Annotated in this window: 53 protein-coding genes, 1 tRNA gene and 1 pseudogene (1 of these 55 only partly in view); 26 read left to right on the top strand and 29 right to left on the bottom strand. The window is 60.4% G+C overall.

All coding sequences use genetic code 11. The features are described 5' to 3' along the window. Positions 1-86 precede the first annotated feature (86 nt). The 7 genes from tauD to RGM2987_RS17375 form a co-directional block, all read right to left on the bottom strand. Positions 87-929: a taurine dioxygenase gene (gene tauD, locus RGM2987_RS17345; protein ID WP_245143559.1), complete on the bottom strand. Its 843-nt coding sequence runs from the start codon at positions 927-929 to the stop codon at positions 87-89. Between the two features lie 46 nt (positions 930-975). Then, a complete protein-coding gene (tauC, locus tag RGM2987_RS17350) occupies positions 976-1815 on the bottom strand; it encodes a taurine ABC transporter permease TauC (RefSeq protein WP_245143560.1) in 840 nt (279 codons plus the stop codon). Next, on the bottom strand, positions 1812-2606 hold the full coding sequence (tauB, locus tag RGM2987_RS17355; RefSeq protein WP_245143561.1) for a taurine ABC transporter ATP-binding subunit: 795 nt from the start codon (positions 2604-2606) through the stop codon (positions 1812-1814). Before tauB ends, tauC begins: the two co-directional genes overlap by 4 nt. A 21-nt stretch (positions 2607-2627) precedes the next feature. Then, positions 2628-3605, bottom strand: coding sequence for a taurine ABC transporter substrate-binding protein (tauA, locus tag RGM2987_RS17360; RefSeq protein ID WP_245143562.1), 978 nt, complete (start codon positions 3603-3605; stop codon positions 2628-2630). 238 nt (positions 3606-3843) lie between these two features. Next, on the bottom strand, positions 3844-5427 hold the full coding sequence (gshA, locus tag RGM2987_RS17365; RefSeq protein ID WP_245143563.1) for a glutamate--cysteine ligase: 1584 nt from the start codon (positions 5425-5427) through the stop codon (positions 3844-3846). A 169-nt stretch (positions 5428-5596) separates the two neighbouring features. Continuing rightward, a complete protein-coding gene (locus RGM2987_RS17370) occupies positions 5597-5980 on the bottom strand; it encodes a PaaI family thioesterase (RefSeq protein ID WP_245143564.1) in 384 nt (127 codons plus the stop codon). Further along, positions 5980-8304, bottom strand: a complete 2325-nt coding sequence (locus tag RGM2987_RS17375) for a Tex family protein (protein WP_245143565.1) — start codon at positions 8302-8304, stop codon at positions 5980-5982. The genes RGM2987_RS17370 and RGM2987_RS17375 overlap by 1 nt, the downstream gene beginning before the upstream one ends. A gap of 357 nt (positions 8305-8661) precedes the next feature. Here RGM2987_RS17375 and ompR point away from each other — a divergent pair, with 357 nt between their 5' ends. Both ompR and RGM2987_RS17385 read left to right on the top strand, forming a co-directional pair. Then, the gene (ompR, locus tag RGM2987_RS17380; protein WP_245143566.1) at positions 8662-9402 is read left to right on the top strand and encodes a two-component system response regulator OmpR; all 741 of its coding nucleotides are present in this window, start codon (positions 8662-8664) and stop codon (positions 9400-9402) included. 115 nt (positions 9403-9517) lie between these two features. Further along, entirely contained in the window at positions 9518-10831 is a 1314-nt protein-coding gene (locus RGM2987_RS17385; RefSeq protein WP_245143567.1) for an ATP-binding protein, read from the top strand. Positions 10832-10959: 128 nt separating this feature from the next. Here the strand turns inward: RGM2987_RS17385 and rimK are convergent, their stop codons facing one another. Then, positions 10960-11865: a 30S ribosomal protein S6--L-glutamate ligase gene (rimK, locus tag RGM2987_RS17390; RefSeq protein WP_215003541.1), complete on the bottom strand. Its 906-nt coding sequence runs from the start codon at positions 11863-11865 to the stop codon at positions 10960-10962. Next, entirely contained in the window at positions 11862-12326 is a 465-nt protein-coding gene (locus RGM2987_RS17395; protein WP_280639973.1) for an ATP-dependent zinc protease, read from the bottom strand. Before RGM2987_RS17395 ends, rimK begins: the two co-directional genes overlap by 4 nt. A gap of 244 nt (positions 12327-12570) precedes the next feature. Between RGM2987_RS17395 and RGM2987_RS17400 the strand changes: the two genes are divergently transcribed. From RGM2987_RS17400 to RGM2987_RS17410, 3 genes are all read left to right on the top strand, one after another. Beyond that, positions 12571-12975, top strand: coding sequence for a S4 domain-containing protein (locus tag RGM2987_RS17400; RefSeq protein WP_245143568.1), 405 nt, complete (start codon positions 12571-12573; stop codon positions 12973-12975). A 268-nt stretch (positions 12976-13243) separates the two neighbouring features. Continuing rightward, positions 13244-14146: an Hsp33 family molecular chaperone HslO gene (hslO, locus tag RGM2987_RS17405; protein WP_245143569.1), complete on the top strand. Its 903-nt coding sequence runs from the start codon at positions 13244-13246 to the stop codon at positions 14144-14146. A 178-nt stretch (positions 14147-14324) separates the two neighbouring features. Then, positions 14325-15869, top strand: a complete 1545-nt coding sequence (locus RGM2987_RS17410) for a phosphoenolpyruvate carboxykinase (protein WP_245143570.1) — start codon at positions 14325-14327, stop codon at positions 15867-15869. A 164-nt stretch (positions 15870-16033) separates the two neighbouring features. Here the strand turns inward: RGM2987_RS17410 and RGM2987_RS17415 are convergent, their stop codons facing one another. After that, positions 16034-16390 carry a DUF1493 family protein gene (locus tag RGM2987_RS17415; RefSeq protein ID WP_245143571.1) on the bottom strand — a complete coding sequence of 119 codons (357 nt, stop codon included), beginning with the start codon at positions 16388-16390 and terminating at the stop codon, positions 16034-16036. A gap of 187 nt (positions 16391-16577) precedes the next feature. Between RGM2987_RS17415 and RGM2987_RS17420 the strand changes: the two are divergent. The 4 genes and pseudogenes from RGM2987_RS17420 to RGM2987_RS17435 all read left to right on the top strand — a co-directional run bounded on the left by RGM2987_RS17420 (position 16578) and on the right by RGM2987_RS17435 (position 19894). Continuing rightward, positions 16578-17791, top strand: a pseudogene (locus RGM2987_RS17420) (colicin E3/pyocin S6 family cytotoxin). Further along, complete coding sequence (locus RGM2987_RS17425) at positions 17788-18015, top strand: hypothetical protein (protein WP_245143572.1); 228 nt, start codon at positions 17788-17790, stop codon at positions 18013-18015. The pseudogene RGM2987_RS17420 and the gene RGM2987_RS17425 overlap by 4 nt, the downstream one beginning before the upstream one ends. A gap of 182 nt (positions 18016-18197) precedes the next feature. Next, entirely contained in the window at positions 18198-19424 is a 1227-nt protein-coding gene (locus RGM2987_RS17430) for a 3-hydroxyacyl-CoA dehydrogenase (RefSeq protein WP_245143574.1), read from the top strand. Between the two features lie 50 nt (positions 19425-19474). Then, positions 19475-19894, top strand: a complete 420-nt coding sequence (locus RGM2987_RS17435) for a thioesterase family protein (RefSeq protein WP_245143576.1) — start codon at positions 19475-19477, stop codon at positions 19892-19894. Positions 19895-19971: 77 nt separating this feature from the next. On the opposite strand, the gene RGM2987_RS17440 is transcribed toward RGM2987_RS17435, so the two are convergent. The 4 genes from RGM2987_RS17440 to RGM2987_RS17455 all read right to left on the bottom strand — a co-directional run bounded on the left by RGM2987_RS17440 (position 19972) and on the right by RGM2987_RS17455 (position 25060). Next, positions 19972-20451, bottom strand: a complete 480-nt coding sequence (locus tag RGM2987_RS17440) for a glycine zipper domain-containing protein (RefSeq protein WP_245143578.1) — start codon at positions 20449-20451, stop codon at positions 19972-19974. Between the two features lie 443 nt (positions 20452-20894). After that, positions 20895-23243 carry an FdhF/YdeP family oxidoreductase gene (locus RGM2987_RS17445; protein WP_245143580.1) on the bottom strand — a complete coding sequence of 783 codons (2349 nt, stop codon included), beginning with the start codon at positions 23241-23243 and terminating at the stop codon, positions 20895-20897. After that, on the bottom strand, positions 23240-24079 hold the full coding sequence (fdhD, locus tag RGM2987_RS17450; protein ID WP_245143582.1) for a formate dehydrogenase accessory sulfurtransferase FdhD: 840 nt from the start codon (positions 24077-24079) through the stop codon (positions 23240-23242). Before fdhD ends, RGM2987_RS17445 begins: the two co-directional genes overlap by 4 nt. 93 nt (positions 24080-24172) lie before the next feature. Beyond that, a complete protein-coding gene (locus RGM2987_RS17455) occupies positions 24173-25060 on the bottom strand; it encodes a LysR family transcriptional regulator (protein WP_245143584.1) in 888 nt (295 codons plus the stop codon). Between the two features lie 135 nt (positions 25061-25195). Between RGM2987_RS17455 and lysM the strand changes: the two genes are divergently transcribed. Then, the gene (gene lysM, locus RGM2987_RS17460) at positions 25196-25636 is read left to right on the top strand and encodes a peptidoglycan-binding protein LysM (protein ID WP_245143586.1); all 441 of its coding nucleotides are present in this window, start codon (positions 25196-25198) and stop codon (positions 25634-25636) included. A gap of 126 nt (positions 25637-25762) precedes the next feature. Here lysM and yrfG read toward each other — a convergent pair whose 3' ends face one another. After that, positions 25763-26425 carry a GMP/IMP nucleotidase gene (gene yrfG / locus RGM2987_RS17465; RefSeq protein WP_245143590.1) on the bottom strand — a complete coding sequence of 221 codons (663 nt, stop codon included), beginning with the start codon at positions 26423-26425 and terminating at the stop codon, positions 25763-25765. An 88-nt stretch (positions 26426-26513) separates the two neighbouring features. Here yrfG and nudE point away from each other — a divergent pair, with 88 nt between their 5' ends. Next, a complete protein-coding gene (nudE, locus tag RGM2987_RS17470) occupies positions 26514-27080 on the top strand; it encodes an ADP compounds hydrolase NudE (RefSeq protein WP_245143593.1) in 567 nt (188 codons plus the stop codon). Beyond that, a complete protein-coding gene (gene cysQ, locus RGM2987_RS17475; protein WP_245143597.1) occupies positions 27077-27904 on the top strand; it encodes a 3'(2'),5'-bisphosphate nucleotidase CysQ in 828 nt (275 codons plus the stop codon). The genes nudE and cysQ overlap by 4 nt, the downstream gene beginning before the upstream one ends. 124 nt (positions 27905-28028) lie before the next feature. Here cysQ and RGM2987_RS17480 read toward each other — a convergent pair whose 3' ends face one another. From RGM2987_RS17480 to rfbC, 4 genes are read right to left on the bottom strand one after another with little or no spacing between them, the layout of a single operon-like run. Then, positions 28029-28484 (bottom strand): YiiD C-terminal domain-containing protein, encoded by a 456-nt coding sequence (locus RGM2987_RS17480; protein WP_245143600.1) that lies wholly within the window; start codon positions 28482-28484, stop codon positions 28029-28031. Positions 28485-28521: 37 nt separating this feature from the next. Further along, positions 28522-29913, bottom strand: coding sequence for a sigma-54 dependent transcriptional regulator (locus tag RGM2987_RS17485; RefSeq protein WP_245143602.1), 1392 nt, complete (start codon positions 29911-29913; stop codon positions 28522-28524). After that, positions 29910-31718, bottom strand: coding sequence for an ATP-binding protein (locus RGM2987_RS17490; protein WP_245143606.1), 1809 nt, complete (start codon positions 31716-31718; stop codon positions 29910-29912). Before RGM2987_RS17490 ends, RGM2987_RS17485 begins: the two co-directional genes overlap by 4 nt. Positions 31719-31776: 58 nt before the next feature. Next, entirely contained in the window at positions 31777-32325 is a 549-nt protein-coding gene (rfbC, locus tag RGM2987_RS17495; protein ID WP_245143609.1) for a dTDP-4-dehydrorhamnose 3,5-epimerase, read from the bottom strand. A 153-nt stretch (positions 32326-32478) separates the two neighbouring features. On the opposite strand from rfbC, the gene RGM2987_RS17500 reads away from it, so the two are divergent. From RGM2987_RS17500 to RGM2987_RS17535, 8 genes are all read left to right on the top strand, one after another. After that, positions 32479-35391 (top strand): aminotransferase, encoded by a 2913-nt coding sequence (locus tag RGM2987_RS17500; RefSeq protein WP_245143611.1) that lies wholly within the window; start codon positions 32479-32481, stop codon positions 35389-35391. A 270-nt stretch (positions 35392-35661) separates the two neighbouring features. After that, a complete protein-coding gene (aguA, locus tag RGM2987_RS17505) occupies positions 35662-36768 on the top strand; it encodes an agmatine deiminase (RefSeq protein WP_245143613.1) in 1107 nt (368 codons plus the stop codon). 236 nt (positions 36769-37004) lie between these two features. After that, positions 37005-37205 carry a hypothetical protein gene (locus tag RGM2987_RS17510; RefSeq protein WP_245143616.1) on the top strand — a complete coding sequence of 67 codons (201 nt, stop codon included), beginning with the start codon at positions 37005-37007 and terminating at the stop codon, positions 37203-37205. Positions 37206-37678: 473 nt separating this feature from the next. Next, the gene (locus RGM2987_RS17515; protein ID WP_245143618.1) at positions 37679-38965 is read left to right on the top strand and encodes an OprD family porin; all 1287 of its coding nucleotides are present in this window, start codon (positions 37679-37681) and stop codon (positions 38963-38965) included. A gap of 362 nt (positions 38966-39327) precedes the next feature. Beyond that, positions 39328-40074, top strand: coding sequence for a 2OG-Fe dioxygenase family protein (locus RGM2987_RS17520; protein WP_245143718.1), 747 nt, complete (start codon positions 39328-39330; stop codon positions 40072-40074). Between the two features lie 13 nt (positions 40075-40087). After that, positions 40088-40525 carry a GNAT family N-acetyltransferase gene (locus RGM2987_RS17525; protein ID WP_245143620.1) on the top strand — a complete coding sequence of 146 codons (438 nt, stop codon included), beginning with the start codon at positions 40088-40090 and terminating at the stop codon, positions 40523-40525. Next, a complete protein-coding gene (locus RGM2987_RS17530) occupies positions 40522-41235 on the top strand; it encodes an AzlC family ABC transporter permease (protein WP_245143622.1) in 714 nt (237 codons plus the stop codon). The genes RGM2987_RS17525 and RGM2987_RS17530 overlap by 4 nt, the downstream gene beginning before the upstream one ends. Continuing rightward, entirely contained in the window at positions 41214-41531 is a 318-nt protein-coding gene (locus tag RGM2987_RS17535) for an AzlD domain-containing protein (protein ID WP_245143625.1), read from the top strand. The genes RGM2987_RS17530 and RGM2987_RS17535 overlap by 22 nt, the downstream gene beginning before the upstream one ends. Here RGM2987_RS17535 and RGM2987_RS17540 read toward each other — a convergent pair. After that, positions 41448-42374: a LysR family transcriptional regulator gene (locus RGM2987_RS17540; protein ID WP_245143627.1), complete on the bottom strand. Its 927-nt coding sequence runs from the start codon at positions 42372-42374 to the stop codon at positions 41448-41450. The genes RGM2987_RS17535 and RGM2987_RS17540 overlap by 84 nt on opposite strands. Before the next feature lie 132 nt (positions 42375-42506). Here RGM2987_RS17540 and RGM2987_RS17545 point away from each other — a divergent pair, with 132 nt between their 5' ends. From RGM2987_RS17545 to RGM2987_RS17555, 3 genes are all read left to right on the top strand, one after another. Then, on the top strand, positions 42507-42749 hold the full coding sequence (locus RGM2987_RS17545) for a type II toxin-antitoxin system YafQ family toxin (RefSeq protein ID WP_280639971.1): 243 nt from the start codon (positions 42507-42509) through the stop codon (positions 42747-42749). Positions 42750-42852: 103 nt separating this feature from the next. Continuing rightward, a complete protein-coding gene (locus tag RGM2987_RS17550) occupies positions 42853-43263 on the top strand; it encodes an MbcA/ParS/Xre antitoxin family protein (protein WP_245143630.1) in 411 nt (136 codons plus the stop codon). Next, on the top strand, positions 43263-43940 hold the full coding sequence (locus RGM2987_RS17555) for an RES family NAD+ phosphorylase (protein ID WP_245143631.1): 678 nt from the start codon (positions 43263-43265) through the stop codon (positions 43938-43940). Before RGM2987_RS17550 ends, RGM2987_RS17555 begins: the two co-directional genes overlap by 1 nt. 73 nt (positions 43941-44013) lie before the next feature. Here RGM2987_RS17555 and RGM2987_RS17560 read toward each other — a convergent pair whose 3' ends face one another. Continuing rightward, on the bottom strand, positions 44014-45621 hold the full coding sequence (locus RGM2987_RS17560; protein WP_245143632.1) for a methyl-accepting chemotaxis protein: 1608 nt from the start codon (positions 45619-45621) through the stop codon (positions 44014-44016). Between the two features lie 325 nt (positions 45622-45946). Here RGM2987_RS17560 and RGM2987_RS17565 point away from each other — a divergent pair, with 325 nt between their 5' ends. Further along, positions 45947-46915 carry an alpha/beta hydrolase gene (locus tag RGM2987_RS17565; protein WP_245143633.1) on the top strand — a complete coding sequence of 323 codons (969 nt, stop codon included), beginning with the start codon at positions 45947-45949 and terminating at the stop codon, positions 46913-46915. Between the two features lie 174 nt (positions 46916-47089). On the opposite strand, the gene RGM2987_RS17570 is transcribed toward RGM2987_RS17565, so the two are convergent. Next, positions 47090-47368 (bottom strand): DUF3077 domain-containing protein, encoded by a 279-nt coding sequence (locus tag RGM2987_RS17570; protein WP_245143635.1) that lies wholly within the window; start codon positions 47366-47368, stop codon positions 47090-47092. A gap of 1398 nt (positions 47369-48766) precedes the next feature. Between RGM2987_RS17570 and RGM2987_RS17575 the strand changes: the two genes are divergently transcribed. Together RGM2987_RS17575 and RGM2987_RS17580 are read left to right on the top strand one after the other, a co-directional pair. Further along, a complete protein-coding gene (locus RGM2987_RS17575) occupies positions 48767-50125 on the top strand; it encodes a Fic family protein (protein WP_245143647.1) in 1359 nt (452 codons plus the stop codon). Between the two features lie 187 nt (positions 50126-50312). Further along, complete coding sequence (locus RGM2987_RS17580) at positions 50313-50954, top strand: BRCT domain-containing protein (protein WP_245143649.1); 642 nt, start codon at positions 50313-50315, stop codon at positions 50952-50954. Between the two features lie 146 nt (positions 50955-51100). Here the strand turns inward: RGM2987_RS17580 and RGM2987_RS17585 are convergent. From RGM2987_RS17585 to RGM2987_RS17615, 7 genes are all read right to left on the bottom strand, one after another. Beyond that, a tRNA-Thr gene (locus RGM2987_RS17585) sits at positions 51101-51176 on the bottom strand. Positions 51177-51251: 75 nt separating this feature from the next. Then, positions 51252-52076, bottom strand: coding sequence for an FkbM family methyltransferase (locus RGM2987_RS17590; RefSeq protein ID WP_245143651.1), 825 nt, complete (start codon positions 52074-52076; stop codon positions 51252-51254). Positions 52077-52407: 331 nt separating this feature from the next. Beyond that, the gene (locus tag RGM2987_RS17595) at positions 52408-53640 is read right to left on the bottom strand and encodes a methyltransferase (protein WP_245143653.1); all 1233 of its coding nucleotides are present in this window, start codon (positions 53638-53640) and stop codon (positions 52408-52410) included. Then, positions 53621-54310 (bottom strand): ABC transporter permease, encoded by a 690-nt coding sequence (locus tag RGM2987_RS17600; RefSeq protein ID WP_245143655.1) that lies wholly within the window; start codon positions 54308-54310, stop codon positions 53621-53623. Before RGM2987_RS17600 ends, RGM2987_RS17595 begins: the two co-directional genes overlap by 20 nt. Then, positions 54307-55002, bottom strand: a complete 696-nt coding sequence (locus tag RGM2987_RS17605) for an ABC transporter permease (protein WP_245143657.1) — start codon at positions 55000-55002, stop codon at positions 54307-54309. The genes RGM2987_RS17600 and RGM2987_RS17605 overlap by 4 nt, the downstream gene beginning before the upstream one ends. A gap of 74 nt (positions 55003-55076) precedes the next feature. Continuing rightward, positions 55077-55829 (bottom strand): ABC transporter substrate-binding protein, encoded by a 753-nt coding sequence (locus RGM2987_RS17610; RefSeq protein ID WP_245143659.1) that lies wholly within the window; start codon positions 55827-55829, stop codon positions 55077-55079. Between the two features lie 13 nt (positions 55830-55842). Next, on the bottom strand, positions 55843-55986 hold the 3' end of the coding sequence (locus RGM2987_RS17615) for an ABC transporter ATP-binding protein (RefSeq protein ID WP_245143662.1). It continues 630 nt past the right edge of the window; the window shows 144 of its 774 coding nt (coding positions 631-774); its start codon lies beyond the right edge, outside the window; its stop codon occupies positions 55843-55845.

The raw sequence follows: 55986 nt of genomic DNA on the forward strand, positions 1-55986 counted from the left end.
ACGATTCAAAAACCCGCATCTGGCAAAGTTCTAGGGCCTGCTTCGCAGCCCAGCGGGAGCAAGCTCCCTCGCCACAGGGTTGGTGTTTACCTGAAGAACGGCACATCCCCCAGTATGGTCGCCCGGTGCATCACTCGTCGCGCCGGGCGGTAGTCATCCACTGCAAAGTGCTGGGTCACGCGGTTATCCCAGAACGCCACGTCATTGGCCTGCCAACGCCAGCGAAGGGTGAACTCCGGGCGGGTGGCGTGGGCGAACAGCAGTTTCAGGATCGCCTCGCTTTCGCTTTCCGACAGCTCGTTGATGCGCGTGGTGAAGCCTTCGTTGACGAACAATGAGCGCCGTCCACTCACCGGGTGAGTGCGAATCACTGGATGGGATAGCGGCGGGTTCTTGCGGCGCGCTTCTTCCCAGCGCGCCAAGTCCTCGGCGGTGTTGCCGAAGCGCTCCAGCGGAAAGGATCGGGTGAAGTCGTGGGTCGCCGTCAGGCCTTGCAGCATCTGCTTCAAGGGCGTCGACAGGGCTTCATAAGCCGCGATGCCACTGGCCCACAAGGTGTCGCCGCCGAACGCCGGCAGCAGCTTGGCGCTGAGCACCGCGCCCAGGGCGGGGGTGGGCAGGAAGGTCACGTCGGTGTGCCACACGGCGTTGTCGCGCACATCGGTGACCGCCGTGTCGAGCACCAGGACTTCGGGCTGCTCCGGCACATTGGGGTAGATCGGATGAATATGCAGGTCGCCGAAGTACGCGGCGAAACGCGCCTGTTGCTGCGGTTCGATCGGCTGCTCCCGAAAGAAGAGCACCTGATGCTCAAGCAGTGCCTGCTCGATAATCTCGCGATCCTGCGCGCTCAATGGCTGGCTGATATCGATCCCGTCGATTTGCGCGCCGAGGGCGCTGCTCAATGGGGTAATGCTCGCACGGTTCATCGCTATGTCTCGCTTGGCGCCGAATCGTCGGCGTGGTCATTGGGGATCAATGGGCCTGGCCATGCCATGGCACCAGTTTGCGTTGCAGGGCGCGCAGGCCCATTTCCATGGCGAAGGCGATTAGTGCGATCACCAGGATGCCCAGCACCACCACATCGGTCACCAGGAACTGCGCCGCTGACTGCACCATGAACCCCAGGCCGCTGGTGGCGGCGATCAGCTCGGCAGCCACCAGCGTCGACCAGCCCACGCCCAGGCCGATGCGTATCCCGGTGAGAATGTCCGGCAGGGCGCTGGGCACGATCACATGGCGAATCAACTGGATGCGCGTGGCACCCAGCGATTGCGCCGCCCGCAGTTTGGCCGGGTCGACGGTGCGCACGCCGGTGGCGGTGGCGATGGCAATCGGCGCGAAGATCGCCAGATAAATCAGCAGCACCTTCGACAGCTCGCCGATGCCGCACCAGATGACGATCAATGGCAGATAAGCCAAGGGTGGAATCGGTCGGTAGAACTCAATCAGCGGATCGAGCACACCCCGGGCAATGCGGTTGGCACCAATCGCAATGCCCACCGGCACCGCCGTCAAAATGGCAAACAGCAGGCCCAGGCCGATTCGCTGGAGGCTCGCGCCCAGGTGTTGCCAGAGCGTGGCGTCCATGTAGCCGCTGGTCGCCAGCAGCCAGCCTTTTTGCAGTACTGCCAAGGGCGAAGGCAGGAACAGCGGTTCGATCAGCCCGCTGGCGGTGATCGCCCACCAGACGGTCAGCAAAGCGATCAGTGTCAGGCTGCTGATCCAGCGGATACCCAGCTTGAACCGTGACCCGGTGACTGGGCGCCTGGTCGCGGGCTCACCGACCAAGGCAGGAACTTCGTAGCTGCTCATGCGCGCTCCTGTTGCCGAGTGGCGCTGCGTTGGGAGAAGACTTTGGCGAGTACATGCTCGCGGGTTTCGATAAAGCGCGGGTCGGATTTGATCGAGCGGGCCGACTCCCCATCGCCGTAGCGGCGACCGAAGTCCAGGCTCAAGCGCTCGACGACCTGCCCCGGGTTGGGCGCCAGCAGGATCAGGTCGGTGGCGAGGAAGACTGCTTCTTCAATGTCATGGGTGATCAGGAACACCGGTTTGGCGGTGCGCTGCCAGACTTGCAGCAACAGCTCCTGCATCTGCTCGCGAGTGAAAGCGTCCAGGGCACCAAAAGGCTCGTCCATCAACAGCAGGCGTGGGTCGGCCGCCAGCGCTCGGGCCAGGCCGACGCGCTGCTTCTGGCCGCCGGACAACTGCCAGACGCGGCGTTGCTCGAAACCGGCCAGGTCCACCAGGGCGAGCATTTCCCGGGCCCGGGCTTCGCGCTTTGACTTGGGGACGCCGGCCAGCTCCAGGCCGAACCCGACGTTCGCCAACACGTCTTGCCAGGGCAGCAGCGCATCGTCCTGGAACACCACGCCGCGTTCGGCACCCGGACCCTTGATGGGCACGCCGTCCAAGGTGATCTGTCCGGCGCTGGGCTCGACGAATCCGGCGATCAGGTTCAACAGCGAGGTCTTGCCACTGCCGGACGGGCCGAGGGCTACCAGCAATTGCCGGGGTCCCAGGGTCAATGAAATATCCTCCAGTACAGGTTCCGCTGCACCGGGGTACTGTGCGCTGATGCGCTCCAGCTGTAGCAAGGCCATTGCGATGTCTCCCGAATGTGATCAGCGAGTGATGTATTTGGCGCTGACGTACGGCGCGTAATCCGGCAGTACGGCTTCGACCTTGCCTTGCTCCTTGAGGAACGCCGCGGTGTTGGTAATGGCCTGGGTGGTTGGTGCGCCGAGGCTCACCACCTGGTCGGCGGCCAGCGGATAGACGTTGCCCTGCAGCAACAGTGGGATGTCAGTGGCCTTGGCGCCGGAGAGCTTCACCAGTTTGTCGATGTTGGACGCATCGGCCAGCCAGGCCTGCGGATCCTTGCGGTACTGGGCGTAGGCGTCCAGCGTGACCTTGGCGAAGGCGGTCACGATTTCCGGGTGCTTCTGGGCGAAGTCCTTGCGCACGATCCAGGCGTCAAAGGTCGGCGCGCCGAACTGGGCCAGTTCGGCGGAGGTGATCAGCACCTTGCCGTTTTCCTTGGCTACGCCCAGGGCCGGGTCCCAAACGTAAGTGGCGTCGATATCGCCGCGCTTCCAGGCCGCGATGATGGCCGGTGGCGCCAGGTTCAGGATGGTGACTTTCGCAGGATCGATGTTCCAGTGCTTCAACGCGGCGAGCAGGCTGTAGTGACCGGTGGACACGAACGGTACGGCGACCTTCTTGCCAATCAGGTCCTGCGGGGTCTTGATCCCGGAACCATCGCGAGCCACCAGCGCCTCGGCGGCGCCGATCTGGGTGGCGATGAGGAAAGTTTCCACCGGAACCTTGCGGGTGATGGCGGCGGTCAAGGGGCTGGAACCGAGGTAGCCGATCTGCACATCACCCGAGGCGATGGCGGTAATAACATCGGCGCCGTTATCGAACTTGCGCCAGTCGATCTTGGCCTGGGTGGCTTTTTCATAGGCACCGCCGGCCTGGGCCGCTTTGGCCGGGTCGACCGTGGTCTGGTACGCGACGGTCAGGTCGGCCGCCTGGGCGAAAAGACTCGCTGCGGCCAGGGAGGCGGCCGCGAGAAGGCGAAGGGGGAAACTCAAAGTCATGGGAAAGCTCCTCAACAGGCCACCGGATGTTTGGTGTTGGAGGAGACTAAATGATCTAAGAATCTAAAAATAAATAACTTTTTAGAATGAGCTTATCAGCGAAAAAATTAGCGAATGGCGAGCACATGCTGTTGTGGCGAGGGAGCTTGCTCCCGCTCGGTTGCGCAGCAACCGCAGAATCTTGAGCCTGCTGCGCAGTCCAGCGGGAGCAAGCTCCCTCGCCACAAATCAGAGTCGTTCAGTTACTGATCGCCAGAATGCTCGCCTGGTACGAACCCACGAACACATCGAAATCACCCACCTCGTTCTGCTCAAGCTCGGTTTGCTGGACCAGGGATTGGCGGGCGGCCTCTTCGAATGCGTCCTGCTCCTGGGCGGGCAACGGCTCGGCGCGGAAGAACTCGGCGTGGGCCTTGCTCTGGCGCCGGGAGAACTGGGCGAAGCTTTCCTGATGCTCGGCCATGGCGGCCAGCACCTGGGCGGAAGGCGTCAGGGATGGATCGCGCACCTTTGCCAATTGCGCGTCCAGCGCCTGGCGATGGGCGTCGCCACCGTGGCTCTGGTCGAGCAACGAGGCCAGCGGCGCGATTTTTTCCAGCAGTTCGATGGCCCAGGCCTGCATGTCCACCGCCTGGCCACAGCGCTGCAATTGCAGGCCAGGCTTGCGGCCTTCCTTGACCACCGTCAGGAAGTTGGTTGTCGCGTTGCCGCAGTCGTTGTTTTCCAGTTGCGGGCTGTCGTTGAGGCCGCAATACAACAGGAATGCATCGAGGAAACGCGATTCAGTGAGGTCGATGCCCATCGGAAGGAACGGGTTGATGTCCAGGCAGCGTACTTCGACGTACTGGATACCCCGGGCCATCAAGGCCTGGATCGGCCGTTCGCCGGTGTAGGTCACGCGTTTGGGGCGGATGTTGGAGTAGTACTCGTTTTCGATCTGCAGGATGTTGGTATTGAGCTGGACCCATTCGCCGTTCTGATGGGTACCGACCTCGACATACGGCGCGTAGGGTGTCGCCACGGCCTTGCGTAGGCTGTCGGTGTAGCTCGCCAGGTCGTTGTAGCAAGGCGTGAGGCCGGCCTGGGCGTTGCTCTGGTAACCCAGGTCGCTCATGCGCAGGCTGGTGGCGTAGGGCAGGTACAGCGTGTCGGGATCGAGTTGCTCCAACTGGTGCGGACGGCCGCGCAGGAAGCCGGCATCCAGGGCCGGTGAGGCGCCGAACAGGTACATCAGCAGCCAGCTGTAGCGGCGGAAATTACGGATCAGCGCGATGTAGGCCGAGGACTGGAAGTCGCGGTCGCTGACATCGGCGGCTTCGTCCTGGCGCAGCAAAGGCCAGAGCTTTTCCGGCAGCGAGAAGTTGTAGTGAATCCCGGCGATGCATTGCATGGTCTTGCCGTAGCGCAGGGCCAGGCCCTTTCGGTAGACATACTTGAGCCGACCGATGTTCGAGGTACCGTAGTACGCAATCGGGATGTCTTCCTCGGCCGGCAGCGGACACGGCATCGAGGGACTCCACAGGTATTCGTCGCCCAGTTTGCTGTAGGCGAACCGGTGGATCCGGTCGAGGCTGCGCAGGGTGTCGGCCGGGTCGGCCAGGGCCGGGGTGATGAACTCCAGCAGCGACTCGGAGTAGTCGGTGGTGATCTGCTCGTTGGTCAGCGCCGAACCCAGGGCCTTGGGGTGCGGGGTCTGGGCCAAGCGGCCATTCTCCGTGACGCGTAGGCATTCACGCTCGATGCCGTGCAGGCACTGTTCGAGCAGGGAGAGGTTGGCGCGCTCACCGAGCAGGGCCAGGCGGCGGTTTAAAAGGTCGCTCAAGTTGAATTCCTTCACGCGTCAGTCGCCCCAATATGGGGGTGGGCTGGACGGTCTACAAGGGTGAAGTTAAAACTGGCGTTTTCGCCTGGTTATTGAGCGCCATATTCCCTGTGGGAGCGGCGGCGCGGCATTCATGGCGCCGAAATTAACTCAAATCGAGGGTGGGGAGCTATAGGACAGCGAACGTGCCTTGCGCTTTTGCGACCAGTTTGTCGCCTTGCATGACCTCGGCCTCGACCACCAATGTGCGCCGGCCCGGATGGATCACCCGGGCGGTGCACAGCACTTCGCCCTCGGACACGGCGCGGATGTAGTTGATCTTGCATTCGATGGTCGCGCTTTGCTGGTCAAAGCCATGGACGCTGGAGCAGGCCAGGCCCATGGCAATGTCCACCAGGCTGAACAGCGCCCCGCCGTGCAGCTTGCCGCCACGATTGCGCAACGGTGCCTCAAGGCTCAGGGCGACTTGCGCCACCCCTTCCTCAAGACTGTGCAGGCGGCAGCCGAGCAGCTTGAAAAAAGCGCTTTCCACCAACCCGGCTGGTACGTCCATCAGCGTTTCTTCAACTGCTTGGCGTTGGCGAACAACGAGGCCATGGCGTTGTTGGCCGGGGCCGCGGTGGCGGTTTCCTTGCGTGGAGCGGTGTTCTGCGGCTGGCGCGGCGTCGAGCCCGGACGAGCGCCACGGGCCCCGTCGACTTTTTCGCCCGGCGTGTCGCTCATGCGCATCGACAGGCCGACGCGTTTGCGCGGGATGTCGACTTCCATGACCTTCACTTTCACCACATCACCGGCCTTCACGGCTTCGCGCGGGTCCTTGATGAATTTCTCCGACAGCGCCGAAATATGTACCAGGCCGTCCTGATGCACGCCGATGTCGACGAACGCACCGAAGTTGGTGACGTTGGTCACCACGCCCTCGAGAATCATCCCCGGTTGCAGGTCCTTGAGGTCTTCGACGCCTTCCTGGAACTCGGCGGTCTTGAACTCCGGACGCGGGTCGCGACCCGGTTTTTCCAGCTCCTGCAAGATGTCGGTCACGGTCGGCAGGCCGAAGGTTTCGTCGGTGAATTTTTTCGGATCCAGGCGCTTGAGGAACGCCGCGTCGCCGATCAGCGAGCGGATGTCGCGGTCGGTCTGGGCGGCGATGCGTTGCACCAGCGGGTAGGCTTCGGGGTGGACCGCCGAGGAATCCAGCGGGTTGTCGCCGTTCATGACGCGCAGGAAGCCGGCGGCCTGTTCGAAGGTCTTTTCGCCCAGGCGCGGGACTTTTTTCAATGCGGCGCGAGTCTTGAATGCACCATGTTCGTCGCGGTGGGTGACGATGTTCTGCGCCAGGGTGGCATTGAGCCCCGAGATCCGCGCCAGCAACGCCACCGAAGCGGTGTTCACGTCTACGCCCACGGCGTTCACGCAGTCTTCGACCACGGCGTCCAGGCCGCGGGCCAGTTTCAATTGGGAAACGTCATGCTGGTACTGGCCGACACCGATGGATTTCGGATCGATCTTCACCAGTTCCGCCAGCGGATCCTGCAGGCGACGAGCAATGGACACCGCGCCACGGATCGACACGTCCAGGTCCGGGAACTCCTTGGAGGCCAGTTCCGACGCCGAGTAAACGGAGGCACCGGCTTCCGAGACCATCACTTTGGTCATCTTCATGGCCGGGTATTTCTTGATCAGCTCGGCGGCCAGTTTGTCGGTCTCGCGGCTGGCGGTGCCGTTGCCGATGGCGATCAGGTCCACCGAATGCTTGGCGCACAGGGCGGCGAGCACGGCGAGGGTCTGGTCCCACTTGTTGTGCGGCACGTGCGGGTAGACCGTGGCGTGGTCCAGCAGCTTGCCGGTGGAGTCCACCACCGCCACCTTGCAACCGGTGCGCAGGCCCGGGTCCAGGCCCAGGGTCGCGCGAGGGCCAGCCGGGGCGGCCAGCAGCAGGTCGTGCAGGTTGTGGGCGAAGACGTTGATCGCCTCGGTCTCGGCGCTGTCGCGCAACTCGCCCAGCAGGTCGGTTTCCAAGTGGGTGTAGAGCTTGACCTTCCAGGTCCAGCGCACTACTTCGGCCAGCCACTTGTCAGCGGGGCGGTTCTGGTTCTGGATGCCGAACTGCTGGCCGATCATGCCTTCGCACGGGTGCATGGTGCCGGGCAACTCATCACCGACTTTCAGCGCGGAGCTGAGGATGCCTTCGTTGCGGCCACGGAAAATCGCCAGGGCGCGGTGGGATGGCATGCTCTTGAGCGGCTCGTCATGTTCGAAGTAATCGCGGAACTTCGCCCCTTCCTCTTCCTTGCCAGCGATCACGCGGGCGCTGAGGATGGCTTCCTGCTTGAGGAAGTTGCGCAGTTTTTCCAGCAGGTTGGCGTCTTCGGCGAAACGCTCCATGAGGATGTACTTGGCGCCTTCCAGCGCGGCCTTGACGTCCGCCACGCCTTTTTCGACATTGACGAAGCGCGCCGCCTCGACTTCCGGGGTCAGGCTCGGATCGTTGAACAGGCCGTCGGCCAGCTCACCGAGGCCGGCTTCCAGGGCAATCTGGCCCTTGGTGCGGCGCTTTTGCTTGTACGGCAGGTACAAGTCTTCGAGGCGGGTCTTGGTGTCGGCCAGCTTGATGTCGCGCTCCAGCGCCGGGGTCAGCTTGCCTTGCTCCTGAATGCTGGCCAGGATGCTGATGCGCCGTTCGTCGAGTTCGCGCAGGTAGCGCAGGCGCTCTTCCAGATGACGCAACTGGGTGTCATCGAGGCTGCCGGTCACTTCTTTCCGGTAACGGGCGATGAAAGGCACTGTGGAGCCTTCATCGAGTAGCGCGACGGCCGCTTCGACCTGTTGCGGGCGTACGCCGAGTTCCTCGGCGATGCGGCTGTTGATGCTGTCCATAAAACCACCTGACAAATGATGAAATCAGGCTCGCCACCGCAGCAGTGGGGCTCGGCGAGACTGGTTGAGCGGCCTGGCATGGTCCGCTGCCTGGATCAACAGGCTGGCTGTTGACCCGCGAAATTCAGAAAGTGCTGCCGGCCAGGGGAAAATACCCGCCGGGTGATGAATAACCGACATTCCCTGGCACAAAAGGCCGCGCATTATAACCAGCGTTCCGTGCTTAGGGAGTGGTGCGTGGTCTGTAGGCTCAATCCGCGGATTTGTGGAGTTGGAGGAAAAATCTGCTAACAATGCACTCGGGTGCGTATAACGGCAGCTAGGCCATAATGCGCGCCAAGATCAAAGGAGCTTCCTATGAGCAGCACTGCACAAACTGCTGAAGGCGAAAAAATTCTTATCGTTGACGACGATCCTGGGCTGAGCAGCCTGCTGGAGCGTTTCTTCGTCAGCAAGGGCTACCGCGCCCGTACCGTACCCAATACCGAGCAAATGGACCGGCTGCTGGCCCGTGAGGTTTTCAACCTGGTGGTGCTTGACCTGATGCTGCCCGGGGAAGACGGCCTGACCGCTTGCCGCCGGCTGCGCGGCGCGAACAACCAGATCCCGATCATCATGCTGACCGCCAAGGGCGACGAGCTGAGCCGTATCAAGGGTCTGGAACTGGGCGCCGACGATTACCTGGCCAAGCCGTTCAACCCGGACGAACTGATGGCCCGGGTGAAAGCGGTCCTGCGTCGCCAGTCGGCTCCGGTGCCTGGCGCGCCGGGCAGCGAAGATGAAAGCGTGACGTTCGGCGACTACGAATTGTCCCTGGCCACTCGCGAGCTCAAGCGCGGCAATGAAGTCCACATGCTTACCACCGGTGAGTTCGCGGTGCTCAAGGCTCTGGTGATGAACGCTCGCCAGCCGCTGACCCGCGACAAGTTGATGAACCTGGCCCGGGGTCGAGAGTGGGACGCGCTGGAGCGCTCCATCGACGTGCAGATTTCCCGTCTGCGCCGGATGATCGAACCCGATCCATCCAAGCCGCGTTATATCCAGACGGTCTGGGGCGTGGGGTATGTCTTCGTGCCGGATGGCGCCGCCGGCAAGTGATCGGTGATTTGTAGGAGCGGGTGGCCTGGTAGTTTGAATATTTTTCCTACCAGGCGACTCGCGGTCCGTCATTGTGCGAGCATCGTTCGCTCCTGCAAGTGTGTAGCGGTTATTCATGAAAACCCCCGTTTGGTTCCCCCAGAGCTTTTTCTCCCGCACCCTCTGGCTGGTGCTGATCGTCGTGCTCTTTTCCAAGGCGCTGACGCTGGTGTACCTGCTGATGAACGAGGACGTTCTCGTGGACCGGCAGTACAGCCACGGCGTGGCCTTGACCTTGCGGGCCTACTGGGCGGCGGACGAAACCAACCGAACGAAGATCGCCGAGGCGGCCACCCTGATCCGCGTGGTCGGTGCCGGTGTCCCAGAAGGTGAACAACACTGGCCCTACAGCGAGATCTATCAACGGCAAATGCAGGCTGAGCTGGGTGCCGACACCGAGGTCCGCCTGCGCATGCATTCGCCTCCGGCGCTGTGGGTGCGGGCCCCGAGCCTGGGGGATGGCTGGCTGAAGGTGCCGTTGTACCCGCATCCGCTGCGCGGGCAGAAAATCTGGAACGTGCTCGGCTGGTTCCTGGCCATCGGCCTGCTGTCTACGGCCTCGGCATGGATCTTCGTCAGTCAGCTCAACCAGCCGTTGAAGCGGCTGGTCTACGCCGCCCGCCAGCTGGGCCAGGGCCGTAGCGTCCGATTACCCATCAGCGACACGCCCAGCGAGATGACCGAGGTCTACCGTGCCTTCAACCAGATGGCCGAGGATGTCGAGCAGGCCGGGCGCGAGCGTGAACTGATGCTTGCCGGTGTTTCCCACGACCTGCGCACACCGCTGACGCGGCTGCGCCTGTCCCTGGAATTGATGGGCGAGCACACCGACCTGACGGACGAAATGGTCCGCGACATCGAAGACATGGACGCGATCCTCGACCAGTTCCTGGCGTTCATTCGCGACGGTCGCGATGAGTCCGTGGAAGAGGTTGACCTGAGTGACCTGGTGCGGGAAGTCGCTGCGCCGTATAACCAGGCCGATGAGAAAGTGCACCTGCGCCTGGAACCGATCCAGCCGTTCCCCTTGCGCCGCGTGTCGATGAAGCGGCTGTTGAACAACCTGATCGGCAATGCCCTGAACCACGCCGGGTCCGACGTCGAAGTCGCGGCCTACGTCTCCGGGGATACCAGTGCGCCATATGTGGTACTGAGTGTCATGGACCGTGGGGCCGGCATCGATCCGTCGGAGCTGGAAGCGATTTTCAATCCTTTCACCCGCGGCGACCGCGCCCGGGGCGGGAAGGGCACGGGGCTGGGCCTGGCCATCGTCAAGCGCATTGCCTCGATGCATGGCGGCAATGTCGAATTGCGCAACCGCGTCGGCGGCGGCCTGGAAGCGCGGGTGCGCTTGCCGTTGGGGTTGATGCTGCCTCGGGATGCGGTTTAGCGAATCTCTTTCAGGCGTGAGCCTGATGTGGGGGCGGGCTTGCTCGCGAACGCGGTCTGACATTCAATATTTATGTCGACTGAACCACCGCTTTCGCGAGCAAGCCCGCTCCCACAGGTTTTTCCTGGTTAACCCTTGCCCTTGGTCCGGGTCATGTTCGGCCCGCCATTCTTTTCCAGATGCTCGATGATGATCCCCGCCACGTTCTTGCTGGTGGTGGTCTCGATCCCTTCCAGGCCGGGCGAGGAGTTGACTTCCATCACCAACGGTCCGTGGTTGGAGCGCAGGATGTCCACGCCGGCCACGGCCAGGCCCATGACTTTTGCGGCACGCAGCGCAGTCATGCGTTCTTCCGGGGTGATCTTGATCAGGCTGGCGCTGCCGCCGCGATGCAGGTTGGAACGAAACTCGCCGGGCTTGGCCTGGCGTTTCATCGAGGCAATCACCTTGTCGCCCACCACGAAGCAACGAATGTCCGCGCCACCGGCTTCCTTGATGTATTCCTGGACCATGATGTTCTGCTTCAGGCCCATGAACGCTTCGATCACCGATTCCGCCGCCGTGGCGGTCTCGCACAGGACCACGCCGATGCCCTGGGTGCCTTCCAGCACCTTGATCACCAGCGGGGCGCCGTTGACCATGGCGATCAGGTCGGGGATGTCGTCGGGGGAGTGGGCGAAGCCGGTCACGGGCAGGCCGATACCCCGGCGCGACAGCAACTGCAGCGAGCGCAGCTTGTCCCGGGAGCGGGCAATGGCCACGGATTCGTTGAGGGGATACACGCCCATCATTTCGAACTGGCGTAACACGGCGCAACCGTAAAACGTCACCGATGCGCCAATGCGCGGAATCACCGCATCGAAGCCTTCCAGCGGTTTGCCACGGTAGTGGATCTGCGGCTTGTGGCTGGCAATGTTCATGTAGGCGCGCAGGGTGTCGATCACCACCATTTCATGGCCTCGTTCGGTCCCGGCTTCAACCAGGCGACGAGTGGAATACAGACGCGGGTTTCGCGACAGCACAGCGATCTTCATGCAACACCTGTGGCAGAGGTAGTGGACACCGGAAACACCGGTTTATCTTGAACGTATTTGTTGCCTGGACTGACCACCAACTGGCCGTCGATCAAGGCTTTGGAACCCAGCAACAGGCGATAGCGCATGGATTTTCGGCAGGCCAGGGTGAATTCGACCCGCCAGATCCGATCGCCCAGCGCCAGCGTGGTGCTGATCACGTAGCGGACCTGGGCGTGGCCGTTGGAGCTTTTTATGGTCTTGCGCGCCACCAACGGGGCTTCGCAGCGTCGATGGCGCAGTTGCACCACCGTGCCCAGGTGCGCCGTGAAGCGTACCCACTTCTCGCCATCGCGCTCGAAGGGTTCGATGTCCGTGGCGTGCAGGCTGGAGGTGCTGGCGCCGGTGTCGATTTTCGCCCGCAGGCCCGCGACTCCCAGGTCCGGGAGCGCCACCCACTCGCGCAGGCCGACAACAGTCAAATGGTCAAAAGTCTTCAATAAAAAAACCTGCGATCAGTACATCGGATCGTGGACTCCGCGAATCGCGGTATTCACGCAGAATAATCACAAAATGGCGACAGTTATCTACCCACCTGTTTCCGCTCGTAACTTTCAGCACAGGGGGCTGGAGTCGGCTCGGCGGCATTCTATCTGTCGGCCCCGATTCGTGCGCTCGACAAAAACGGTAGTACAGTTCTGACTGTTGGCGGAAAGAGGAATTGCAGTGACACAAAAAAATGCAGAGGACGACAAGGTCCGGCTCGATAAATGGCTGTGGGCGGCGCGGTTTTATAAGACGCGCGCGCTCGCCAAGGCCGCCATCGAAAGCGGCAAGGTCCATCACCGGGGCGAGCGTTGCAAGCCAGGCAAGGAACCTCGTGTCGGCGATGAGTTCGTCATCCGTGCAGGGTTCGATGAAAAGACCGTGGTGGTCGAGGCCCTGTCGATCGTGCGTCGCGGCGCGCCTGAGGCGCAGGCGCTGTATCGGGAGACCGAAGCAAGCATCGCCAGGCGCGAAGCCGCGGCGGCCCAACGCAAGGCTGGCGCCCTGGGTGTCAGCACCGATGGCAAACCGAGCAAGAAGCAGCGCCGGGACCTGTTCAAGTTTCGGGGCGACAACAGCGAATGAGACATTTGCCATGGGGTGGCATAGCTCTATGGCCAGAGAGTTTTCCTGTGGCGAGGGAGCTTGCTCCCGCTGGGACGGTCCGACGCCTCGGGCGAAGCGGCCCCAAGATTTTTGCGGTCGCTGCGCAACCGAGCGGGAGCAAGCTCCCTCGCCACGATGCTTGCGCCAGTCCCTTCCCGTCAGGCAAACCCAAGCGTTGCTTGGAACCCACCCTGAATGCCCATAAAATGCCTGCCATTAATTGTCATCACCTCAGATACCAGACCCTATGACTGATCTACCGGACACCGACTTCACCCAACGTTTCATCTTCGATGACAGCGACGCCCGCGGCGAGCTGGTGTCGTTGGAGCGTAGCTACGCGGAAGTCCTCGCCAAGCACTCCTATCCGGAGCCGGTCGCGCAACTGCTCGGCGAACTGATGGCGGCAGCGGCGCTGTTGGTCGGCACCCTGAAGTTCGATGGTTTGCTGATCCTGCAGGCCCGTTCCGAGGGGCCGGTGCCACTGTTGATGATCGAGTGCTCCAGCGAGCGCGAGATTCGTGGCCTGGCGCGTTATGACGCCGAGCAGATCGCGCCCGATGCGACCCTGGCGGACATGATGCCCAACGGCGTATTGGCCCTGACGGTCGACCCGACCCACGGCAAGCGTTATCAGGGTATCGTCGATCTTGATGGGGTGACTCTCGCTGACTGCTTCACCAACTATTTCGTCATGTCCCAACAGACCAACTCGCGGTTCTGGCTCTACGCCGACGGGCGGCGCGCCCGCGGTTTGCTGCTGCAACAACTGCCCGCCGATCGCATTCGCGACCCGGAAGAACGCGACGCCAGTTGGCAGCACGTCACCGCTCTGGCCAGCACCCTGAGCGCCGATGAGTTATTGAGCCTGGACAACGAAACCGTACTGCACCGTCTCTACCATGAAGAGCAGGTGCGCCTGTTCGACGGCCAGGCGTTGCGCTTCCAATGCAGTTGCTCCCGTGAACGTTCCGCCAATGCGCTGGTCAGTCTGGGTCTGGAAGATGCGCAGCAACTGGTGATCGAGCATGGCGGCGCCATCGAGATCGATTGCCAGTTTTGCAACGAGCGCTACCTGTTCGATGCGGCGGACATCGCTCAATTGTTCGCCGGTGCGGGTGTCGACACGCCGTCAGATACTCGTCACTAAAACGCTTCAGCGCAGGTAAATCTCCTGGCAAACGCCGGATTTACGCCGTACTGACGGGAGGGCCCTACTCTTTTTGGGCTTTTCTGGCATAATCCGGCCCACTTTTTTCGGGTAGTAGTGCGCGACTTCCTACTACAAAACGTTTGGAGCACTCGGCCACGGGCCGACGGGGAATCTCATGACGCAAGCCAATAACGCCGTGTACACCGATCTGAGTGTCGATGATCTGGTCAAAGAAGCCCTGAATCGCGGTGAAGGCGAGCTTGCCGATACTGGCGCGCTGGTTGTTCGTACCGGTCATCGTACCGGTCGCTCGCCAGTCGACCGTTTTATCGTAGAAGAGCCAACCACCAAGGACGCCATCGCCTGGGGCCCGATCAACCGCAAGTTCCCGGCCGACAAGTTCGATGCCCTGTGGAACCGCGTTGAGGCCTACCTGGGCGAGCGCGAGCGTTTTGTCTCCCACGTGCATGTAGGTTCCGATCCTGCGCACTACCTGCCAGTCAAGATGACCACCGAGACAGCCTGGCACAACCTGTTCGGCCGCTGCCTGTTCATCAACCCCGAGCAATACAACGCCGGTGGCAAGGATGAATGGCAGATTCTCAACGCGCCGAACTTCGTCTGCGAGCCTGAGCGCGACGGCACCAACTCCGATGGCACCGTGATCATCAACTTCGCGGCCAAGAAAGTACTGATCGCCGGGATGCGCTACGCCGGTGAAATGAAGAAAGCCCTGTTCTCCGTGCAGAACTTCCTGCTGCCGGCTGTTGATGTGCTGCCAATGCACTGCGCCGCCAACATGGGTGAAGAGGGTGACGTGACCCTGTTCTTCGGTCTGTCGGGCACCGGCAAGACCACCCTGTCCGCCGATGAAAGCCGTTACCTGATCGGGGACGACGAACACGGCTGGGGCGTGGGCGTGGTCTTCAACATCGAAGGCGGCTGCTATGCCAAGTGCATCGACCTGTCCGAGAAGAACGAGCCTGTGATCTGGAAAGCCATCCAGCACGGCGCTGTACTGGAAAACGTCGTCCTGGATCCGGTGACCAAGAAAGCCGACTACGCCGACGACAGCCTGACCCAGAACAGCCGTGCGGCCTACCCGCGCGAACTGATCGAAAAACGCGCACCGAAAAACCTCGGTGGCGAGCCAAATGCCGTGATCTTCCTGACCTGCGACCTGACCGGCGTGCTGCCACCGGTGTCGATCCTCAGCGAAGAACAAGCCGCCTACCACTTCCTGTCCGGCTACACCGCACTGGTGGGCTCGACCGAAATGGGTTCGGGCAGCGGCATCAAGTCGACCTTCTCCACCTGCTTCGGCGCCCCGTTCTTCCCGCGTCCTGCCGGTGAATACGCTGAACTGTTGATCAAGCGTATCCGCGGCTTCGGCTCCAAGGTCTACCTGGTCAACACCGGCTGGACCGGTGGCGGCTATGGCGTTGGCAAACGCTTCAACATCCCGACCACCCGTGCGGTGATTGCCGCTATCCAGAGCGGCGCGCTGATCGGTGCTGAAACCGAACACCTGGACATCATCAACCTGGACGTGCCACTGGCGGTCCCGGGCGTCGAGACTGGCTTGTTGAACCCACGCAACACCTGGGCTGACAAGGCTGCGTACGACGAAGCTGCCAAGGCACTGGCCGGTCTGTTCATCGAGAACTTCAAGAAGTTCGATGTGAGCACCGCGATCAAGGCTGCTGGTCCTCAGTTGTAAGGTTCGGTCAGCCAATGAAAAAGCCGCCTGACAGGGCGGCTTTTTTGTGGGCGACGCAAAGATGAAACACGGGCGCGATCTGCTGTTCAGGGTGCGGGGAAGTGCCAATATTCCAGCTGAATTTGAGGTAAACAACCAGAATAATGTCACTTAAGGCGTTGTGATCAATCCGTTCCTTCCAGTTCCAGTGTATCCCATCGTCGTGCCTTGATCGCCTTGTAGAGCATACCGATAGTCAACGGCACCTTCGTCCCACGGCCCTTGGCCCTGCGCTTTTGGAACACATCAAACCCTTCCGGTTGGAAATAGCGGTAGGCGTCGTAGTCGATGAGGTCGAGGGCGAATTGCTCCTCCATCGCTTCCATCAGATGCCGGGCATCCCCACCGTCGCAGCCCAGGTCGAGATTTATCGCCGTATCCAGGCGAATCGTCCTGTGTTCCGGCAGGCCAATTTCTTCGTGGAGCAGTTCCATGAGCTGGCGCATGGCGTAGTCATCGGGGAAGCCTGGGGCGAGGTGCATGGCGGAGAGTCCGGGCTGGTGGGCGTGTCTGGATGGGAAACTCCAGTGTGAAACCGTTGTTCACTGGAACAAAGAGGAATGATCCCACAACAATCCAGGAAGCGTCTGGTAAGCGTTCTTTTGGCTGCCCGGTAAGGTTTATCTCACCCTTTCAATCCAGGTTGATACGGCCGGGCAAGGACGAACGATGAGTAAAGGAAAACCCGGTGAGCCCCAGGTCTGGGAGCACCATGGTGGCGACTGGGGCTACAGGAGGCTGCGGGATATGACCCCAGCCGAGCTGGCCAAGCGAGAAGTCGACCAACAGCGCCACGACGCCATGCTCGGCAGACAGGACGCCTACATGAAGGCGCGTCTGGCCCAACTGCACCAAGAGCACGCTCCCGCTATACGGGGTTGCGTATTCACCAAGTCCTGCAAGTTGCCCGATGCGGTTATCGACTACTGCAATCCAACCGGCTACATCCCTACGGAGCTTGTGAAGGAATACGGCACGATGGCTCTGCTGGGTGGGCGCCAGGTAGACGAGTCGGGGCGTGTACCGCTGAAAAAAATCACCGGTGCGTTACCGGCCAGCTTCGGTACGTTTGCCTTGGGCGGGACGGCACTGAACGCGATAGGTACAGGCACCAGTGCCGCTGTCGGTGCAATCTCCGCACCTGTGGCGGCGGGTGCGCTGCTGGGTCTGGTGGGCTTGTTGGCGCCCACTAGCTTGGTGACGGCTCACTGTATACCGAAGATCAATTGCGCTCCCTGGAACACGCTCGGACCCGTGTGCGGCTGCATATCGAAACCCGAGTCGACGGGACGCTGAAAGGGTATGGCTACAACACCCAGACGCGACGTGACTGGGAAATGATTCCGGTGGTGACCTTCCAGGTTCGCGGCGACCTCTATGTGGCGGACTTTGGCGATGGGGTGGAGTTGATCTGGACGCCAGCGGCGGATCCTTCGACGACACTGGGAATACCGGCCCTGGAGGCCGCTCCCCAGGCACCTCATATCTGGATCTTCCCGCCAACCCCTGCGGCGGACAGCATTATCGTCAATCCGATTTATCCGCCGGAGTACAAGGATTTCATTCTTGTGTTTCCAGTGGGTTCCGGGGTTTCGCCGCTTTATATTGTGTTGAGTGTTTCTGATCATAAATATCATCCGACACCTAAAGGTGTTCTGCCTGCTTTCCCTGACCTTTTTCGTGTCCGGTCAAAAACTGCGGTACAAGGCGGAGGGGGGTTACGTCCGCGCTGGAATGATCGAGCGGGAAACATTTATGAATGGGATCGGCAGCATGGAGCGCTTGAAAAATACAACAAACGTGGAAAACACCAAGGCGAGTTCGATCATGTTACTGGTCATCAAACAAAAAGTGCGGATAAGACGAGGGAGGTAGATCCATGAGTTTTGCAGTGTTGGGCTTCCGTCCAGGCAAGGATGAACCGGTATTTGAGCAGAATCTCAGTCTGGTAACAGAGGAACTGAAGACCGTTATGGGCTGGAAAAGTGAGGATGATCACGTGGGAGTGGACTTCAGACTCTCTGTGACACAAGTACTGGAGATTGAACGCTTGGAGTCGGTGGCTTTTCCCCATGGCCTTGATCTGTATTTAACATCTTATGAGTGACGGTCAAAAATCGCGTAAGGTCGAGCTTAGAAGTTACCGACGGCTGCGGCCTCGTCGCCGGACCCAAGGACACCTGCCACATCCATCCGCTGAATGCCCGCCATCACACGAATAAATTTCAAAAAAACTCCCACGCTGACTAAGGTGAAGGCTGTCTTTGGATCGCCAACAAGAGAGCAAACATGAGCCAGACACCCTTCGATATTCAGCGCGCCGCCGTGGTCGGTGCAGGCACCATGGGGCGGGGCATCGTGATGTGCCTGGCCAACGCCGGCGTGGCGGTGCAGTGGGTCGACAACAATCCACAGATGCTTGAGCAAGCACTGGTTGCGGTGGCTGAAACCTACGCCCACAGCGTGCGCCAGGGACGTATTGACCAGGGCGAAGCCGATGCCCGGATCGCGCGGGTCACCCGCGCAGATGACTACACGGCAATCCGCGACGTGGATCTGGTGATCGAGGCGGTGTATGAAAACCTCGAGCTCAAGCAGAAAATTTTCCGTGAGCTCGATGGTTTGCTCAAGCCCGAGGCGATCCTGGCAAGCAATACGTCGGCCCTGGACATCGATGCCATCGCCGCAGTCACGCAACGGCCAGCCCAGGTCCTGGGCCTGCATTTCTTCAGCCCGGCGCACATCATGAAGCTGCTGGAAGTCGTACGCGGTGCGCAGACTTCCAAGGCGGTGCTGGAGGCAGCCCTGGCGTTGGGCAAGCGCATGGGCAAGGTCAGCGTGGTATCGGGCAATTGCCACGGTTTCATCGGTAACCGGATGCTGCACCCCTATGTATTGGAGGCGCGCAAGATGCTGCTGGAGGGAGCATTTCCCCATCAGGTTGACGCGGCGTTGCAGGCTTTTGGTTTCGCCATGGGGCCGTTCCGCATGTACGACGTCGTTGGGATCGATCTGGAATGGCGCGCCCGTGAGCTGGCGGGCAAAGGCCAGGATGCACCCGAGGTGCAGGTGGATAATCGCTTGTGCGAATTGGGGCGGTTCGGCCAGAAGAGCGGCAACGGTTACTATCACTACGAACCCGGTAGCCGACAGGCCGAGCATGACGTTGAAGTCGATGCGCTGGTGCTGCGGGTCAGCGAAGAACTGGGTTTCCAGCGTCGCGAGATTGGCCCGCAAGAAATTCGCGAGCGCTGCCTGCTGGCGCTGGTCAACGAAGGTACGAAGATCCTGCAGGAAGGCATTGCCGAGTCGGCTCACGATATTGACCTGGTCTACCTCAACGGCTACGGATTCCCGGCGGACAAGGGTGGCCCGATGGCCTGGGCCGATGGGCAGGGCCTGGATGATATCCATGCGCGGCTGCTGGAGCTTGAAACGAAGCAGGGCGACCAATGGAAGCCCGCGCGCCTGATCGGGGAATTGGCCGCCCAGGGCAAGGGCTTCGCCCAGCGCTAGGTCCAGTCCGGCGCAACGTACCAATCAACGAGCCACCACAAGGACAACTGATGCCCCAACGTTCCGAATACCTGCACTTGCAACCGCTTACTACCCGCTGGCATGACAACGATGTGTACGGTCACGTCAACAACGTCACCTATTACAGTTTTTTCGATACGGCGGTGAACACCTACCTGATCGAAGTCGGTGGCCTGGATATCCATGGTGGCGAAGTAGTAGGGTTCGTGGTGAGCTCGTCCTGCGACTACTTTGCCTCAATCGCTTTCCCGGAAAAAATTGAAGTCGGTTTGCGCGTTGCCAAACTGGGCAGTAGCTCGGTGCAGTACGAGCTGGCGGTGTTCAAGGAAGATGAAGAGGAGGCGTGCGCAGCGGGACGGTTTGTCCACGTGTTCGTGGACCGGGCGTCGAATCGGCCGGTGGCGATTCCGGATCGGCTGCGCGGCGCTTTGCAGCAATTGGTGGTCTGAAACGAAAATCGCAGCCTGCGATCAGCGCCAGGCGCTGTCGGGGGCTGCGATTGTCAACGGCGCTATACCGTCAGCCGTTAGTCGCGGTAGTGGCGATGGTGATGCTTGCGATGCCCATAGGCATGGCCGCGACCCGGATGGCCGTCACGGTAGTAGCGACGGTCACCGCGGCGATTGTCATAACGACGGTCATCGTCATCATCCTTGCCCATGTAGTTACCCAGCGCGCCGCCGGCACCGCCGCCAGCTGCCGCGCCGATCAGGCTACCGGTGGAGCCGCCTACGCTGCGGCCGACCACGTTACCGCCGGCCGCGCCCAGCGCGCCGCCAATGGCTGCTTCGCCGCGGCTGTGTTTGTCTGCACCGACCGCACTACCGCCCGCGCCGCCGAGGGCCGCGCCAATAGTGGAACCGGTGTTGCCGCCCAGGGACTGGCCGACGACCGAACCCAAAACCCCGCCCAATGCGCCGCCAACACCTGCTTCGGCAGTACCGCCCGCAGAGGCGATGCCGCTGACCAGGCCAAGGGACAACAAGAGAATGGAGGAGAACTTCATAGAGGAGCCTCAAAGGGATGACGGCGCGATCCTGAGGCTGGCTTCGCTTGGTGACAATCGAAATCCGACGAGTAACACGACTTGTGCACAATTCTCTAAGTTACTGTTTTCCGGGCGGAACTTAAGCTGTTTTGCTCGGTCTTTAGCTACTTCAGACAGGCTGTTTTCTATGGGAAACGGCCTTTTTTGTGGGCGGTCGAAAAGTGCGATGGGTGGCGTAATACCGTTCACTTAACGCGTATGAACTCATCGTGGCGAGGGAGCTTGCTCCCGCTGGGACGGTCCGACGCCTCGGGCGTAGCAGCCCTTTTTTGTGAGCGCTGCGCACTGGAGCGCCAGCCCGGTCAAGCGGGAGCAAGCTCCCTCGCCACGGGTTCAGCGATGTCCTTGAGTGAGCAGTATTGCGATGGGGCGAGGGTTTTTGCCCCTCGCCCACAGGAACGTCAGGCCGACTTGGCCAGGATCAAGTGATCCTCGCTGGCCGCTTCCAGGCGAATCGCCACGAATTTCGACGTCGGTGTATGGCTGCCGTCGCCGGTGCTTTCCAGCGGTACCAACGGGTTCACTTCAGGGTAATAGGCCGCTGCCTGCCCGGCCGGAATGTCGAACGCCAGCAGGGTGAAACCCTTGACCCGACGTTCGCGGCCATCATCCCAGAGCGAGACGATGTCGGCTTTCTGCCCCGGCCTGAAGCCCAGGCGGATGATGTCGGCCTCGTTGACGAACAACACATCGCGCTGGCCTTTGACGCCGCGATAACGGTCATCGAGACCATAGATGGTGGTGTTGTACTGATCGTGGGAGCGCATCGATTGCATGATCAGGTCCGGCAACTGGCCGGTGGCGCGGGTGCGTTCGTGCACCAGGTCGGCCGGTAGCAGGTTGGGCTTGAAGTTGGCCCGGCCTGACGCCGTGTTCCAGCGACGCGAACCGGCGCTGTTGCCCAGGTAGAAGCCACCGGGGTTCTGGATTTTTTCGTTGAAATCCTTGAAGCCGGGGACTGTATCGGCGATCAGGTCGCGGATGCGGCTGTAGTCGGCCACCAGCCAGTTCCAGTCCACCGGGCGGCTGCCCAGGGTCGCGGCGGCGATGCCGGCGATGATCCACGGTTCAGAGCGCATCTGGTTCGACAGCGGTTGCAGCTGGCCCTTGGAGGCGTGGACCATGCTGAAGGAGTCTTCCACGGTCACCGCTTGCGTACCTTCGGTTTGCAGGTCGATGTCGGTGCGGCCCAGGCACGGCAGGATCAGCGCCTGCTTGCCGTGGGCCAGATGGCTGCGGTTGAGCTTGGTGCTGATCTGCACGGTCAGGTCGCAGTTGCTCAGGGCCTGGAAGGTCCGGTGACTGTCCGGCGTGGCTTGGGCGAAGTTGCCACCCAGGCCGACGAATACCTTCGCCCGCCCTTCAGCCATGGCATGGATTGCCTCGACCACATTGTGGCCGTTTTCCCGCGGTACCTTGAACTGGAAGCGCCGCTCCAGGGTGTCAAGGAATGCCACCGGCGGGCGCTCGTTGATGCCCATGGTCCGGTCGCCCTGGACGTTGCTGTGGCCGCGCACCGGGCATAGGCCCGCGCCTGGGCGGCCGATGTTGCCGCGCAGCAACATGACGTTGGCGAGTTCCTGCAGGGTCGCCACCGAATGACGATGCTGGGTGAGCCCCATCGCCCAGCACATGATCACGTTCTTGCTTCTGGCGTACATGCGCGCCGCTTGTTCGATGTCCGCCAGGGTCATGCCCGACTGCTCGACGATCTGCTCCCACGACGTGTCGTCGACCACCGCCAGGTAATCCAGCACGTTGGCGCTGTGTTCGTTGAGGAATGCGTGGTCGAATACCGCCGGTTCGCCGGCTTTCTGCGCATCGCGCTCCCATTGCAGCAGGAACTTCGCCATGCCCCGCAGGATCGCCATGTCGCCGCCCAGGGCCGGGCGGAAATAGGCGGTGTTGGTCGGCTTATCGCCGTTGGTGAGCATCTCGAACGGGTGCTGCGGATGTTGGAAACGCTCCAGGCCACGCTCCTTGAGCGGGTTGATGCACACTACCTGGGCGCCGCGCTTCACCGCTTCGCGCAGCGGCTCGAGCATCCGCGGGTGGTTGGTGCCGGGGTTCTGGCCCCAGACGAAAATCGCGTCGGCGTGTTCGAAGTCGTCGAAGGTCACCGTGCCCTTGCCCACGCCGACACTCTGGGACAGCGCCACGCCGCTGGCTTCGTGGCACATGTTCGAGCAATCGGGGAAGTTATTGGTGCCGAAGGCGCGCACGAACAGTTGATACAGGTAGGCCGCTTCGTTGCTGGCCCGGCCCGAGGTATAGAACTCGGCCTGGTTCGGGCTGGACAGCCCTTGCAAGTGTTTGCCAATCAGTGTGAACGCCGCTTCCCAACTGATGGGCTTGTAGCGGTCGGTTTCGGCGTCATAGCTCATCGGCTCGGTCAGGCGGCCCTGGTATTCGAGCCAGTAGTCGCTCTGCTCCAGCAAGGAGGTCACGCTGTGACGGGCAAAAAAAGCCGCATCGACGCGACGTTTGGTAGCTTCCCAGTTCACGGCCTTGGCGCCGTTTTCGCAGAACTTGACCATGCCGCTTTCCGGCGAGTCGCCCCAGGCACAGCCGGGGCAGTCGAACCCGCCGTTCTGGTTGGTCTTGAGCATCATGCGGATGTTCTTCAGCGCATTGTCGCTGGTCAGCCAGGCCTGGGCGACGCTGATCAGCGCGCCCCAACCACCGGCCGGGCCCTTGTAGGGCTTGTAGCGCGGTACAGGTTTCTGATCGGCTTGTTGATGATTGCTCACGCTTGATTCTCCATCGCAGGGCTGTAGACCCGCGGCGCACTTTTTTGCGGCAGGTGGATGAGGTTGAGGTTGTGCTGGCGGGCCCATTGCACGGCAAGGCCGGTGGGTGACGACAGGCTGACCAGGGTCTGGACACCGGCGCGCAGTACTTTCTGGATCAACTCCAGGCTGCACCGGCTGGTGACGATGGCCACGCCACCGGCGACCGGAATCTGTTGCCGCACCAGCGCACCGATCAGCTTGTCGAGGGCGTTGTGCCGGCCAATGTCTTCGCGGCCCAGCAGTAACTCGCCCTGGGCGTTCATGAACAGCGCTGCGTGGACCGCCCCACAGTGCTGCCCCAGGGGCTGGAACTGGCTGATGCGCTGGCGCAGGCCATCGAGCCATTGCGCTGGTGGCAGCGGGGCGCCGGGCAAGACCTTGAGGTTGGGCAATGCCTGTTCCACCGCTTCCACGCCGCACAGGCCGCAGCCGCTGGTGCCGGCCAGTTGTCGGCGTTGCTGCTTGAGGTTCCAGAACGCACGGTTGGCGATGGTCACTTGGGCATGGTGCGCGGAGCCTGCGCCAATCAGTTGCAGGTCATAGATGTCCGCAGCGTCTTCAATGATGCCGCTGCCCAGGCTGAAGCCGACGATGAAGTCTTCAAGGTCGGTCGGGGTGACGAGCATGACGGCCTGACTGATGCCGTTATAGGCAATCGCCAGCGCCACTTCCTCGGCCAGCGCGGTGCTGTCCGAGTGCGAGCGGTCCAGATTGCAGTAGCGATAGCTCTGGCTGGCGGCCGGCCCGGGTGTCTCCACCGAGGGGGGCGGGCAGGCAGGAGGCTTGTCGTTCATGGGCATCACTGAAAGTAGGAATAGTGTTAAGACTAAATGCGGCAATCTGCCACGTCTAATCGCTATTACTGATCTTTCAATAGATGACGTCGATCAAGTGTCCGTCATTGATTTCTGGTAGAGGGCGAAACAGGCTTCCGCCAACGCCGAACGTGGCGCGCCGCGCCGCATGATCATTCCCAGTGGGACCAGCGTCTGCGCGCTTTCGATGGGCTGGATGCGCAGATCTTCAGTCAGCACATTCAGGCCACTTTCCAGGGGCATCACCGCGCAGCACAGTCCACCGTGAACCGCTTGCAACAACTGATGCACGGCGTCGGTTTGCAGCAGCGGCTGAGGGGTCAGGCCCCGGCTGTGGAAGTTGTAGTCGATGGATTGGCGAAAATGCATGCCGCTGGTGAGCATGCCCAGGGGCAATTCCATCAGAGCCTGCCAGCTCAGCGGCTGCTCGCCGAAAAAGAAAAAGCGCTGGTCATACAGCAGGCCCATGCGCGTATGGCTGAACGGCAGGGCCTCGAAACGCTCGTTGTCCAGGCGCTCGAGATAGGAAATGCCCAGGTCGATGCGGTTGTTTGCCAGTTGCTCAAGGATTTGCTCGGAACTCAGGGAGGACAGTTCAAACCGCAGGTTCGGGTGCTCGGTGTGCAAGCGCTGCATCATCGCAAGCGGATCGAAGTCCGACAATGGCACCACACCCAGGCGCAGTGTGCCCACCAGGTTACCGCGACAGGCCGCCGCCTCGGCCTGCAAGCCGTCATAAGCCGCCAGCACCGTACGCGCCCAGGCCAGCACCCGCTCTCCCGGCGCAGTAAACCCTTCGAAACGCTGGCCGCGATTGACCAGCGGCAGCTCGAGTTCTTCTTCAAGGCTTCGCAGGCGCATCGACAGGGTCGGTTGGGTGATGTGGCAGCGAGCGGCGGCTTGGCCGAAGTGGCGGGTTTCATCCAGTGCGATGAGAAATTTCAGCTGCTTGATGTCCATCTTCGCTCCAGGGCGCAGGAAGTTTCGGATTCTAGCGCTTGCGGGGGACGGGGTCATTGGTCGGCTGGGAACCGGGTTCGTCCGGCCTGGTCTAGTCTTTTGCATTTGGACACTTGAACCCAAGGAGCGTGCACCATGAGTCTTTTTAGCTTTGTGAAGGAAGCAGGCGAAAAACTGATCGACCTGCTGACCCCTGGCAACGCCAATGCCAGCGAGCAGTTGAAAGAACACATCAATAAGGTCGGGCTGGGTAACCCGAATGTTCACGCGACCATCGAGGGCGACAAAGTCACCGTGACGGGTGAAGTAGGCAGCCAGGAAGAGAAGGAAAAAATCCTGCTGGCTGTGGGTAACATCGAAGGTGTCGGCAGTGTGGATGACCAGATCACGGTGACCGGTCCGGTGGCAAAAGCGGCGCGTTTCGTAACCGTGAAGAAGGGCGACACCCTCAGTGCCATCTCCAAGACCGAGTACGGCGACGCGAACAAGTACAACAAGATTTTCGAGGCCAACAAGCCGATGTTGTCTCATCCGGACAAGATTTATCCGGGGCAGGTGTTGCGTATCCCTGAGTAACCGACACTTGTGGCGAGGGAGCTTGCTCCCGCTCGGCTGCGTAGCAGTCGCATTTTTGGGGGAGCGCTGCGCACTGGTGCGCCAGCCCGGCCCAGCGGGAGCAGCTCCCTCGCCACATTGATCGCGTCAAAGCCCTTCGATGAGCGTCCGGTAGTCCACCAACGCTGCGAACTCCCCCGTATCCTTCGGCCCCTTGCGGCTATCCGGCTCGCTGACCGCCAGCAGGTGCGCCACGCCGAAGTCCCGGGCGCTGCGCAGCACCGGCAGGGTGTCGTCGATGAACAGGCTGCGGGCCGGGTCGAAATCCAGGTCGGCTTGCAGGGCGTCCCAGAATTGGCGGTTCTCCTTGGGGAAACCATAGTCGTGGGAGCTGATCAGGCGCTCGAAGTAGGGCGCCAGTTCGATTCGTTCCAGCTTCAGAGACAGCGAGTCGCGGTGGGCGTTGGTGATCATCACCACGCGCTTGCCGGCCTGTTGGATCGCGGCCAGGAAGGTGTCTGCGTCCGGGCGCAAGGCGATCAGGTGCGCGGTTTCCAGCTTCAGTTCGCGCACCGGCAGCTTCAGCTCGGCCGTCCAGAAATCCAGGCAATACCATTGCAGCTGGCCGGCGTTGCGCTCGAACAGCGGCTGCAGCTCCATCTGCGCCATCGCCCGGCTCACGCCGTGCAGTTCGGCGTAGCGTTGGGGCAGGTGTTCCATCCAGAAATGGTTGTCGTAATGCAGGTCCAGCAAGGTGCCGTCCATGTCCAGCAGCACCGTATCGATCTCGTGCCAAGGCAACAAGGCCATAAAACTTCTCCAGCGGTAATCAGGTATCCGACACAAACAATCAGGATAGGCCGGGTATAGTAGCCCGCTATCGCCCAGGGAGCCGTCTATGCGCCAGAAACCCACCATACTCGATCGCCGGATCGTCGCCACCAGCCGCCTGTTTTGCGTGGAAGAACTGAAACTGCGTTTTTCCAACGGCGTGGAGCGTACCTATGAGCGCTTGGCGAGCAAGGGCACGGGGTATGGCGCGGTGATGATCGTGGCGATGCTCGATGCCGATCATGCGGTGCTGGTCGAAGAATATTGCGGGGGCACCGACGCCTACGAGCTGTCCCTGCCCAAGGGTTTGATCGAGCCGGGCGAGGATGTGCTGGCGGCCGCCGAGCGCGAACTCAAGGAGGAAGCAGGTTTCGGCGCGCGGCAATTGGAGCACCTGACCGAACTGTCGCTGTCCCCCGGCTACATGAGCCAGAAGATCCAGGTGGTGCTGGCAACCGATTTGTATGAAGAGCGGCTGGAGGGCGATGAGCCCGAGCCGATGCGTGTGGACAAGGTCAATCTGCGTGAGCTGTCGGCCCTGGCGCAAAACCCACAATTTACCGAAGGCCGGGCCTTGGCCGCGTTGTATCTGGCCCGTGATCTGTTGGCCCAGCGCGGAGCCATGTTGCCATGAATTTCCCCCATCCCCTGATGGCTCCGGTCATCGAGCTGGCGCTCAAGGCAGGCGAGGCGATCCTGCCGTTCTGGCGCGCGGATGTGAAGGTCAATCGCAAGGCCGACGCATCGCCGGTGACCGCCGCCGACATCGCCGCCCATGACGTGATCGTAGCCGGGTTGACCGCGCTGGCCCCGGATATCCCGATTCTTTCCGAAGAAGACGCCGATATCGCGCAAAGCGTACGTGCCGGCTGGCAACGCTGGTGGCTGGTGGACCCGCTGGATGGAACCAAGGAGTTCATATCCGGCAGCGAGGAGTTCACCGTCAATATCGCGTTGGTGGAGCAGGGGCGCGTGGTATTTGGCGTAGTGTCGATGCCCACCAGTGGACGCTTTTATGTCGGCGGCGCGGGCCTGGGGGCCTGGCGTGGCGACAAGGGCGGCGAGCCGTTGCCGATTACGGTTCGTAATGTGCTGGCGCCGGGAGAGGCCTTCACGGTGGTCGCCAGCCGTCGCCACACCAGTGCGGAGCAGGAACGCCTATTGGAAGGCTTGCGCGCAAGCCTGGGTGAATTGCAGCTGACCAATATTGGTAGCTCGCTGAAGTTTTGCCTGTTGGCCGAGGGGGCGGCGGATTGTTATCCACGTCTGGCCCCGACGTCTCAATGGGACACCGCCGCCGCCCAGGGTGTGCTGGAAGGCGCGGGTGGTGAAGTGCTGGATCTGCGTGGCGAGCCTTTCTGCTATCCGGCGCGGGAGTCGCTGCTCAATGAGTCGTTCCTGGCGTTGCCGGCGCAAGCCGCGTGGCGGGGCAAGTTGCTGGAACTGGCCCGTTCCTGATTTACACCTGCCTTTGTGGCGAGGGAGCTTGCTCCCGCTCGGTTGCGCAGCAACCGCCAAAAGCCGGGGCTGCTTCGCAGCCCAGCGGGAGCAAGCTCCCTCGCCACAGGGGGCAGCGGTGCTTTTAGCGGTGCAGCACGTACTGCCCCTCGAACCGCACCGCCGCTTCGTCACTCCCGGTATTCATCACCTGCGTCTGCAAGCTCAGCCGCGCCCGTCCGTAGCGTCGGTAAGTCGCCAAAAAGCGTTTCCAGACCTTCTCCTCAGGCGCGTCGCAGACGACGGTCGCATCGCCTGTGACCGGCAGCGGATAGCTGATCTGCCCTTCCTGAATCACGATATGCCCGTCTTCGATGCCTTCTTCGCGCAGCGCCAGATGTAGCCAACCCCAGCCACCAAGCACCGCGCCGCAGTACAGGCTGCCGCCGAACATGGTGCTCTTGTGGTTGACGTTGGCCTCCAAAGGCAAAAACAGGTTCAGCTGCCGGGCCTGCCAATCGAGCACCTTCAGGCCCATGTCCCGGGTCAGTGGGATGTCGTGATGCAGGACGGATTCCAGATAGCGGCTGTCGCGATTCATTGCCGGGCCTCTTGCTTGAAAGGGCGTTGATCCATACTCAATCCGATTCATCGGACGCGCCGTGGTTGCTGTCGCCAAAGGTCAGTCCATGTTTGCGCAACTTGTCGTGCAAGGTCTTGCGCGGAATACCCAGCGCTTCGGCGAGGCTGCGCACCGAGCTGTGGGGACGGGCCAGTTCGGCGGCGATCAGGGTTTTCTCGAAGTTTTCCACCTGTTCGCTCAGACCTCCACCGATCACCTCCACCGGTGCGCCGGGGCTGCCATCGGGCGTGCTGTTATCCAGGGCCAGTTCAAGGCCCAGGGCGAAGCGTTCGGCGGCGTTCTGCAGCTCCCGCACGTTGCCCGGCCAGCTGTGGCGCAGCAGCAACGCCCGTTGCGCCGGTTGCAGCTCATGGGGCGGCAGGCCATGGCGGGCGCTGGCTTCGTTGGCGAAGTGCTGGAACAGCACCAGCGCATCCTCGCCCCGTTCGCGCAGCGGCGGTATGCGCAGCGGCGCAACGTTCAGGCGGTAATACAGGTCGGCGCGGAAACGTCCCTGGTCAGCCGCCTGGCGCAGGTCTTCCTTGGTGGCGGCGATCACGCGGATGTCCAGCGGGATCTGCTGGTTGCCGCCCACCCGCTCCACCATCCGTTCTTGCAGCAGGCGCAGCAGCTTGACCTGGACGTCCAGGCTCATGCTTTCGATTTCATCGAGAAACAGTGTGCCGCCGTTGGCGAACTCGAACTTGCCGATGCGGCGTTTCTGCGCGCCGGTGAACGCGCCGGGCTCATGGCCGAACAGTTCGCTTTCCACCACCGACTCGGCCAGCGCACCGGCGTTGATCGCCACGAACGGCCCGTTGCGCCGGCCTGAAAGGTCATGCAGCGCCCGGGCGACCACTTCCTTGCCAGCGCCGGTTTCCCCGAGGATCAGCACGTCGGCGCGGGTGGCCGCCAGGGCACCGATCTGCTCGCGCAGGCGCAGCATCGGCGTCGACTGGCCCACCAGGCGGGCGCTGAGCTCATGCCGATCGCTCAGGGCCAGACGCAGGCTGCGGTTGTCCAACACCAGTCGGCGCAGGGCCAGGGCGCGGCGCACACTGTCGAGCAAATGGTCGCTGGCGAAGGGTTTTTCCAGAAAGTCATAGGCCCCGGCGCGCATCGCCTGCACTGCCAGCGGCACGTCGCCGTGACCGGTGATCAGCAGCACCGGCAGCTCCGGGTCTTGTGCGTGAAGTTCGCCGAGCAGTTCGAGACCGTCCATGCCCGGCATGCGAATGTCGCTGACCACCACGCCTGGCCAGTCGCGGGGCAGCTGCCCGGCCACGCCCTTGGCTTCGGCCAGGGGCAGGATCTTCAGGCCGGCCAGGTCGAGGGTCTGGCTCAAGGCCTGACGCAGGTGGGGATCATCATCGATCAGCACCACCTCAATCCGGTTGTCGATGGTCATACACTACGGTCCTCGGACGGTTGCAGGCTTACCCCGGGCGCACCATGGCGCAACTTCAGGGTGATCAGGGCGCCGCCTTCCTTGTGGTTGGAGAACGACAGTTCACCGCCGAAGGCGCGCATCAGGGTGTCGCAGATCGCCAGTCCCAGGCCAAGCCCCTGGGTGCGGGTCTTGGTGGTGTAGAACGGCTCCCCGGCGCGGCCGAGGGCTTCCATGCAAAAACCCGGGCCGTTATCGCGGATGTACAGGTTGACGCCGGTTTCAGTGGCTTGGGCACTGAGCCAGAGTTTGCGCGGCGGGCCTTTTTCGGTCAGGGCGTCGAGGGCGTTGGCCAGCAGGTTGCCCAGGACCTGGCGCAAGCGGGTCTCGCCGGCCTCGACCCACAGGGTGGCGGCCGGCAGGTCGCGGATCAGCTCCACTTCCATGCTGCGCCGGCGTTTGGCAAGCAGCGCCAGGGCGTCGTCCAGTGCCGGTTGCAGGGCGACGCTTTCCGGGGCGTGGCGATCGCGGCGGGCGAAAGCGCGCAAATGCGCGATGATCGACGCCATTCGCCCGGTCAGTTCGCTGATCAGCTTGAGATTGCCCCGGGCGTCCTCGGTGCGCTGGTGGTCGAGCAATATCTCGGCGTTCTCGGCGTAGCTGCGAATGGCCGCCAACGGCTGGTTGAGTTCGTGGCTGATGCTCGCCGACATCGTGCCCAGGGCGGATAATTTGCCGGCCTGAACCAGGTCATCCTGGGCGCGGACCAGTTCCTGCTGCGCCTGCTCCCGTTCGAGGACTTCCTGGCGCAGTCGCCGGTTCAGGCCTTCCAGGTCGCTGGTACGCTCCGCCACCCGGCCTTCCAGTTCGTGGCGGGCCTTGGCTTCGAAGGCGATGCGGTCCAGATAGTGGCGCCGGCGCTGCATCATCAACCCGAGCAGCAGCATCAACACCAGCAACGCCGCGCCGCCAGTGGCAACCACCGTGCGCACCGGACGGTCGATCAGCGTGCGCGGGGCGAGAATGCTCACGCTCCAGCCGGTCTCTTCGATGGATTGGGTCTGGGGCAGCCAGGCGTTGGGGTCCAGATTCAGCGGCTTGGGATCACGGGTCGGGTAGGGTTGCACGGCGCCGATAGCCTGGCGTTCGTCGTCAGTCAACGGCCGGGTTGCGCGAAATCGCCAATCCTGGCGCGATGTGAGAATGACCACGCCGTTGTGATCGGTGACCAGCAGTTGCTCCGGGGTCTTGCCCCACAGGCTTTCGGTGTGGTCCAGGTCGACCTTGACCACCAGCACGCCGATGACTTTCTCTCGCTCGCGCACGGCGGCGGCAAAGAAATACCCGCGCTTGGCCGAGGTGGTACCCAAGCCGAAGAAGCGCCCCAGGCGTCCGGCCATGGCCTCGATGAAATACGGGCGGAAAGCGAAATTGCGGCCGACGAAGCTGTCATGTTTATCCCAGTTCGACGCTGCCAGGGTCTTGCCGCTAGGGTCCATCAGGTACATCACTTCGGCGCCGGTCTGGGCGCTGATATTTTTCAGCAGCCGATTGGCGTTGCCCTGGGTGACGCCATCGTCCGGGGCCGACAACGCCGCGCGCAGGGCCGGCAGGTCGGCAAGAATCTGCGGCAGCACCTCATAGCGGTGCAGTGTACCCAGCAGGTTGGCGACATACAGGTCCAGGGTCTGGCGGTTCTGCCCGGCCAGCTCACTGCGGTAATAACGTTCGGCCAGGTGCTCCAGCGGCCACAACAATGGCGCCAGGCACAGCGCAAGCAACGCCAGGCTGCGCCAACGGGGTCTGCGGGGAAGGGTGGAATTCATGAGCGTGCGCCTGTGGGGACAAGCGCATTATGCCTACGACGAAGGTTGGAGTCTGCGATCAGGCGAAGACGTCGGCATCCTGAAGCAATGACGCAGCCAGGTCCTTGCCCGACAATTGCGGCGTGATATCGCCCAGTTGCCAGTCGATATCCAGCTGCGGGTCATTCCATAGCAGGCTGCGCTCTGAAGACGGGTCGTAATAGTCAGTCGTCTTGTAGAGGAACTCGGCATATTCGCTCAATACGACAAAACCATGGGCGAAGCCTTGCGGCACCCAGAGCTGACGGTGATTGTCGGCGGACAGTCGCACGGCAACCCACTTACCGAAATTGGGCGAGCTGCGACGAATGTCGACAGCCACGTCGAGTACTTCGCCTGCGCTGACCCGTACCAGTTTGCCCTGCGTGTTCTGCAACTGATAATGCAGGCCACGCAAGACGCCCTTCTGCGAGCGGGAGTGATTGTCCTGCACGAACTGGGTCTCTACTCCGGTCAGTTCCTTGAATGCCTTGGCGTTGAAGCTTTCATAGAAAAAACCGCGTTCATCACCAAATACCTTCGGTTCGATGATCAAGACGTCAGGCAGGTCGGTGGCGATTACATTCATCGGGCGTTTCTCCGGCGGATCGAATAGGACAATGGCGCCTATTCTTGCCCAAAAGTGGCGGACGGCGCGAGTTCTCAGTGAGGAGGGGGGTTGCTTATCCTCCCGCTCAATGGCGAGATAGGCATCCAATAAAACAACCCCAGGGGTCGTTGTATGCCACTCGCTACGTTGGTCCACCGCGCCAGTTTGCCAAGCCCACAGATCAGTGCCGAACAGGCCCTGGTGCTGCTGCGCTCGAATTATGGACTCAGCGGTGACCTGCGACCCCTTGGCAGCCAGCAGGACCTCAATTACCGCGTCGACAGCGAGCGTGGGCGGTTCGTCCTGAAGATCTGCCATGGCGACTACGCTGTCCAGGAACTTGAAGCCCAGCATGCCGCGCTCAAGCTGTTGGCCGAGCACAGCGCGGTCAAAGTGCCGAGGGTGATGCTGGCGGGCAACGGTGAGGATCTGCTGACCCTGGACGTCGACGGGCAAGCGGTTCATATCCGCCTGCTTGAATACATCGACGGCCAGTCCCTTACCCAACTCAAGCACCTGGGGCCGGAGCTGGTGACTGGCCTGGGGCAACTGTGCGCGCAAATCGACCTGGCACTGGCAACGTTCGACCATCCAGGCCTGGAGCGTACGCTGCAATGGGACGCCCGCCACGCCAACACGCTGATCGGCCATCTGCTGCCGGTAATCCGGGACGAGCAACGGCGCACCTTGATCGCCGACATTGCGCAGCAGGCCGAGCAGCGCCTGCAACCGCTCAAGGCCCGGTTGCCGGTGCAGGCGATTCACATGGACATCACTGATGACAACGTGGTCTGGCAGCGCGATGCCCAACGCCAATGGCAGTTTCAGGGAGTCATCGATTTTGGCGATCTGATCCGCACCTGGCGCATCACCGACCTGTCGGTGACTTGCGCGGCCCTGCTGCATCATGCCGACGGCGATCCGTTCTTTATTCTGCCGGCGATCAAGGCCTATCACGCGGTCAACCCGCTGCAACGCGAAGAACTGCTGGCGCTCTGGCCGCTGATCGTAGCGCGTGCCGCCGTGCTGGTGCTCAGTGGCGAGCAGCAGGTCAGCATCGATCCGGACAACCAGTACAGTCGCGACAACCTGGAGCATGAGTGGGAGATTTTCCGGGTCGCCCACTCGGTGTCCTTCGAGTTGATGGAAGCGGCGATTCTCAACGCCGCCGGTCACAGCCTGCCGCCTATCGCCAGCGCAGGCTTCGCGCCGCTGCTGCCAACCCTGGTGGGACGCGAATTCGCGTTGATCGACCTGGGCGTGCTGAGCCCGCATTTCGAAGCCGGCAATTGGGAACAGCCGGGTATCGACCAGCGCCTGCTGGTTGAAGCCGCCGGCGTTCACGGGTTGGCCGCCAGTCGCTACGGACAGTACCGCTTGTCTCGCACCCTGCCGGACAGCGCCGTGGAGCCCGAGACCTTTGCATTGCACGTGGAGCTGAGCGTCCCCGATGGCACGCCGCTGGAATCGCCGTTCGCCGGGGTGGTGCACAAGACCGCCGATGGTGGCCTGCAACTGGACAGCGTGCAGTTGAGCGTGCGGCTGTGGGGCGTCACCTCGCCGCTGCATTCCGGCGCCGCGCTGGTCAAGGGGCAGATATTGGGCGAAGTGAAGGGGCTGCTGCGTGTTCAGTTGTGCAGGGGCGCGCAGTTGGATCCGCCGTTGTTCTGCACGCCGTCCAGGGCGACTGCCTGGCAGGCGCTGTGTCCTTCGCCGGCGGTGCTGCTGGGGTTGGCGTGCGACGCCGAGCCGGAGATCGATCCCGAGGCGCTGCTGGCCCGCCGCGATGCGAGCTTTGCCCGTTCCCAGAAGCACTATTACGTCGATCCGCCACGAATCGAGCGCGGCTGGCGCAATCATTTGATCGACATGCAGGGTCGGTCCTATCTCGACATGCTCAACAATGTCGCGGTGCTGGGCCATGGGCACCCGCGCATGGCGGCGGTGGCCGCCCGGCAGTGGTCGCTGCTCAATACCAATTCGCGCTTTCACTACGCGGCGATTGCCGAGTTTTCCGAACGCCTGCTGGCGCTGGCGCCGTCCAATATGGACCGGGTGTTCCTGGTCAACAGCGGCACCGAGGCCAATGACCTGGCGATCCGCCTGGCCTGGGCCTACAGCGGCGGTCGGGACATGCTCAGCGTGCTGGAGGCCTATCACGGCTGGTCCGTGGCGGCCGATGCAGTGTCCACGTCCATCGCCGACAACCCCCAGGCCTTGAGCAGCCGTCCGGACTGGGTGCACCCCGTGACCGCGCCGAATACCTATCGCGGCGAATTCCGTGGCCCCGACAGCGCGCCGGACTACGTGCGCAGTGTCGAGCACAACCTGGCGAAAATTGCCGAGCAGAAGCGTCAACTTGCCGGCTTCATTTGCGAGCCGGTCTACGGCAATGCGGGTGGTATCGCACTGCCGCCGGGCTACTTGAAGCACGTCTATGCCTTGGTCCGCGAGCGCGGCGGGGTGTGTATCGCCGACGAAGTGCAGGTCGGTTATGGGCGCATGGGCGAGTTTTTCTGGGGCTTCGAAGAGCAAGGCGTGGTACCGGACATCATTACCATGGCCAAGGGCATGGGTAACGGTCAGCCGCTGGGTGCGGTCATCACCCGGCGGGAAATCGCCGAAGCGCTGGAGGCCGAGGGTTACTTCTTTTCGTCAGCCGGTGGTAGCCCGGTCAGTTGCCAGATCGGCATGGCCGTGCTGGACGTCATGGAAGAAGAAAAACTCTGGGAAAACGCGAAAGTGGTGGGCGGACATTTCAAGGCCCGGCTCGAGGCCTTGATCGAGAAGTATCCCTTGGTCGGCGCAGTGCATGGCTCAGGGTTCTACCTGGGCGTCGAGCTGATCCGCAACCGCGACACCCTGGAGCCGGCCACCGAAGAAACCATGGCGCTGTGTAATCGCTTGCGTGAGCTGGGGGTCTTCATGCAGCCGACAGGCGACTACCTGAACATCCTCAAGATCAAGCCGCCAATGGTCACAACCCGCCAGAGCGTAGACTTTTTCGTGGATATGTTGACTAAGGTGTTGGAGGAGGGGTTGTAGCTGACCCAGCGTCAATCTCTGTGTGGGAGCGGGCTTGCTCGCGAAGGCGGCGTGTCAGTCCATGGATATGTTGGATGATTAACCGCTTTCGCGAGCAAGCCCGCTCCCACAATGGAGATGCCAATTAGTCGATTTTTGTCGGCATTGCTCAACGTTTTTATATTTTTTATTTGTTTTAACCCTTTGAAAGCCGATTTTTATCGCTTATAAAGTCCCCTCAGCACGCCATACGTGCATTCTCTTTCGTCTCGCTCACTGGAGTCCTGATTCATGACAACGTTGCGCAGCACTCCCCGCGCGGATGGTTTCCACATGCCTGCCGAGTGGGCGACGCAGACCCAGGTCTGGATGATCTGGCCCGAGCGCCCGGATAACTGGCGCCTGGGTGGCAAGCCGGCGCAGGCCGCCCACGTTGCGGTGGCCAAGGCCATTGCGCGTTTCGAACCCGTGACCGTGGCGGTGTCCGCAGCCCAATACGAAAACGCTCGGGCGCGTCTCGACGTACCGAATATCCGCCTGGTGGAGATGTCCAGCGACGATGCCTGGGTTCGCGACACCGGCCCGACCTTTGTCATCAACGACAACGGCGAAGTGCGCGGTGTCGACTGGGATTTCAACGCCTGGGGTGGTTTCGACGGTGGCCTGTATGCACCGTGGAACCGCGATTCGCAAGTGGCCGGCAAGATCCTGGAGATCGAACGTAGCCCGCGGTATCGCACCGAAGGATTCGTGCTCGAAGGGGGCTCGATTCATGTCGACGGCGAAGGCACCCTGATCACCACCGAGGAATGCCTGCTCAACCGCAATCGCAACCCGCACTTGAGCCGCGAAGAAATCGAAGCGGTGCTCAGCGCGCAGCTGGCGGTGGACAAGATTATCTGGTTGCCGGATGGCCTGTTCAATGACGAAACCGACGGCCATGTGGATAACTTCTGCTGCTACGTACGCCCTGGCGAAGTGCTCCTCGCCTGGACCGATGACCCGCAGGATCCGAACTACAGCCGTTGCCAGGCAGCGATGAAAGTGCTGCAGAACAGCACCGACGCCAAGGGCCGCCCTTTTACCGTGCACAAGATGCCGATCCCGGGGCCGCTGTTCGCCACCGAGCAAGAATGTGCCGGCGTGGATGCGGTGGAGGGCTCCCAGGAACGTAACCCGAGCGTGCGCCTGGCCGGTTCCTACGTGAATTTCCTGATCGTCAACGGCGGCATCATCGCGCCGAGTTTTGACGACCCGCTGGACGCGCCGGCCCGGGAAATCCTGCAGAACCTGTTCCCCGAGCACGAAGTGGTCATGGTGCCGGGGCGCGAACTGTTACTGGGTGGCGGCAATATCCATTGCCTTACCCAGCAACAACCCGCTGCGCGGGCAAAATGAGTGCGGTTGTAACAGCCTGGTCACAGGCGCTGCGCCGGCTCTAGATCGGTCATTTTGGATCCATCCCGGCAAGCCCGCGGCCTGATTGGTGCGCGGGCTTTTTTGCGGCTGTTGATAAGCGACTTCGGTACTTTGGCATAGCTCTTGTATTGGTATTCCGGCAGTTCGAGGACTGAGTCGTTTTGTCATAAACCTTGGATACATTGGCCGCTCATCAACCAGGAGAGGGCGCTGGAATGAATATGTTAAGCGAGCGCACATGCCATCCCTTGGCTGTCAATGGTGAGTCGCTTCAAGCCTTGGCGCAGTGGTTGAAGTCCAACGGAACGCGTCAGGTCAGAGAACCTGACCCACGCCGGTTGATCGTTGAGCGCTACCCTGCCGGGCTGTTCAGCGAGGCGGAGCTGGAAGCGTTGTGGGATGTCATGCAAGGATAGAATTCGACGGATTGATAAAAAGCGCTGGCCGGGATGGCAGCGCTTTTTTTGTGTCTGCAGATTGTGAACTGAAGTAGATCCCTGTGGGAGCGGGCTTGCTCGCGAAGGCGGTGTGTCAGCCGATGCCTGCGCTGAATGTGCTGGCCTCTTCGCGAGCAAGCCCGCTCCCACAGGACAGTGTCTGACGAGCCGGGGAAATTCGACCGATCCAAGAAACACTAATGAACGGTTCTTAGACTTTTTTCGCCTAATTACAGACGATTCACGAAATTGACACGCGATTGAGCGCGCGACTAGGATTCGCCCACGCCTGTGGCTAACAGCCATGACTCTTAAATAATAAAAAGGCCCGACACGAATAATCGTGGGCGGGCCTTTTCATTATTTCAGGAGCAAGAGTCCGAAAAAGAGCGCAAAAGCGCCATTTCGGCTGCCGGTCGCAGTGCGTATCAACCCGTATAAGGAAAATAATCATGTTGAACAAGCGCATCGGTCTGATCGCACTGGGGATTTTGAGCACGACACACGCCATGGCCAATGACCAGGCAGAGTCCAAGGGGTTCGTTGAAGACAGCAGCTTGAAGGTGCTGCTGCGCAACGCTTACATCAACCGCGACTACAAGGATGGCAACAACGACAAGGCCGAGTGGGGCCAAGGGGCAATCGGTACGTTCTCGTCCGGTTTCACCCAAGGCACCGTCGGCGTGGGTGTGGACGCCTTCGGCCTGTACGCCTTGCGTCTGGACGGTGGCAAGGGGCGCAGCGGTGCACAAGGCATCGACTTCTTCAAGCAAGGCGACAGCGGGAACGCCGCCGATGACTTGTCCAAGTTCGGTGCAGCGGTCAAGTTCCGGGTCTCCAATACCGTACTGGCCTACGGCGACCAGATGCCGGCCCTGCCGGTGCTCAGCTATGACAACTCGCGCCTGTTGCCGGAAAGCTACACCGGCACGCTGATCACTTCCAAAGAGATCAAGGGCCTGGAACTGAACGCCGGGCGTTTCACCGCCGAATCGCGCAAGAGCGCCGAAGGCCGTGACAGCGGTGGCCTGAAGTCGATCAACGTGTTGGGCGGCAGCTATCAGTTCACCGAGCAGTTCAAGGCGTCGCTCTATGCGTCGGACGTCGAAGACGTGTTGAAGAAGCAGTATGTGAACGCCAATTACGTGTTCCCGCTGGCCAAGGATCAGTCCCTGACCCTTGACTTCAACGGTTATCGCACCAAGCTGGACAACAGCTACGTTCGCGAGAACAACGTCACCGGCGACGACAACAAGATCTGGAGCCTGGCCGCTACCTTCGCCACCGGCCCCCACAGTTTCACGCTCGCCCACCAGCGCAGCACGGGCGACAGCAACCTGGGTTATGCCTATGGCGGTTATCAGCGCGGGCAGAATCGAGTGGGTGACGGTGGCAATACCATCTACCTCGCCAACTCCTACTGGTCCGATTTCAACGCTGAAGATGAGCGCAGCTGGCAACTGGGCTACGGTCTGGACTTCACCACCTTCGGCGTACCGGGCCTGAGCTACAACGTGGCCTACGTGCGTGGCGACAACATCACCACCTCCACCAGCGAAGGCGGCACCGAGCGCGAGATCTTCAACCAGTTCAAGTACGTGGTCCAGAGCGGCCCGGCCAAGGACCTGGCGGTAAGATTGCGCAGTTCTGTGCTGCGTGTGTCGCAAAAGTCCAGCGAGTACAACGTCAGCGGCAACGAGCTGCGGGTGTTCGTGGATTACCCGATCAATGTCTTCTAATGGCGTAAAGGCCCTGATGTCCAAGGGGCGGTGATAAACGCGTGGCGAGGGAGCTTGCTCCCGCTGGGTTGCGTAGCAACCCCCTTTTTGGGGAGCGCTGCGCACTGGAGCGCCAGCCCGGTCCAGCGGGAGCAAGCTCCCTCGCCACAGTTCGTTGGTGCCAGTCTTCGGAGTCGGGTGTTTTGCGCGTGAGCGGGTCGAAAACGCCTTTGAAAACCACTTTTTACCCGAGAAAAAATCCTACTGATTTCACTTCCGCCTCCGTTTCAAGTACGGCTTGAAATGCCTCAAATTCTTTCTCATGGACGTAAATCCTGCACCTACTAGATTAGGCCGCTCAATGCAGTGGAGACCTGATGAAAATGATCGTTCTGAACAGGGAAGTGGGCGAAGCGCTACGCCGTGACAAATACGTTAACGTTCGCGGTGGCGACTTCAACCTCTACGGTCATTTCGGCGACTTTGTCCGGTTGACTAAAAGCTGGGAGAACATGGAACCGGACAGCTATTACGGCCAGGCCGAGTCCGGCATGCGTTTTCGCCGTTACAGTGACTTCGAATACAACCCCGCCACCCGCGAGCTCAAGCAGCTCGAACACCGGGCCTACATCCAATCCAAGGCCAACAACAGCTATGTCGGCGGATTGGAGCGCCACTTCCAGGACTTCTCCAACGAAGTGATGAATTCGCCTGTGATGCGCAGTCTGATCGACACGGACTTCGAGGTGTACAAGCACGTCCTGCCGCCGGAACTGCACGATGAAATCTGGCAGTGCCAGATCCATCAGATCCGTATCGAGATCAAGCCGGGCAAGGAGCTGGAAATCACTCCCGAAGGTATTCACTGCGATGGCTATCCGTTCAGCGGCGTGCACTTCTGGGGCCGCAACAATGTGGCCGGCGCAGAGAGCCGTTTGTACACCGCCCAGGAAGAACAACTGGCGGCGACCACCTACGAGGATATCCTCGATACCACGTTCTTCCTTGACCGTGACATGCGCCATTACGTGACCCCGGCGCGCAATATCCACAGCCACGAAATGGCGTACCGGCAGATCCTGGCGATCTCTTTCTCGCGGCCCGGGACCGCTTTCGACATTGTTCGCTGAATGGCTTGAACCCATGGACGACTCGACGCAGCAGGTGCTGTTACGTCGGGCCATGGTCAGGGACGCCGAGCGAATGGAGCGGTTTTTCCGCGGCTTCGATGAGGTGTCGTTCTGCGAATGGCAGGACGCCCGGTTCCTGCGGGGTGTCTTGTTGCAGGAAACCACCACCGCCTACGTGGCCGTCGATTCGAGCGGCGAGGTAATCGGGGCGGTGATCGGCGGCATGCTCGGCACCCGTGGCACGATCAACCACCTGGCGGTCAGCCCCTTGCATCGCACCAAGGGCCTGGGCCAGCGGCTGGTGGAAGCGGCGTCAGCGGACATGAAGCGGGTCGGCGTGCTGCGCATGTTCCTTTTCGTCGACGATGCTAATCTGGCCGGCAAGCGTTTCTGGGCCGCCCAGGGGTTCTGTGAGCCTCGGGGTGAAATCACCTTCGAGAGGGATTTATGAACAAGACTTCCAGCCAGCCGCTGGTGGTCGAACCACAAGCCTCGCGTACCTTTGCTGAAGCCAGTCCGGTGGTAGCGGGTTATTTTACGGTTTCGTTTGTGTTCGGTCTGATGGCGGTCAACGCCGGGTTGCCCTTGTGGCTGCCGGTAGCGATGTGCCTGTTCGTCTATGCGGGCGCTTCGCAGTTTGCGGCGCTCGCGTTGATTTCCAGCGGCGCATCGTTGACCACCATTGTCCTCACCACCTTCCTGATCAATGCGCGGCATATGCTGATGTCGGTCTACATGGCCAAGGCCCTGCGTGCGCTGGGGCTCAGCCGTTTCGAGCGCTGGTGCTACGCGGCGGGGCTGACGGACGAGTCGTTCGCCTTCCACAGCGTCAAGCTGGGCACCGGGGCGCCGGTGAGCGTGCGTTACCTGGTCGGCTTCAATCTGTTCTGTCACACCTCCTGGGTGCTCGGCGGCTTGCTCGGCGCGGTATGCGCGCAATATGCGGCCCATCTGATCAAATACCAGCTCGACTATGCCCTGACGGCAATGATGCTCTATGTGCTGGTTTCGCTGTGCAACACTCGCAACAAACTGATCGCTGCCCTGGCGGCAGTGGTCTGCATGGGCGGGCTGAGCCTGCTGGGCAGCTCGCCGTTCAACGTCTTCATTGCCACCTTCGTTGGCTGCGGGGTGGGCGTATGCCTGACCAAACGTTCCTGATCCTGGTGGTGGCCTTGATGATGGCCGTGACCCTCCTGCCCCGAGCCTTGCCGTTGCAGGTCAATACCGAACACTGGCCGCCTTTCGTCGCCCGGGCCTTGGAATACCTGCCGGTGGCGATCGTCGCAGCCATCAGCCTCACCCCGTTGTTGATCAAGGATCAGCAGATACAACTCGACCGTCCGGAGTTTTATGCGGCCATTCCGACGCTGCTATGTGCGTATTTCAGTCGTAATCTGTTTCTCAGTGTGGCGGTGGGTACGGCGGCGTACATCGCGCTCGGATCGTTCCTGTAGCGAAAGGTCCACCACGTCTTGTAACGCCTGGCCGGGCAACTCGGGGTTGTTCACTGCCAGGCGAACGTCGAGAAAGTCCTCGAAGTCCGGGAAGATCGCCAGGCCGTTGCGCAACGCCGCTTCCCGGGACACCAGCCCCAGCCCATCGAGCTGGGTGATCAACGACAAGGTCAACGTTTCGCTGCAGGAATAGATCATCCGCTGGCTCGTACCGTATTCGCCCAAACCTGCATCGAGAAAGCGCAGGAAACTGTGGGAATAAGGACATTCTTCTGCCGGACGCACTTGAAACCTGTCGCCCAGCAAGCCAAGGGAGTCGTCTTCGTCGCCGCAATGCGCGCCGACCACTCGCACCTGCACGTCGGGCATGGTGATGCTGGAAAAAACGCTCTGCTGCTGCCCGATCAGGATCGCCAGGTCAAAGTCTTCGTTGCGCAGCTTGCTCAGGTTCTCCATCGACTCGGCGTAACTGAACTCCAGCTGATACTGGGGAAATACCGCAATCAGCCGATCGATCATCCGCCGATTGAACTCCGTCGGCAGGGTGGTATTGAGCGCCACCTTGAGCGTACGCCGTCGCGGTGTCTTGAGCGCCGCGACTTTCTCTTCCAGTTGCCGGGTGGCCACGAGCACCTGATCCATGAAAGGCGTCAGTTCCATGCCTTGGCTGGTCAATGTCAGGCCTTTGTTCGAGCGCCGGAACAATCGGAAGCCGAATTGCTCCTCCACCTTGTTCAACTGCGCCGCCAACGCCTGCACCGTGAGGCACGAATGCTCGGCCGCTGCCGACAACGAGCCGGTCTGCACGATGCGCATGAGGTTGCGTAGGGTTCTGCTATCCATGGGGTAATGCCCTCTGCTTAAGTGGGCTCGCTATAGTTGTGCACCTGGCCCGGGCCAGGCAGTGCCTGCTGGCTATCATCATGCACCTTGCCACCGTTGTCGCGATTTTGTGCCGAAAAGCTTAGGAAGGCGATGGTTGGAGCTTATGTGGGATTTGGGGGTTTTGCCCAGTCAATCCGGATCCAGCAGGTGATGGTCATGTTGTTTCTAGGCGAAGGGCTGCCGAGTGAGTTTCTGGATCACCCATTGACTGGTAACTGGGATGGATTTCGCGAGTGTCACATTGGGGGCGACTTCCTTCTGGTTTATGAGCACTCACGTCCGGATCTCATTACGTTTGTCGATTTGGGGAGTCACTCGGAGTTGTTCCGGTGAGTCTTGTTAGTGGCTGGCTATTCGCCTGCGAATAAAATTTTATAAAATATACATATCTGTACTATGCTTGACGCATAACCCAGCTACAAAGGAGCCCAAACCCATGGCGACTTCCTCTATTACCCTCAACGCACAGCAACAATTGGACTCCCCGGACGCGGGTCGAGTCGCGTTGAAGTTTTTCTTCAACCTCATGGAGCTTTGGGGCTGCAGCGTCGAGCAGCAGCGCACGTTGCTGGGCAAAGTCGGCAACACCACCTTCTACAAGTACAAACAGCTGCCGGACAACGTAAGGTTGCCCCGTGACACCCTCGAGCGAATTTCCTACCTCATGGGTATCCACAAGGCGCTGAGCATCATCTTCAGCAACAGCCGGGATCGTGTGTACCAGTGGGTCAGCAGCCCCAACACCGCCGCGCCATTCAACGGCCAGTCGGCACTGTCCTACATGCTGGCCGGTCGGGTGGTGGACATTGCCGATGTACGGCGATACCTCGACGGGGTGCGCGGTTGATGACGCCTCCACTGGCAGACCCGCAATGGAAACGGGCCTATCGGATCGTCAACAGCAGTTTCCCGCCGATCACGCTGTTCGAAGATGTCCTCGACCCTGAAGACCTGGCGACCGCCTATGCCCTGGAGGCGCTGACCAACGACCGGCTCATGGCGGAAGCCGGCGTGTTGTCCCGGGTCCGTCCCGAAGACCGGGTGTCCGGGCCGGGCTCCTCACCGGTGATGGCGGCGTTTACGCACATCGGCAAAAGCAGCCGTTTCAGTGACGGCACGTTCGGCGTCTACTACGCCGCCAGCAGCCAGGAAGCCGCCATCGCCGAAACCTGCTATCACCAGGCCCGATTTCTCGGCGCGACCAACGAGCCGGACCTGGAGTTGACCATGCGCACCTACGTCAACAAGGTCATCAAGCCCCTGCACGACATCCGCCACGACTACCCTCATCTGCACGACCCGGACCCCACCGCCTACGGCCCGTCCCAAGTGTTCGCCCGGCAACTGCGCGAAACCTTGTCCTGGGGCCTGCTGTACAACAGCGTGCGCCTGCCCGGCCACGAATGCGTCGCCGCGTTTCGCCCGCCGGCGGTTTCGATACCCGTGCAGGGCAAGCATATTCGGTATGTTTGGAATGCCCAGAAGCGCGAGATTTCGTTTGTGTTTGAGGTGAGTCAGGTGTGAGGCGGGCTTTTATAGAAAATTATGGCTGGGCAATAATTATTGCTCAGCCATAATTTTGCCAGTTGCCTGCTGATCAAATCTTGAACTGCTGCACCGACGCCTGCATCGATCCAGCCGCATCGTTCAACTGATCCGCCGTTTGCGTCAGGTTGTGAATCGAGCGGGTATTTTCCCGGGACTGCTCGGCAATCGACTCCACCCGCTGCGCCATCTCATCGCTGGCTTTTGACTGCTCGGCGATGGTCTGGGAAATTTCCTCCACCACCTCCGCCGCATGCCGGGCGCCTGTGCGGATCTCGCTGATGGACACTCCCGCCTGCTGGGCCAGGTTTACGCCCTCATCCACGCGGCTGACGCAGGCCTGCATGTTCGCTACCGCGTCCCGTGCGCTGGACTGGATGCGCTCGATCATCGCGGTAATTTCCTGGGTGGACTGGGTGGTGCGCGCCGCCAGGTTGCGCACCTCATCGGCCACCACCGCAAAACCCCGGCCTGCCTCACCGGCCCGGGCGGCTTCGATGGCGGCGTTCAGCGCCAACAGATTGGTCTGCTCGGCGATGCTCTTGATCACCTGGATGATGGAATGAATGTCCTCGGACGACGCATCCAGCGCCGTGATTTTGCTGGAGGACTGGTTCACCACCTCGGCGATGCGGTTCATGCCTTCCACCACCCCGAGAATCACCTGACCACCGCTGCTCGCCAGTTGCTCGGACTGCGCCGAAATCGTCCGGGCACTGTCGGCGTGCTGATGGATCTGGCTGATGTTCGCCATCATCTGCTCCATGCTCGCCGCCATGCTGGTGGCACTCTGGGCCTGCTGATCGGCACTGGAAACGATCTGTCGCGCGGTACTGCCCAGGTTCTGGGAGGTGCCATGCAACTCATCGCTCTGGCTGCGGATCGTGGCAATCATCTGCCGTAGATTACGCTGCATTTGCTCGATTACACCTTGTAGCTGGCCCAGCTCATCCTTGCTTTGCGCACCCATCGAGCGTTGCAAGTCCCCTTGGGAAATCGCCTGGGTACTGAGGATGATCTTGTTGAGCGGCGTGAGTACCGCCTTGAGCAGATTCCACGACAGCAGCGCCAATGCCACACAGGTTGCCAACAACGTCGCAATCAACCAGCGTCCCGAGCTTTGAATACTCTGGTCCTGAAACTCACGAGAGCTCTGGGCCTGGTTTTCGATCAACTCACTGACCGCCTCGTTGCGCTCCTCCAGCGCAGAGAACGCCGCGTCGAACTCCGCCCGCAATGCATGACCATCCTGGGCACCGCTCAGCGCCTTGCCTATGACCTGCTTTGCCTTTTCGATGTAGGTATCAGCCTGCGGCTTCAACTCGGCAATAGCCGTGTGAACAACCGGCGGCAAGTTTGCCTCGGCGTTCTCGGCAATCACCTTGCGCATCCGTTGCGAATGCTCGTCGAAAGCCTCCGTTACCTCCTTGGCCCCTTGAGCGTCCCCAGGCGCCACGAGCAGCGCAGCCAACACATCGCCACGAATGGCGTCATGCATCATGTCCGCCTCCATGTGCTTGCGCATCGCCGAAATACTGGTCTCATTCTGCGCCAGCGCCTCGGTCATGGCGTGATAACCCCACAGCCCGATGCCACCGAGCAACAGCGCAAAAGACAGGCTGACCAATCCCGAGCCTATGACCTTGGTGCGGATCTTCATCGCTGACTGCTCCTGGAGCGAGGATTTCTGGGCAAGTGTAGTTGAGCGCCAGCGGAGCCTCGTGATTGGGGCGTGCTGTTATTGATGGTATCGGCTGGAAAAATAATTAGCTGAATGCGCAGCAGCAGGTTGGCGAGGACGCTTGCTGCCGAAACGCCAATAGCCACTCGTCGAGACTGTCGCTTCTGACAGTAGCCATCGTGTCGAAGATGCGCTCAGTCTAGAGCAGAAAACTTCGAACTTCTCGACTCCTGGAATTACCCGCAACGTAGCTGTCGAGTTTGGGAGCAGCTTGGGAAGTTAGCCGGCCTGGGGTTGTCAAAAAATGAGAAAACTCATTATTTCCGCTTTTTCGTTGGCTATCTCAGGGATGTCTGCTCAGTTGCAAGCGGCTACCCCAACAACGGACCCTGAGAGCGTCTTGATTGATGGTGCAGCCTTTAAAAGCGAATATGCGAACGTGAACGGCATTCGCATGCATTATCTGGTGAGCGGTAACGGCGCCAAGCCCGTGCTATTGGTGCATGGCTTCCCGGGCAGCTGGCGCAATTGGGAGGCGCTCATGGGAAGGCTGGTGCGCGCTGGTTATACCCCTGTCGTTCCGGACTATCGTGGTGCTGGGGAAACGGAAGTTTCTGCAAGCGGCTATGATAAAAAGAACATGGCGCTGGATCTGCATGAGCTGATTAAAACGCTGAAGATGAAGCAGGTGGATATTGTCGGCCATGATATGGGCTTGATTGTCGCCTATGCCTACGGTGCGCTTTATCCGCGCGAAACCAAGCATATTGTGCTGATGGATGGATTTATTCCGGGTATCCCTGGGTGGGAAACTCCTTATAACGGCAATCCTGCGGCCGGTATCCCAAGCAAATGGCATTTCCGCTTCTTTGGAGCCACTGCGGTAGAAATGATCCAAGGAAAGGAAAAAATCTACTTGGACATGTTTTTCGATAGCTTCGTATATGAAGGTAATCCTTCCGTATCCAAAGAAGTGCGCGGCTCTCTGGTGAAAGATTACTCCCGACCCGGACGCATGGAGGCGGCATTCAAGCTTTATTCTGCGTGGGTGGAATCTGATGCAAACGACAACCAGGCGTTTGCTCAAAAAAAACTGACCATCCCGGTGCTTACCATTGGTGGAGACCATTCAAGAGGCAAGACATTGTCCGAACAGGTACAGCATATTACTACGCAACCTCAGTCCCTGATCCTGCAAAACACCGGACATTGGGTTCTTGAGGAGAAAACAGAGGCTACCAGCGAAGCGATTCTGGATTTTTTGCAAAAGTAACGAGCCGTGGCATTGATGGACAGACCACTTTTACTGAGTGCACCGCACCCCCCGTGGCGAGGGAGCTTGCTCCCGCTGGGGTGCGCAGCAGCCCTTCTTCACCCGCACTCACAGAACTCAACATTGAGGTGCAACGCTGCCCACCCCATCGAGCAGCGTCGCACCGCCTCACACCTAAGCGGAATAACTTCCCGGCGCTTCCAGCACCTTCACCACATCATCAATAACGGCCTTGCTCATGTCCTGCAAATAGCACGACGCCCAGGCATAGCGATCCGTGTCGCGAATCATCGCGGCGTCTTCGGCCAAAAGCTTGGCGACGTGGAGCAGGTCGGAGGCATGGGATAGGGCTTCGCCGATAGGGACGCCGCTGTTGACGCGAAAGAGTGGACGGTCGGAGTGGAAGGAGAAGGGGGTTAGGCCTATGGTTTTGAAGTCATGCGGGTTTGGCATTGTCTGGCTCCTTGACTTGAAAGAGCTGCCACCGACCTTCTCACAGGTTGGGGTGGCAGCCGTGCGCGGGGTGAGAAACCGGCAATCAAGGCAACCGGTAGACCCGAAGGTCTCCCACGCACAGCCGCCATAAAACGACATCGCAGACGAAAAAAAACGCCACGATGGGTTTCGGGCGCTTATGCGCCTTGATTGCTTCGGGTTCTCACGCCCGGTCGCTGAATTTGCAGCGACAGTTGAAGAGTAGCGGGTGAATGGGAAGGCTGCAATCGTGTCGCTATGCTGGCGAGTCAGAGGCAGGTATGTTCGCCATTCCATTTGCGGGCGAGGTCGGTGGTCGTGGCTTGAGTACAGGTCCAGGTAGCTCTGTGCTGAAGAGCGATGTAGTTGTCTCTAGACAGAAAAAAACCGCACGATTTGAGCTTGCTGACTGGGTCAGCCTAGGCTTGGCGGGTGTGTTAAGGGGCATTATAGGTAGCTGGAGAAGGTCATCAACTTAAGACTGACGTGAAATTGTAACGGGTGCTGGAGCATGCAGATTTGGACGCGGGCTGAGCGTGCTCGCCAGGGCATCGATCCGGCTGATCGTTGGTGGATTTGCCTGCGTTATCGCGAGCAGGCCCGCTCCCACAGGTTGGACGTGCCAGAAACAACAATGCCCCTGCATTTCTGCAGGGGCATTGTTTTGTATGGTGCGGCACCAGGAATCGAACCCGGGACCTACTGATTACAAGTCCAAGTTTCTATCCAGTGAATACTGGGTCTTGTCTGTGTAGCCCATTTTCAAAGGGATATTGGGGAAATAGCTGGTCGACTTTCTGTTTAGGTGTGGACATTTTGTGGACACTGGCGATCGCTGGTAAGGGCATGGCCAGAGCCGGTAGCCCATTGACGCAATGTGCAATCTCGGTCGGCCTAGCGACTTGGCTGCAAGCCACAGGCTGCTTAGCTTTTGGCGTCGAGCCAAGAGGTAAGCGAATCCGACCAGGACAACGACTTTCGGAACCTAGCCGATTATGAAAACTGCGTCTGTTCGAAGATTTTTTGGCCTCCGTCCAAGCGGGCTGTGCCCTCTCGAATTGTTCGTCCACCCAGGAGCCCAGAGCCCCCCGCGTAAGCGCATGACATTCTTTTGCAGAACATTGCGCTGCCTGCAACTGCTCAACGCCTCAGAGCCCCCACAGCGGGCCTGGGCTGGGGCCTTGTTTCACTGCCCAGTCGGTTTGCACAAAAAAAGCACGTCGCAGTACCTGCTGGTATGGCTCGGATTGAAAACTCATCAGCACAGGGCGGCGCTGAGCCGTCACTCATTTTCTAAACTCAAAATCGTTAAAAATTGAGATTTCTCCCTTTCATGGTGTACGCTCATCTCAACTGGATTGAATTTTGAGATTTTCGATGATTAAGCTCCCCCCGCCGATCGTGACCAACCCTTTCGAGCTGATCATGAAAAAATACCCTGCTCTTACAGGGGAATACCTGAAACTGTATGCACCTGTTGACGATAAAGGGCGCTACCAACACTACGACACATTACGATTTAGAATTCCGGCCAAGTTGGATCATTCTTTGGCTTGGTCAGTTGTGAAAAGTAGCAGAAGACTTCAGTTGAGCGACATTATGTCACTCGGCGCGCCTCCACATGTTGGAAGACTATTGCTCACTCCGGCTATTCAAATGGCCATATCTGAAAGTGATAGGCATACGACAGCAGCTGCACTGGAATGGATGAGCAGCAAAATAGGAGAACAGAAGCACATCCAGTACTTGCTTAAAGATCTTATCGAAGATGAAGCAATCAGCAGCAGCCAGCTTGAGGGTGCTGCCACCACAACTAAAGTGGCAAAAGATCTTTTGAAACGCCAGAGAGGCCCTAGAACACCCGATGAAAAAATGATCATCGGAAACTTTAGAATGATGCAGTGCGCTTGGCGTAGTCGGAACACGCCCCTATCGGCAGAGCTAATAGCGGAGCTTCATCAAGTGGGAGTCGAAAATATTGATGACGATCACTACCGCCCAGGTACTTTTCGCTCAGTGGGAGATAATGTTGTCGTTGAGGACGGTGACGGTAACGTTGTTCATACACCGCCGACCGCAGAGGGTTTAGAAGAACGTCTTAACAAGCTTGCCGAGTGGATAAATACTAACCACACCGACATTACTAATAAAACCTACCTTCATCCACTTATTAAGGCCATCATCTTACATTTTTCGATAGGCTACGAACATCCCTTCCATGATGGCAACGGACGAGTAGCACGCTCACTTTTCTATTGGTATCTATTCAAGCATGATTTTGCTGCATTTCGCTACATTGCAATTAGCACCTTATTAAAATCTGCACCTACTAGATATGGCAAAAGCTACGTATACACCGAAACTGACGAAATGGACTTAACGTACTTTGTCGACTATCAGTGCAGGATTATAGCCCGAGCCATTTCGGACTTTAAAGCAGCCTACGAAGAAACGCTAGAAGGGATGAATAAATTTAATTTATTTCTGTATGAATCGGGCTTGTTTGGAAAGCTAAATGACAAACAGAAAACCGTGCTCCAAGTCGCCAAAAGCGGTAGGGCCTTAGAATTTACAGCAACAGCCGTCAAAGATAATCTTGGTTGCTCTTACAACACAGCCGCAGCTGTACTGAATGGACTAGTTGACCATAATCTATTTCAGAAACGAAAAGAAGGACGAGAATGGATTTACACAATGATCCCGGCTAGCCAAATTATTAAGCACTGGTCGCCCTGATCACCTATATAGCTAAGATCTGCAGGCTCACACTAGTTTTTCTTTTGACACTTTGCGGACGGATTTCAACGATGACTGGACTGGAATTGGTTTTTTAGCTCTCTATCCCAATCTGCAGCAGCCATAGTCGGTATATTTGGCGCTTTTATCATCACAAAAATCCCCCACCCCAAAGGACACCCCCGCCATGGACCTGCACAACGAATTCGAAAACAGTAAATTCTTCCACAACGCCCGTATCGATCGACGTGCCGCCGACGCCTTGGTGGGATTGGCCGCAGGCATCACCGCGGACGGCGTCGTAAACACCTCTGAGGCGATTTTTCTGAAGCAATGGCTGGAAAACAATCTCGCGCATCTCAACGACCCAGTGATCAACCTGCTTTATTCACGTCTGGCGTCCATGCTTCAGGACGACGCTCTGGACCCGGATGAGTCTCTTGAGCTGCTGAACATCCTGCGTAGTTTTTCTGGTGTGGGCATTGAGCGGTCGAAGGTTGGCGAAGCGCCTGCCATTTCCCCTACGGACCTTCCATTCAACTCACCTGCCCCTGATCTGGTCTGGGATGGCCGGATATTTGTATTTACCGGTGTCATGACCTTTGGGCCGCGTAAGGACTGTCAGGCGTTGGTCGAGGAGCGGGGTGGTTTGATTGGCGGTGCAGTGAGTAAGAAGGTGCATTACCTGGTGGTCGGCAGCGTGGGTAATGAGCAGTGGCGCCACAGTACGTACGGAACGAAGATTATGAAGGCCGTGGAATTGCGGGAGGCGGGTTCATCGATTGCCATTGTGGGTGAGGATCATTGGCAGAGGATGTTGTTTGGTTGAGGGCGCGATCTAAGAAGAACAGCCCGGTTCTGATCGGCAAATCGTCGGTGGGTTTGCCGGCCTCATCGCGAGCAAGCTCGCTCCCACAGTTTGGATGTGCCAGAAACAACAAAGCCCCTGCATTTCTGCAGGGGCTTCGTTTTGTATGGTGCCGGCACCAGGAGTCGAACCCGGGACCTACTGATTACAAGTCAGTTGCTCTACCAACTGAGCTATACCGGCGTGTGGGCGACGATTATAACGATTGGGTGGGTTCTGTAAACCCCTGAATTCTGACTATTTTTGCGCAGGTACGGCTCAGGCGCGGCGTAGCAGGTTGCGCAGTTTGTCCAAGGTGCGCCAAGTGCGGCTGTTCTGGATGGCGTGGAGTTGGGCTTCGGCGTGTTCGGCCCGTTGCAGGGCGGCGCGCAGTTGTGCGTCCGGGTCGCTGAGGGGGTGGCTGAATTTGTGGCCTTTGCAGAGTTGGAAGCCGTCGAGGTTGCACGGTGGGATGTCGAAGGCCGGTTTGAGGGCCAGGTGTTCTTCGGCGAGGTAGTAGGTGTTGATGCCGTCGAACAGGATGGACTGGTAGCCGGCGTCGGTAATGAGGCGTTCCCAGGTCTGGTCGCGGGCCCAGGGGGTTTCGATGAGGATGATCCAGGGCCGCCAGCGGCTGAAGTCCATGCCGCGCAGTACGGTTTCCTCGTGGCCTTCGACGTCTATTTTCAGAAAGTGGATCGGGCGGTCCGAGGCGTATTGTTCGCAGATCGAGGCCAGGGTGCGCGATTGGACGGTCTGGGTGCGCACGTCCATGCCGGCGTCGCGGTGTTGTTGGGCGACGTTGGCTTCTACCGTGGACAACCCGGTGTCGGCGATGGTGTAGAAGGTCAGGCTTTCGGCGTTTTCGCCGGCTACGCATTGCAGGTTGATGTCCCGGGGGCGTTCCTGGCTGAGCGCGTCGTAGTAAGCCTGGACCGGCTCGATGTTGATGCCGTGCCAGCCGTGGTCATAAAACGCCCTAGTGACGGAGTCGTCTGTCGGATGGTTGGCGCCGACGTCGAGGTAGAAGCCGTTTTCCACCGATTGAAGGGCGCGCCACAGGCGTACGTCTTCGAAATTCTGTGCGTAGGAAATGAACGTCACGGCCGGTCCTTGAGTGCGTGGGCATTGTGTCAATCAGGATACGTGCCGTTGTTGTATAGCACGGGCGGGCTGGGTGCAATTGCTGACGCGGGTCAGCACGGAAATCGGCGGTTATGTCGTTTTAGCTGGGCGCTTATGCACAACGGGATGGAAGAGCTGGCCGCTCTATGGACATTTTGTGACGGCTGTCTCGTTTCGTCGCAAATGCCTGTTTTCATGGTTTTTTATCCATATGAACAAAAAATGACCAGTCTCGAAACAGTTAGGAAATCGCGGATTTATTGGATCCAGGTTTATTTCATCAACAGAGTTATCCACAGGCCGTTACGTCTCAGCAACGCTCTGCCAGCAGCGTCAGATTTCTCGGAGTCAGCGGCGTTTGGCAGAAGGTGCCGAGGCGTACCTCGTAGCCTTTTTGAGTGAGGAAAAGCGCCCGGTCCAGTACCAACCAAAGCTCCAGCGGCCGTCGGAAAAGGCCTCGCACCAGCTCAAGGTTGCGAACTTCGGCCAAGCGTCGATAACCCGCTGCCTCGAGCGCAGCCCAATCAGGTGAGCCGACTGTGGATAAGTCTTTAAGCGCTGCCAGATCGATGCAGTACTGGGCGAAGGATTTTTCCAGCCAAGCGCTGGGTAACGAGGGGGTGGGCAAGTAGCTGTCGATGCCACGGATTTGCCGTTGCAGCAGGTCGAAGCCCAGGCGCCGAGCCATGGACTGGTCCCGTTGCCGTCGTACCCGAGCGCCGGCGGTGACGGTTTCCGTGAGTGGCAGGCCGAGATCATCGAGGGACAGTTGTAGGGCAGAGCCCTTGGCGGCGTCGGACAGCGCTTGGTAACGCTCGGTGCGGATGCGGTTATAGCAGCAAGGCGCAATCGCCAATTGAGTACAGCCGGCAGCGCTCGCCAGTTGCATCAATCGTACGTGCAGGTCGCCGCAGGCATGCAGCGCCACCGGCGTGTGTTCAGAGTGGATCGCTTGGGCTGCATCCGCCGCCAGGACATCCTGCTGCAAGTGCTTGGCTGGCAACGCATGGCGAAGGCTCAATTGCTGGCCGCTGGCAACCAGGGCCGGGTCGTATTCCAGGCAGGTCAGTTGTTGCTCGCCATGCAGCAGGCGCCGACCGAGATGACCTTTGCCCGCACACCAGTCCAGCCAATGAGTCGGTTCGCTGGCGAAATGCAGGCGGCTGGCGAAGGCCTCGATTTGCTGCCATTTGCGGCCAGGTACGTCGACATTGAGGCGAGGGGCTGGGGCATCCAGCGCGCTGGCTGGCAATTCGGCGACACAACTCAGTTCTCGGGAGACGGCTGCCAGTTCGCAGAAGGGAGCGGGCGCGTCCTCGATCAGCCACGGCTGATGGTGGTCGTTTTCTGCCGCCTCCAGCGAACGCTGGCGTAGCCATTGGGCCAGTTGCGGGTAGGAGGTTTCCCAGGGCAGTTGCAGATGAGTGAAGGGACGCGGCTTCCACAGCGCCTGGTGCGCTGTAAGAAAAGCATCCAACGCGGTGAAACGGGCGAGCAAGGCCTCGCCCGTCAGCACGCCGTTGTCAGCGCCCTTGGCAGGCATCGACGCGCAACCAGCGCTCCAACTGCTTGAAGCCTTGCACCAGCAGGAACGCCATCAACAGGTAGAACATGCCGGCTGCAAAGAAGATCTCCACCGGCAGGTATGTCCGGGCAATGATGGTGCGGGCCATGCCGGTCAGTTCCAGCAGGGTCACGGTGCTCGCCAGGGCGCTGGCCTTGAGCATCAGGATCACTTCATTGCTGTAGGCCGGCAGGCCGATGCGCGCCGCGCGCGGCAGCATGATGTAGAACAGCGCCTTGGGCCGCGACATGCCCAGGGCCCGTGCGGCTTCGATCTCGCCACGGGGGATGGCCTGGATCGCGCCCCGTAGGATCTCGGCGATGTAGGCGGCGGTGTGCAGGGTCATGGTGACCGTGGCACACCAGAATGGGTCCCGCAGGTACGGCCACAGCGCGCTGCTGCGCACGGCATCGAACTGCGCCAGGCCGTAGTAGACCAGGAACAGCTGGACCAATAACGGCGTGCCACGGAAAAAGAAGATGTAGGCGTAGGGCAACGCCCGCACGTACCACAGCCGTGAAGAGCGGGCGATGCCCAGCGGGATCGCCAGCAACAGGCCGGCAACCACGGCGATGGCGACCAGCTCCAGAGTCAGCGTCGCGCCCTGGGCCAGCTTCGGCAGCCACTTGATGATGACTTCCCAGTTCATTGGGTGCTCCTGATAAAACCGCGGGCAGCGCGCCGTTCCAGCAGGTGCATGCCGATCATGGCGAGCACCGTCAGCCCCAGGTACATGAAGGCTGCGACCATATAGAAGGTGAACGGCTGCTTGGACACGGTCACGCCGATTTGCGCGTGGCGCATGATTTCTTCCAGGCCGATCACCGAGACCAGCGCAGTGTCTTTCATCAGGATCATGAATAGGTTGCCCAGGCCGGGCAGGGCGATGCGCCACATTTGCGGCATGATCAGCTTGGTGAAGATCCGCCACTTCGACAGGCCCAGGGCCACGCCGGCTTCACGGTGGCCCTTGGGAATCGCCAGGATCGCGCCGCGAAACACTTCCGTGGCGTAGGCGCCAAAGCACAGGCCCAGGGCGATGACCCCGGCGGCGAAGGCGTCGAGGGCCAAGTCAGGGTTGCCGAAGTACTCGCCCAGGGCGCGCATCAGGTTGACGGTGCCGAAGTAGATCAGCAGCACCCAGAGCAATTCCGGGACACCGCGCACCAGGGTCGAATACGTGCCGCCAAGCCATTGCAGCGGCTTGTAGGGGGAGGTCTTGGCCAGGGCGCCGAGCAGGCCGAGCACCAGCCCCAGGCACAAGGCCGAGAGCGCCAGTTTGACGGTCATCAGCGCGCCAGCGGCGAGCGCCGGGCCGAATCCGTAGAGATCGATCATCATGGGTGTGTGTTCATATCGCGGCAGGCTTTGCTAAGGGCCGGCGCTGCGGACAGCGCCGGCCAGGCACGTCAGCATCAATAGATGTTGAACGGGAAGTACTTGTCGTTGATCTTTTTATAGGTACCGTCGGCAACGATTTCTTTCAGCGCGGCGTTCAGCTTGTCGCGCAGAGGGTCACCCTTGCGCACGGCGATGCCGATCTTGTCGCTTTCCACCACCGGGTCGCCCTTGAATTCGTAGGCGCGGCCGGCGTCGGTTTTCAGCCAGTCGTAGTTCACGTATTTGTCCGCCAGGATCGCGTCGACGCGGCCGGAGGTCAGGTCCAGGTAGGCGTTTTCCTGGGTGTCGTAGAGCTTGGCGGTAATGTCGCTGCCCAGTTCGTCTTCCAGCCAGGTGCCGGCCAGGGTCGCCCGTTGCGCGCCAATGACCTTGCCTTTGAGCGAGTCTTTATCGGTTTTGAAATCGACGCCTTTCGCCGCGATGAACTGCAGTTTGTTGGAGTAGTACGGGTCGGTGAAATCCACGGCCTGCTTGCGCTCGTCGGTGATCGACAGCGACGAGATCAGGAAGTCGAACTTCTGGGCGTTCAGGGCCGGGATGATGCCGTCCCAATCGGAGGTGACGACTGTGCATTCGACTTTCATCTTGGCGCACAGGGCGTCGCCGATGTCCTTGTCGAAGCCCACGACCTGACCGCTGGCGTCCTTGTTGTTGAACGGTGGGTAGGCGGCTTCGATGCCCATTTTCAGCTTTTCAGCGGCCATGGCGTTGGCCGAGAACACCAGGCTGGCAGCCGCGGCCAGAAGGAATTTCTTGTAAATCTGCATATGTACTGCTCCGTTAGCGGTTGCTGGACATGAATTGTTTGCAGCGTGCCGAAAGCGGGTTTTCGAAGACCTGCTGTGGCGATCCTTGCTCCTCGACCAGGCCCTGATGGAGGAAAACCACCTCGCTGGAAACCTGACGGGCGAAGCCCATTTCGTG

This window comes from Pseudomonas sp. RGM2987, assembly GCF_022952855.1.
Taxonomy (GTDB): domain Bacteria; phylum Pseudomonadota; class Gammaproteobacteria; order Pseudomonadales; family Pseudomonadaceae; genus Aquipseudomonas.

Excerpts from the sequence above, each read along its gene's own strand:
- tauD (WP_245143559.1), bottom strand. The coding sequence starts at position 929 with ATGAACCGTGCGAGCATTACCCCATTGAGCAGCGCCCTCGGCGCGCAA.
- tauC (WP_245143560.1), bottom strand. The coding sequence starts at position 1,815 with ATGAGCAGCTACGAAGTTCCTGCCTTGGTCGGTGAGCCCGCGACCAGG.
- tauB (WP_245143561.1), bottom strand. The coding sequence starts at position 2,606 with ATGGCCTTGCTACAGCTGGAGCGCATCAGCGCACAGTACCCCGGTGCA.
- tauA (WP_245143562.1), bottom strand. The coding sequence starts at position 3,605 with ATGACTTTGAGTTTCCCCCTTCGCCTTCTCGCGGCCGCCTCCCTGGCC.
- RGM2987_RS17370 (WP_245143564.1), bottom strand. The coding sequence starts at position 5,980 with ATGGACGTACCAGCCGGGTTGGTGGAAAGCGCTTTTTTCAAGCTGCTC.
- RGM2987_RS17375 (WP_245143565.1), bottom strand. The coding sequence starts at position 8,304 with ATGGACAGCATCAACAGCCGCATCGCCGAGGAACTCGGCGTACGCCCG.
- ompR (WP_245143566.1), top strand. The coding sequence starts at position 8,662 with ATGAGCAGCACTGCACAAACTGCTGAAGGCGAAAAAATTCTTATCGTT.
- RGM2987_RS17385 (WP_245143567.1), top strand. The coding sequence starts at position 9,518 with ATGAAAACCCCCGTTTGGTTCCCCCAGAGCTTTTTCTCCCGCACCCTC.
- rimK (WP_215003541.1), bottom strand. The coding sequence starts at position 11,865 with ATGAAGATCGCTGTGCTGTCGCGAAACCCGCGTCTGTATTCCACTCGT.
- hslO (WP_245143569.1), top strand. The coding sequence starts at position 13,244 with ATGACTGATCTACCGGACACCGACTTCACCCAACGTTTCATCTTCGAT.
- RGM2987_RS17410 (WP_245143570.1), top strand. The coding sequence starts at position 14,325 with ATGACGCAAGCCAATAACGCCGTGTACACCGATCTGAGTGTCGATGAT.
- RGM2987_RS17415 (WP_245143571.1), bottom strand. The coding sequence starts at position 16,390 with ATGCACCTCGCCCCAGGCTTCCCCGATGACTACGCCATGCGCCAGCTC.
- RGM2987_RS17425 (WP_245143572.1), top strand. The coding sequence starts at position 17,788 with ATGAGTTTTGCAGTGTTGGGCTTCCGTCCAGGCAAGGATGAACCGGTA.
- RGM2987_RS17430 (WP_245143574.1), top strand. The coding sequence starts at position 18,198 with ATGAGCCAGACACCCTTCGATATTCAGCGCGCCGCCGTGGTCGGTGCA.
- RGM2987_RS17435 (WP_245143576.1), top strand. The coding sequence starts at position 19,475 with ATGCCCCAACGTTCCGAATACCTGCACTTGCAACCGCTTACTACCCGC.
- RGM2987_RS17440 (WP_245143578.1), bottom strand. The coding sequence starts at position 20,451 with ATGAAGTTCTCCTCCATTCTCTTGTTGTCCCTTGGCCTGGTCAGCGGC.
- fdhD (WP_245143582.1), bottom strand. The coding sequence starts at position 24,079 with ATGAACGACAAGCCTCCTGCCTGCCCGCCCCCCTCGGTGGAGACACCC.
- RGM2987_RS17455 (WP_245143584.1), bottom strand. The coding sequence starts at position 25,060 with ATGGACATCAAGCAGCTGAAATTTCTCATCGCACTGGATGAAACCCGC.
- lysM (WP_245143586.1), top strand. The coding sequence starts at position 25,196 with ATGAGTCTTTTTAGCTTTGTGAAGGAAGCAGGCGAAAAACTGATCGAC.
- yrfG (WP_245143590.1), bottom strand. The coding sequence starts at position 26,425 with ATGGCCTTGTTGCCTTGGCACGAGATCGATACGGTGCTGCTGGACATG.
- nudE (WP_245143593.1), top strand. The coding sequence starts at position 26,514 with ATGCGCCAGAAACCCACCATACTCGATCGCCGGATCGTCGCCACCAGC.
- cysQ (WP_245143597.1), top strand. The coding sequence starts at position 27,077 with ATGAATTTCCCCCATCCCCTGATGGCTCCGGTCATCGAGCTGGCGCTC.
- RGM2987_RS17480 (WP_245143600.1), bottom strand. The coding sequence starts at position 28,484 with ATGAATCGCGACAGCCGCTATCTGGAATCCGTCCTGCATCACGACATC.
- RGM2987_RS17485 (WP_245143602.1), bottom strand. The coding sequence starts at position 29,913 with ATGACCATCGACAACCGGATTGAGGTGGTGCTGATCGATGATGATCCC.
- RGM2987_RS17490 (WP_245143606.1), bottom strand. The coding sequence starts at position 31,718 with ATGAATTCCACCCTTCCCCGCAGACCCCGTTGGCGCAGCCTGGCGTTG.
- rfbC (WP_245143609.1), bottom strand. The coding sequence starts at position 32,325 with ATGAATGTAATCGCCACCGACCTGCCTGACGTCTTGATCATCGAACCG.
- RGM2987_RS17500 (WP_245143611.1), top strand. The coding sequence starts at position 32,479 with ATGCCACTCGCTACGTTGGTCCACCGCGCCAGTTTGCCAAGCCCACAG.
- aguA (WP_245143613.1), top strand. The coding sequence starts at position 35,662 with ATGACAACGTTGCGCAGCACTCCCCGCGCGGATGGTTTCCACATGCCT.
- RGM2987_RS17510 (WP_245143616.1), top strand. The coding sequence starts at position 37,005 with ATGAATATGTTAAGCGAGCGCACATGCCATCCCTTGGCTGTCAATGGT.
- RGM2987_RS17515 (WP_245143618.1), top strand. The coding sequence starts at position 37,679 with ATGTTGAACAAGCGCATCGGTCTGATCGCACTGGGGATTTTGAGCACG.
- RGM2987_RS17520 (WP_245143718.1), top strand. The coding sequence starts at position 39,328 with ATGATCGTTCTGAACAGGGAAGTGGGCGAAGCGCTACGCCGTGACAAA.
- RGM2987_RS17525 (WP_245143620.1), top strand. The coding sequence starts at position 40,088 with ATGGACGACTCGACGCAGCAGGTGCTGTTACGTCGGGCCATGGTCAGG.
- RGM2987_RS17530 (WP_245143622.1), top strand. The coding sequence starts at position 40,522 with ATGAACAAGACTTCCAGCCAGCCGCTGGTGGTCGAACCACAAGCCTCG.
- RGM2987_RS17535 (WP_245143625.1), top strand. The coding sequence starts at position 41,214 with ATGCCTGACCAAACGTTCCTGATCCTGGTGGTGGCCTTGATGATGGCC.
- RGM2987_RS17540 (WP_245143627.1), bottom strand. The coding sequence starts at position 42,374 with ATGGATAGCAGAACCCTACGCAACCTCATGCGCATCGTGCAGACCGGC.
- RGM2987_RS17545 (WP_280639971.1), top strand. The coding sequence starts at position 42,507 with ATGGTTGGAGCTTATGTGGGATTTGGGGGTTTTGCCCAGTCAATCCGG.
- RGM2987_RS17550 (WP_245143630.1), top strand. The coding sequence starts at position 42,853 with ATGGCGACTTCCTCTATTACCCTCAACGCACAGCAACAATTGGACTCC.
- RGM2987_RS17555 (WP_245143631.1), top strand. The coding sequence starts at position 43,263 with ATGACGCCTCCACTGGCAGACCCGCAATGGAAACGGGCCTATCGGATC.
- RGM2987_RS17560 (WP_245143632.1), bottom strand. The coding sequence starts at position 45,621 with ATGAAGATCCGCACCAAGGTCATAGGCTCGGGATTGGTCAGCCTGTCT.
- RGM2987_RS17565 (WP_245143633.1), top strand. The coding sequence starts at position 45,947 with ATGAGAAAACTCATTATTTCCGCTTTTTCGTTGGCTATCTCAGGGATG.
- RGM2987_RS17570 (WP_245143635.1), bottom strand. The coding sequence starts at position 47,368 with ATGCCAAACCCGCATGACTTCAAAACCATAGGCCTAACCCCCTTCTCC.
- RGM2987_RS17575 (WP_245143647.1), top strand. The coding sequence starts at position 48,767 with ATGATTAAGCTCCCCCCGCCGATCGTGACCAACCCTTTCGAGCTGATC.
- RGM2987_RS17580 (WP_245143649.1), top strand. The coding sequence starts at position 50,313 with ATGGACCTGCACAACGAATTCGAAAACAGTAAATTCTTCCACAACGCC.
- RGM2987_RS17595 (WP_245143653.1), bottom strand. The coding sequence starts at position 53,640 with ATGCCTGCCAAGGGCGCTGACAACGGCGTGCTGACGGGCGAGGCCTTG.
- RGM2987_RS17600 (WP_245143655.1), bottom strand. The coding sequence starts at position 54,310 with ATGAACTGGGAAGTCATCATCAAGTGGCTGCCGAAGCTGGCCCAGGGC.
- RGM2987_RS17605 (WP_245143657.1), bottom strand. The coding sequence starts at position 55,002 with ATGATGATCGATCTCTACGGATTCGGCCCGGCGCTCGCCGCTGGCGCG.
- RGM2987_RS17610 (WP_245143659.1), bottom strand. The coding sequence starts at position 55,829 with ATGCAGATTTACAAGAAATTCCTTCTGGCCGCGGCTGCCAGCCTGGTG.